This is a genomic window from Terriglobales bacterium, assembly GCA_035764005.1.
Taxonomy (GTDB): Bacteria; Acidobacteriota; Terriglobia; order Terriglobales; family Acidobacteriaceae; genus Gp1-AA112.
Genome location: DASTZZ010000110.1, coordinates 1 through 49,776 on the forward strand (window position 1 = coordinate 1; position 49,776 = coordinate 49,776).

At 57.1% G+C, this 49,776-nt stretch carries 41 protein-coding genes and 1 tRNA gene; 26 read left to right on the forward strand and 16 right to left on the reverse strand.

Features of this window, described 5'->3' with window-relative positions; all coding sequences use genetic code 11:
- The 3 genes from VFU50_17935 to VFU50_17945 form a co-directional block, all read left to right on the forward strand.
- A partial coding sequence (locus tag VFU50_17935) for a hypothetical protein (GenBank protein HEU5234744.1) occupies positions 1-244 on the forward strand: 244 nt, incomplete at its 5' end.
- Positions 241-927, forward strand: coding sequence for a hypothetical protein (locus tag VFU50_17940; protein HEU5234745.1), 687 nt, complete (start codon positions 241-243; stop codon positions 925-927). The genes VFU50_17935 and VFU50_17940, both read left to right, overlap by 4 nt.
- A 146-nt stretch (positions 928-1,073) precedes the next feature.
- Positions 1,074-1,454, forward strand: a complete 381-nt coding sequence (locus VFU50_17945; protein ID HEU5234746.1) for a response regulator — start codon at positions 1,074-1,076, stop codon at positions 1,452-1,454.
- A gap of 143 nt (positions 1,455-1,597) precedes the next feature.
- On the opposite strand, the gene VFU50_17950 is transcribed toward VFU50_17945, so the two are convergent.
- Positions 1,598-2,305, reverse strand: coding sequence for an SIMPL domain-containing protein (locus VFU50_17950; GenBank protein HEU5234747.1), 708 nt, complete (start codon positions 2,303-2,305; stop codon positions 1,598-1,600).
- A gap of 333 nt (positions 2,306-2,638) precedes the next feature.
- Here VFU50_17950 and VFU50_17955 point away from each other — a divergent pair, with 333 nt between their 5' ends.
- Positions 2,639-4,147 (forward strand): sodium:solute symporter, encoded by a 1,509-nt coding sequence (locus VFU50_17955; protein ID HEU5234748.1) that lies wholly within the window; start codon positions 2,639-2,641, stop codon positions 4,145-4,147.
- Positions 4,140-5,525, forward strand: a complete 1,386-nt coding sequence (locus VFU50_17960; GenBank protein ID HEU5234749.1) for an amino acid permease — start codon at positions 4,140-4,142, stop codon at positions 5,523-5,525. The genes VFU50_17955 and VFU50_17960 overlap by 8 nt, the downstream gene beginning before the upstream one ends.
- A 163-nt stretch (positions 5,526-5,688) precedes the next feature.
- On the opposite strand, the gene hemQ is transcribed toward VFU50_17960, so the two are convergent.
- Positions 5,689-6,549, reverse strand: a complete 861-nt coding sequence (gene hemQ, locus VFU50_17965; GenBank protein HEU5234750.1) for a hydrogen peroxide-dependent heme synthase — start codon at positions 6,547-6,549, stop codon at positions 5,689-5,691.
- A gap of 169 nt (positions 6,550-6,718) precedes the next feature.
- On the opposite strand from hemQ, the gene VFU50_17970 reads away from it, so the two are divergent.
- Complete coding sequence (locus tag VFU50_17970) at positions 6,719-6,940, forward strand: hypothetical protein (GenBank protein ID HEU5234751.1); 222 nt, start codon at positions 6,719-6,721, stop codon at positions 6,938-6,940.
- Positions 6,941-6,944: 4 nt separating this feature from the next.
- On the opposite strand, the gene VFU50_17975 is transcribed toward VFU50_17970, so the two are convergent.
- Positions 6,945-7,622 (reverse strand): Ig domain-containing protein, encoded by a 678-nt coding sequence (locus tag VFU50_17975; GenBank protein ID HEU5234752.1) that lies wholly within the window; start codon positions 7,620-7,622, stop codon positions 6,945-6,947.
- An 84-nt stretch (positions 7,623-7,706) separates the two neighbouring features.
- Entirely contained in the window at positions 7,707-10,136 is a 2,430-nt protein-coding gene (locus VFU50_17980) for an ABC transporter permease (protein HEU5234753.1), read from the reverse strand.
- A gap of 662 nt (positions 10,137-10,798) precedes the next feature.
- Here VFU50_17980 and VFU50_17985 point away from each other — a divergent pair.
- From VFU50_17985 to VFU50_18010, 6 genes are all read left to right on the forward strand, one after another.
- Positions 10,799-11,164 (forward strand): PadR family transcriptional regulator, encoded by a 366-nt coding sequence (locus VFU50_17985; GenBank protein HEU5234754.1) that lies wholly within the window; start codon positions 10,799-10,801, stop codon positions 11,162-11,164.
- A 158-nt stretch (positions 11,165-11,322) separates the two neighbouring features.
- Positions 11,323-12,252 carry a DJ-1/PfpI family protein gene (locus VFU50_17990; protein ID HEU5234755.1) on the forward strand — a complete coding sequence of 310 codons (930 nt, stop codon included), beginning with the start codon at positions 11,323-11,325 and terminating at the stop codon, positions 12,250-12,252.
- 151 nt (positions 12,253-12,403) lie between these two features.
- The gene (locus VFU50_17995; protein HEU5234756.1) at positions 12,404-15,049 is read left to right on the forward strand and encodes an ABC transporter permease; all 2,646 of its coding nucleotides are present in this window, start codon (positions 12,404-12,406) and stop codon (positions 15,047-15,049) included.
- 333 nt (positions 15,050-15,382) lie between these two features.
- Positions 15,383-18,421 carry a TonB-dependent receptor gene (locus VFU50_18000; GenBank protein HEU5234757.1) on the forward strand — a complete coding sequence of 1,013 codons (3,039 nt, stop codon included), beginning with the start codon at positions 15,383-15,385 and terminating at the stop codon, positions 18,419-18,421.
- Between the two features lie 108 nt (positions 18,422-18,529).
- On the forward strand, positions 18,530-18,952 hold the full coding sequence (locus VFU50_18005) for a helix-hairpin-helix domain-containing protein (GenBank protein HEU5234758.1): 423 nt from the start codon (positions 18,530-18,532) through the stop codon (positions 18,950-18,952).
- 267 nt (positions 18,953-19,219) lie between these two features.
- Positions 19,220-19,885 carry a DNA-3-methyladenine glycosylase gene (locus VFU50_18010; protein HEU5234759.1) on the forward strand — a complete coding sequence of 222 codons (666 nt, stop codon included), beginning with the start codon at positions 19,220-19,222 and terminating at the stop codon, positions 19,883-19,885.
- Between the two features lie 38 nt (positions 19,886-19,923).
- On the opposite strand, the gene VFU50_18015 is transcribed toward VFU50_18010, so the two are convergent.
- Entirely contained in the window at positions 19,924-21,159 is a 1,236-nt protein-coding gene (locus VFU50_18015) for a tetratricopeptide repeat protein (GenBank protein ID HEU5234760.1), read from the reverse strand.
- Between the two features lie 256 nt (positions 21,160-21,415).
- Here VFU50_18015 and VFU50_18020 point away from each other — a divergent pair.
- Both VFU50_18020 and VFU50_18025 read left to right on the forward strand, forming a co-directional pair.
- Positions 21,416-21,492, forward strand: a tRNA-Arg gene (locus VFU50_18020).
- Positions 21,492-21,731: a hypothetical protein gene (locus VFU50_18025; protein ID HEU5234761.1), complete on the forward strand. Its 240-nt coding sequence runs from the start codon at positions 21,492-21,494 to the stop codon at positions 21,729-21,731. The genes VFU50_18020 and VFU50_18025 overlap by 1 nt, the downstream gene beginning before the upstream one ends.
- Positions 21,732-21,740: 9 nt before the next feature.
- Here VFU50_18025 and VFU50_18030 read toward each other — a convergent pair whose 3' ends face one another.
- Positions 21,741-22,334: a hypothetical protein gene (locus VFU50_18030; GenBank protein HEU5234762.1), complete on the reverse strand. Its 594-nt coding sequence runs from the start codon at positions 22,332-22,334 to the stop codon at positions 21,741-21,743.
- 455 nt (positions 22,335-22,789) lie between these two features.
- On the opposite strand from VFU50_18030, the gene VFU50_18035 reads away from it, so the two are divergent.
- Positions 22,790-23,035, forward strand: coding sequence for a hypothetical protein (locus VFU50_18035; GenBank protein ID HEU5234763.1), 246 nt, complete (start codon positions 22,790-22,792; stop codon positions 23,033-23,035).
- A gap of 4 nt (positions 23,036-23,039) precedes the next feature.
- On the opposite strand, the gene VFU50_18040 is transcribed toward VFU50_18035, so the two are convergent.
- Positions 23,040-23,258, reverse strand: a complete 219-nt coding sequence (locus VFU50_18040; protein HEU5234764.1) for a type II toxin-antitoxin system VapB family antitoxin — start codon at positions 23,256-23,258, stop codon at positions 23,040-23,042.
- Positions 23,259-23,852: 594 nt separating this feature from the next.
- Positions 23,853-24,080: a hypothetical protein gene (locus VFU50_18045; GenBank protein HEU5234765.1), complete on the reverse strand. Its 228-nt coding sequence runs from the start codon at positions 24,078-24,080 to the stop codon at positions 23,853-23,855.
- Between the two features lie 118 nt (positions 24,081-24,198).
- On the opposite strand from VFU50_18045, the gene VFU50_18050 reads away from it, so the two are divergent.
- The 7 genes from VFU50_18050 to VFU50_18080 all read left to right on the forward strand — a co-directional run bounded on the left by VFU50_18050 (position 24,199) and on the right by VFU50_18080 (position 34,590).
- Positions 24,199-24,579, forward strand: a complete 381-nt coding sequence (locus tag VFU50_18050; protein HEU5234766.1) for an EVE domain-containing protein — start codon at positions 24,199-24,201, stop codon at positions 24,577-24,579.
- A gap of 5 nt (positions 24,580-24,584) precedes the next feature.
- On the forward strand, positions 24,585-24,896 hold the full coding sequence (locus VFU50_18055) for a metal-sensitive transcriptional regulator (GenBank protein HEU5234767.1): 312 nt from the start codon (positions 24,585-24,587) through the stop codon (positions 24,894-24,896).
- Between the two features lie 22 nt (positions 24,897-24,918).
- Positions 24,919-27,408 carry a heavy metal translocating P-type ATPase gene (locus VFU50_18060; protein ID HEU5234768.1) on the forward strand — a complete coding sequence of 830 codons (2,490 nt, stop codon included), beginning with the start codon at positions 24,919-24,921 and terminating at the stop codon, positions 27,406-27,408.
- A 144-nt stretch (positions 27,409-27,552) separates the two neighbouring features.
- Positions 27,553-30,138 (forward strand): ABC transporter permease, encoded by a 2,586-nt coding sequence (locus VFU50_18065; GenBank protein ID HEU5234769.1) that lies wholly within the window; start codon positions 27,553-27,555, stop codon positions 30,136-30,138.
- A 146-nt stretch (positions 30,139-30,284) separates the two neighbouring features.
- Positions 30,285-31,010 (forward strand): hypothetical protein, encoded by a 726-nt coding sequence (locus VFU50_18070; GenBank protein HEU5234770.1) that lies wholly within the window; start codon positions 30,285-30,287, stop codon positions 31,008-31,010.
- A 123-nt stretch (positions 31,011-31,133) separates the two neighbouring features.
- Complete coding sequence (locus VFU50_18075; GenBank protein HEU5234771.1) at positions 31,134-32,168, forward strand: DUF481 domain-containing protein; 1,035 nt, start codon at positions 31,134-31,136, stop codon at positions 32,166-32,168.
- Positions 32,169-32,340: 172 nt separating this feature from the next.
- Entirely contained in the window at positions 32,341-34,590 is a 2,250-nt protein-coding gene (locus VFU50_18080) for a M28 family peptidase (protein ID HEU5234772.1), read from the forward strand.
- 46 nt (positions 34,591-34,636) lie between these two features.
- Here the strand turns inward: VFU50_18080 and VFU50_18085 are convergent, their stop codons facing one another.
- From VFU50_18085 to VFU50_18105, 5 genes are all read right to left on the reverse strand, one after another.
- Positions 34,637-35,893 carry an ankyrin repeat domain-containing protein gene (locus tag VFU50_18085; GenBank protein ID HEU5234773.1) on the reverse strand — a complete coding sequence of 419 codons (1,257 nt, stop codon included), beginning with the start codon at positions 35,891-35,893 and terminating at the stop codon, positions 34,637-34,639.
- A gap of 246 nt (positions 35,894-36,139) precedes the next feature.
- The gene (locus VFU50_18090; protein HEU5234774.1) at positions 36,140-38,767 is read right to left on the reverse strand and encodes an ABC transporter permease; all 2,628 of its coding nucleotides are present in this window, start codon (positions 38,765-38,767) and stop codon (positions 36,140-36,142) included.
- A gap of 45 nt (positions 38,768-38,812) precedes the next feature.
- The gene (locus tag VFU50_18095) at positions 38,813-39,142 is read right to left on the reverse strand and encodes a PadR family transcriptional regulator (GenBank protein HEU5234775.1); all 330 of its coding nucleotides are present in this window, start codon (positions 39,140-39,142) and stop codon (positions 38,813-38,815) included.
- A gap of 371 nt (positions 39,143-39,513) precedes the next feature.
- Entirely contained in the window at positions 39,514-40,719 is a 1,206-nt protein-coding gene (locus tag VFU50_18100; protein ID HEU5234776.1) for a DUF3999 family protein, read from the reverse strand.
- A complete protein-coding gene (locus VFU50_18105; GenBank protein HEU5234777.1) occupies positions 40,716-42,563 on the reverse strand; it encodes a DUF2339 domain-containing protein in 1,848 nt (615 codons plus the stop codon). The genes VFU50_18100 and VFU50_18105 overlap by 4 nt, the downstream gene beginning before the upstream one ends.
- Before the next feature lie 282 nt (positions 42,564-42,845).
- On the opposite strand from VFU50_18105, the gene VFU50_18110 reads away from it, so the two are divergent.
- Positions 42,846-44,105 (forward strand): MFS transporter, encoded by a 1,260-nt coding sequence (locus VFU50_18110; protein ID HEU5234778.1) that lies wholly within the window; start codon positions 42,846-42,848, stop codon positions 44,103-44,105.
- A 126-nt stretch (positions 44,106-44,231) separates the two neighbouring features.
- Here the strand turns inward: VFU50_18110 and VFU50_18115 are convergent, their stop codons facing one another.
- Positions 44,232-44,606 carry a response regulator gene (locus VFU50_18115; GenBank protein ID HEU5234779.1) on the reverse strand — a complete coding sequence of 125 codons (375 nt, stop codon included), beginning with the start codon at positions 44,604-44,606 and terminating at the stop codon, positions 44,232-44,234.
- Between the two features lie 604 nt (positions 44,607-45,210).
- Between VFU50_18115 and VFU50_18120 the strand changes: the two genes are divergently transcribed.
- Together VFU50_18120 and VFU50_18125 are read left to right on the forward strand one after the other, a co-directional pair.
- A complete protein-coding gene (locus tag VFU50_18120) occupies positions 45,211-45,750 on the forward strand; it encodes an MEDS domain-containing protein (GenBank protein HEU5234780.1) in 540 nt (179 codons plus the stop codon).
- Positions 45,751-45,846: 96 nt separating this feature from the next.
- Positions 45,847-46,245 carry a hypothetical protein gene (locus VFU50_18125; protein HEU5234781.1) on the forward strand — a complete coding sequence of 133 codons (399 nt, stop codon included), beginning with the start codon at positions 45,847-45,849 and terminating at the stop codon, positions 46,243-46,245.
- A 41-nt stretch (positions 46,246-46,286) separates the two neighbouring features.
- Here VFU50_18125 and VFU50_18130 read toward each other — a convergent pair whose 3' ends face one another.
- Complete coding sequence (locus VFU50_18130) at positions 46,287-48,113, reverse strand: serine/threonine-protein kinase (protein HEU5234782.1); 1,827 nt, start codon at positions 48,111-48,113, stop codon at positions 46,287-46,289.
- A 139-nt stretch (positions 48,114-48,252) separates the two neighbouring features.
- Between VFU50_18130 and VFU50_18135 the strand changes: the two genes are divergently transcribed.
- A complete protein-coding gene (locus VFU50_18135) occupies positions 48,253-49,335 on the forward strand; it encodes a LacI family DNA-binding transcriptional regulator (GenBank protein ID HEU5234783.1) in 1,083 nt (360 codons plus the stop codon).
- Between the two features lie 180 nt (positions 49,336-49,515).
- Here the strand turns inward: VFU50_18135 and VFU50_18140 are convergent.
- A partial coding sequence (locus tag VFU50_18140) for a zinc-binding dehydrogenase (protein ID HEU5234784.1) occupies positions 49,516-49,776 on the reverse strand: 261 nt, incomplete at its 5' end.

The following is a 49,776-nucleotide window of genomic DNA, read 5'->3' on the forward strand; positions in this document are numbered from 1 at the left end:
TGCGAGCGAATTTGAAATCGTCGCCGAAGGGCTTGCTTCCGCGCCAGACTTCGCTCGGGAAGCGCATCAGCAAAACGGTCGCTGCACATTCGTCGTCGACAAGCAGCATCAGCAGCAGGCGATTGAGAAGATTTGGAATGGAGGCGGAAGGGTCGTGAGCGTTACTCCGCGAACGCGAAATTTAGAGGATCTCTTCGTGCAGCTAATGAGGCCATCTACGCCGTCCGACGGGACGCATCAATGATTCCACTCCTGCTTCTGACAAGAAGCTTCATTCGCCAGAACCGCTGGTTGCTGCTCGCGTTCGTCGTATGGCCGTTCCTGCTTGGAGCTTTCACCTGGTCTCCTGAGCATCGCGCGAACAGAGTCGAAGTCACGGAGATCGTGCAGCAGGAAGTTTTCTACGGAGTCGCAGTCGTCGCGTTTCTCGCAAGCTCTGCTGTGTACAACGAAAAACGTTCTCGGCGGATTATCGGAGTGCTCTCCAAAGGCATCAGCCGTGGCCAATATTTATGCGGACTGCTGCTGGCGTGTTCAGCATTCGCCGCAATCTACTTCGCCGCAGTTGCCGGCTCGGTGATCTGGCTGGTTGGAACTTCAGGACCGACTTTGGCAGCGTGCATCTGCCTGCTCGCACAAGGATTCACCGCAGCATTCTGGGCAGCGGCACTGTCATTGTTATTTGCGACGTTCCTTCATCCATTCCTGGCTGCAGCGGTCGCCGGAAGCGCGGCCTTCGCGCCGCTAGCTATGTCGAAACCGAATGCGGCGATCGCCTCGGCCGCCACACTCATGAGCTCCGCCGGTGGACTCGCGCCCAACATTGTTTGGCCTGCAGTCTTTGCTGCGCTACTGGAGGGACTGGCTTTTACGTTCATCGCCATCCGCATCTTCGGCACTCGCGATGTAACTGTAAGTATCGAGTGAACCGCTAACTTGCGACAGCACCTGCCGCCAGAGTCCGCCAACTTGTGCATCCGCTATAATCTCAAACAGAGAAGTTATCGCCGCTTCTGCGAATCCCCCGCTCCAGAGACTTCTTGCCTGGCCGGGAAACCAGGGAATCACCACTGATGGCAGACAACAACAGCAATAAACAAAAACCCAAAGTTCTGGTCGTAGACGACGAGCGCGTGATCGCCGACACTCTAGCGATCATCCTCAACCAGAACGGATTTGCGGCGACGGCCGTCTATAGCGGCACTGGAGCGATTGAGAAGGCGCGCAGCGAGCGCCCCGATCTGATCATCAGCGACGTGATGATGGACGACATGAACGGCATCGACGCCGCCATCAACATCCGCCAATTCCTGCCAAGCTGCAAAATTCTTCTTTTCTCAGGACAGGCAGCCACAGCGAAGTTATTAGAAAACGCCCGCGCCCGCGGACATCACTTTGACATCCTCGCCAAGCCGGTTCACCCGCAGGATTTGTTGGCTAAGTTGAGAGACTAGCTCCGACAACTATTGTTCGGTCGGTACGGTTGTCGAGTCAGTACCGTTCCCGGTAGGGAATGGGTGTGTAAGTGTCGGGAGGGTTCGCTCACCCATTCGCTACCGCGAACGGTACTGACCAAACCGACGCCACGGCGCGCGGACTACTCAACCCCAAACACCGCATTCACATGAGCCGTAACCTTCACCTTGCTGGCGGCGAAGTCCTCCGTCGGAGCTTTGGCCACTGCTCCTTCCATCGCCATGGTGCGCGCGTAAGGCATCACAGGAATCGCCTGCTGGGTGTCGACTGAAGCTGACATCAACGCGCCAAGCTGTTTGCCACTCGCTTTCGCGAGAGTGTCCGCATACATGCGCGCGCGTTCATACGCTTTATCAATTGCTTTCTGCTTAGCTGCATCGACATCTTCGAGGTCGTAACTCATGTTCTGTCCCGTGATGCCATTCAGTCCGGCGAGTGCTTCGGTGACAGGAGCGATCTTCTCGAAGTTTTTCAGCTTAATCGTCACGCTTGTGCCCACGCGATAGCCGACTACCTTCTGCTTGGGATTCTTGTAATCGATCACTGGATAGAGGCTGTAGCGCGAAAGCTCAGCCGACTTCGGATCGATGCCGGCCTTGCGCAGAGCATCGCGCAACTGCTCGGCAAGCCGACTGGCGCTCTCGAAAGCGGCCTGCGAAGTATTTTCCTGCGCGGTGATTGAGCAGGTGATAACTGCGGTATCAGGAGCCGATTCGAATTCTCCATCGGCGCCCACAGAAATGGAATTCGGCAGAAAGTTCGGGCCGCGATTCTCCTGCGCCGTCGCGACGACGCTGGCAAGCATGAGCAGAGCTATAGCGAGTTTCAAATTGCACTCCGTTCTGAAAGTAGCATTCAATTCTAGAACGCGAACACAGGCTCTTCTTGCGGAGTCAAACCGTTTCTCACCACGGAGACACGGAGAACACGGAGAAAACTTTGGAAGTGGCCGAATCGGCAAAACCTGGCAGTAAATCCTGAAACGTCGCTGCCGCAATCTGACCACCAAAAAACAGACGGAGCACCAACCCTCGGTTGATGGACTAAGCGACAAACCCCGAATGCTTTTCTCCGTGTGCTCTGTGGCTCCGTGGTGAAAAATGGGGTTAAACGAACTTTCAACCTGCGGAGAACTCCTGTATCGTCATGAAGCATCTCCGGCATGGGACTCAACGCTCTCGACCTCACACTGCTCGCGGTTTATCTGCTCGGCATCACCCTCTTTGGCATTCATTTCCGCTCCGCCGATCGCTCGCTGAAAAGTTACTTCCTCGCTGATCGCAATATCCCGTGGTGGGCAATTTCGCTCTCGATTGTCTCCGCCGAGACGAGCACGCTGACCGTGATCAGCATTCCCGGCCTCGCCTACGATCGGGATTTCGGTTTTCTGCAGCTCGTTCTTGGATATTTAGTCGCGCGCGTAGTGATCTGCATAATTTTTGTGCCGCAATATTTTCGCGGCGATTTCTTCACGGCCTACCAACTCATCGATCATCGCTTCGGACGCCGCCTTCATCGTGTCACCGCCGGGTTGTTTCTAGCGACCCGGGCAGCAGCAGAAGGCGTGCGTGTCTGGGCGATCTCGATCGTCATCGCGATTGCGCTCAGCAGCATCTTTGCCCGTTTCGGGCTTTCTGGAGACAGTCGCGACATTCTTTCGGTCGCGATCATCACGCTGCTAACGCTGATTTATACGTTCGAAGGCGGCATGTCTGCAGTCGTGTGGACCGACGTGGTACAGATGAGCATCTACGTCGCCGGAACGGTCGTTGGATTTTTCACCATCCTTCATCTCATGCCCGGCGGTTGGAATACCGTGCACCAGATCGCCGGCAGCGCGGGAAAGTTTCGCATCTTCGATTTCAGCTTCAGCCCATCGAACAGCTACAGCTTCTGGGCTGGAGTGATCGGCGGAACGTTTCTTACGACTTCGACGCACGGCACCGATCAGCTCATGGTGCAGCGTTTGCTGGCGGCCAGAAATGAACGCCAGTCGAAGATCGCGCTTCTCTCCAGCGGTGTTTTCATTTTTATTCAGTTCGGATTGTTTCTGTTGGTCGGAGCTTCGCTTTATGCGTTTTACAAGCTGTTCCCGCCAGTAACAGCGTTTGCGAGTTCCGACCGCATCTTCCCGTCATTCGTTGTCAATCGCATGCCGCACGGCATTTCAGGATTACTGATCGCCGCCATTCTCGCGGCAGCCATGTCAAACCTCAGCGCCGCGATCAACTCTCTTTCCTCAACGACAGTTGTTGATTTTTACCTGCGTCGAAATCCGCAAGCGTCGGAGAAGCGCCGCGTAGCGATCTCCCGTTTTGCAACGATCATCTGGGGCATCGTGCTCTTTGGACTGGCGCTGCTGTCGCGGCACGGCGGCCGCGTAGTCGAGATCGGACTCACGATCATCTCTGTCGCCTACGGTTCCCTGCTCGGCGTCTTCCTGCTGGGCATTCTCACCCGCCGCGCCACAGAGGGCGGCGCAATCGTCGGCATGATCTGCGGACTGGCGCTGAACCTATATTTATGGCTGGGGGCCAAGCAATTCGCGACCTGGGCGGGATTCAGCATCGCGTATACATGGCTCGTAGCCATCGGCACAGTTGTGACGTTCGTTGTCGGGTACGGCGTCAGCCTGTTCACCACTCCCGCCGCGGAGCGGCAGCATGCATGAAATGACGGCAATGGCGCGGACCGAATCGGCTCAACTGCCGCGCGCGCTAGGCCTGCGCCATGCCATTGCAATCGTTGTAGGCACGATTATCGGCAGCGGAATCTTCCTCGTTCCCAAAGAAATGATGCAGGCGGTCGGCTCCGCCAAGCTGGTTTATCTGGCATGGATTGTCGGAGGAGTTCTTTCCGTTTTCGGCGCGCTCACGTATGCCGAACTGGGAGCGCTGAAGCCGCAAGCCGGCGGCGAGTATGTCTATGTCCGCGACGGCTACGGTCCACTCGCCGGCTTCCTGTACGCGTGGACATGGTTCGTAATCGCCAAACCTGCATCGATTGCGACCATCACGATCGGAGTGATGCGCATCCTCGGCACCTTCAACACCTTCAGCTTCCTGGGTAACGTCGCGATAGCCACGCCATTTACGATCACCTGGGCTCAAGTTGGAGCCATCCTGGTCACGATTCTCATTTCGGGACTCAACTACATCGGCGTGCGCAAAGCTGGAGACTTTCAATACATCTTCACCTGGCTCAAGGTGCTGATGATCGGAGCTATCGTCGGCGTCGCATTCAGCTTTCGCGGCGGCACCTTCCACAATTTTTCGACCACTTTCGCGGGAGCCACGGGCGGCGTTAACGGTTTCATGATCGCTCTGGTTGCGGCGCTCTGGGCATATGACGGATGGAACGATCTGAATATGGTCAGCGAAGAGATCGAGCACCCCGAGCGGAATATCCCGCTGGGCCTCATCGTTGGAGTGCTCGCCGTTGCGGTGCTCTACATGGCCACGAACGCGGCCGTGCAGTACGTGCTTCCTGCTGCTCAAGTCGCGGCCTCGGATCGTCCTGCATCCGATGCCACGCTGCTCGCGATCGGAGCGGTGGGAGCCATGATCGTCTCCGCAGGCATGGCGCTCTCGATGGTCGTCGGCCTGAATGGGACGGTCATGAGTGGAGGTCGAGTGCCTTTCGCCGTCGCCCGCGACGGATACTTCTTCCGCGTCCTGGCCGAAGTTCATCCGCGCTTTCTCACGCCGGGAAATTCGCTGATCGTGCAAGCGATTTTGTCGTGCGCTCTGCTGTTGATGGTCTCGCGATTTCAGCAACTATTTTCCATCGCCATCTTCGCCGAATGGCTCTTCTACATGGTTGCTGCCAGCACAATCTTCATTTTTCGGAAGCGAATGCCGGACGCGCCGCGTCCATATCGCGCGTGGGGGTATCCGGTGGTGCCGGCGATCTTCATCGTCGCCGCGGCATTCCTGCTTTATTCAACCTTTGCGGAGAATCTCGGCCGTTCCCTAATTGGGAGCGCAGTGATTTTGGCGGGGATTCCAGTGTTTCTCTATTTCCAAACACAACAGAACCGGCGCCGGTAGGCGCTGGGGCAGCCGCGTCTTGTGCGGCTGCGTTTCTCGAAATCGGCTGCAGCATCGTTGAACCCGGAGCTGGCCATCCGGCCATCTCCGGCCCAGCGGCTACCGCCGCCGATTCTGTTCGCTCTCCCGCACCTGTGATTAATGGGAACTGGGCGAACATCGACTAGGGTCTATCTGCTTCACCTTCCAACAACTTCCTTAAGTCGTTCGCAGCATACCGAATACCCACAAAGAAAGCCCCGAACAGCGCGTACACGGCACTGACTTCGTCGAAACGCATTTCGTAAATCAATCTCTTGAACACCAGCGGATCATCGGCGAAGAGCGTGACGCCCCACTCCCAATCATCGAATCCAATCGAGCCAGTGATGATCTGTTTCACCTCGCCAGCATAGCGACGTCCGATAAGCCCGTGCTCATTCATCTGCCTCTGGCGTTCTTCAATGGAAAGCGTGTACCAGTTTTTGTCCTCGCCGCGACGACGATCCATTGGGTAGAAGCAGATATATCGATTCGGCGGCATGGCGGGATACAGTCGTGAATGCATTGCTTCGCGTTGTCGGGCCAGCGTCTCCTCGATCTCGCGTTTCCATTCAGGAGAATGCGGCTCGATCCCGCGCTCCATGAGAGCGCGATAGGCCTTCACCGTTGATTCGTAAAGTCCAAGTTCGATGACTGACAAGTAAGAAGATGCAGGCTCGAGAAAATCGTTCAATCGCGAGCGCGAGAGCTGCAATTGCGCCTGGTTCAGCGCGTCGAACGATTCCCGAAAGTGAACCAGCAGCAAATCGCCCTTATGGCCAAGCAAAGAATAAAGAGCAGACTGCCCGTTGTGATTCTGCTCCATCGCAGAAAAAATCGCGCTGGCCTCGTCCGCGATCTCGCGCTTTTCGCTCCCGTTCAGCTTGCGCCACTCGCTCCAGCGAACCTTCATCATCTGATGAAGAACGCTGTAGCCTTCGATGGTGAGTGGCACTTCCGGCATCGAGGCGACTTCAGAACGCGCAGTGCGAGCAACAGACATAAAGCAATTCTACTCACTGGCTCTTATGAGAGCTGGTTCATCAGCGATCGCCGGAGCAGCCACAGCTCTAACCCACGGCACCGCAGCGATTTGCCGAGGGCCACGCCCTCGCATCTAAATAAGCATCACCAGCTCAAGTTGAAGAACGCGCCCTTCGATTGAGAAGCCTATGAAGACTCTCTTCTGGTATGGACTTGTCTGTGTAGTACTCGGCCTGGTTTCGTTCCTGATTCTCGTGCCGCACTCCAGCCCGCAAAGATTTCAAACCGGCGGCATTGGCGTGGGTTCGTCGGAGCGGATTGAGCGACGCCCAATGCCGGGGGCAATCGGCTCCATCCTTATTGTGGGCGGCCTTTCGATGATGGTCGGCGGATGCCGTGAGCGGAAATAATGGCTTACTGCGACTGAACGACGAGTCCCTCAACTTCCCGCCGATCACGATAGATGGCCTTCTTCTCGGCGACTTCTCCGACCGCATCCACGTGTGCCACGTATTGTCCGATTGGTAAGGAGACGTCGAATGACAAATCGGGAGTTTCTTTCCCCGGCGGCAGATTCAGCCGTTCGTAGCGGAGCGCTGTTGCCCGGCCATATTCGTTCACTGCGACGACAAATACAGTCATGTCCACGGTGTCATGACTTCCATTCACTACGCGTACTGCGCCTGCAATATTGTTGGCCACGACGTGCGGACGAACGGTCCAGCGCACGGTTAACGGAGCGCCGCTTTGAGCGACGAGCAATTTGCTGTGCGTCAAAGGCGGTTCGAGCGAGTCGGCAACCTGCACGAGTACAGAAAACTCATCGCTGGATGTCGGCGTACCGGTGATCCGTCCCGAATTGGCATCGAGACTGAGGCCGGAAGGTAATGCCTTTTGCCCCTCGATAGTCCAGCGATACGGAGGATGTCCTCCGATCGCACGCAATTGGACATCGTACTTTTCACCGGCGACTGGCGCCGGCAGAGCCGGAGTGACGATCTGAAGCGGTGGCCGCCGGCGCGCCTGCGCAGATACAAATGGTGCAGCACACAGCATAGCAACGAGGCAGACAACGGCTGCGGTTCTGCGCATCGCTCCAATATACCCTCGGAACCTGAACGATGTTTCCATCTCGTCTTGCAACATTTGTGTTCCGCCAGGCCCTCGAACATGCAGCTACTCTTCTCGCAGCAAGTCGATCGGATGGATCGCGAGTGCGCGACTCGCGGGGATTGAGGCCGAAATGACTCCGACCAGCGCCATCGTGAATGCGACTCCGAGCAGCACCAGCGGATCGCTAGCCGACGCGTGATACACAATGCTCTCCAGAAGCCTGCTCGCAGCTACGCCGAGCACGAGTCCCGAAATGGAACCGACTGCCAGGAGTAGGAGGGTCCGTGAGAGGGCAGCTTTCAGGACTTGCATTTGCTGAGCGCCCAGAGCAACTCGTATGCCAAGTTCTCTCAGCCGCTTGCTCACCGTGTAAGAGGCCATCCCGAACAGTCCGGTCACCGCCAGGATGATTGCCAGCGAGCCGAAGACGCTCAAGGCTACGGTCGCTGCCATCGTGGGAAGCATCATGAAACCGAGCGAGTCCGGCCAGGCGCCAAGTTCAAATATGGGAATGTCTTGGTCCACGTGATTGATCGCCGCGTGAATCGCGGCAATCATCGCCGCAGCAGGTGCGGTTGAGCGCACTACTAACGTTGTAGAACTGTTCGGCGACTGCAGAATGGGGTAAAAGATCGCGGGGCGCGCGTCTTCGGTGAGCTGTTCATATTTTCCATCTTCGACTATGCCAACGATCTCCCACGGCTTGCTTCCGTTCGCTCGGAACTGCTTCCCGAGGGCATGCTCGCTTCCAAACAGCTTGCGGGCAAAGGAAGCGTTCACCACGGCTACCTGAGGCGAACTCATGTCGTCATGCCAGGTGAATTCGCGTCCTGCGAGCACCCGCGTGCCTGCCGCCGCGAAATATTCAGGAGAAACCTGGTAGTAGCTGGCGTTGAATCTCCTGTTCGATTCGCGAAAATCGATTTCGTCCGCTTTGAAAACGTGCGTGCTCGACTGATCGAGCGCCAGTGGCGTGGTATTGCTGTAGGCCGCAAGAGTCACTCCGGGCAGATGCGAAACCGACTCGAGGAGCTGTCGCTGGAGCGCCGGCACCTCGGCGTCGCTGTAGCCGGCGAGGTGAAGATCAAAATTCGCAAGCGTAACGCCTTGTGGCTCAAATCCGAGGGGGGTTCTCAGTGCGCCTTGCAGACCACGCAGTGCAACGAAGCAGGCCGTGACCAGCAAGCAGCAGACGGCGATCTGCACTCCAAGCAAGATGTCGCGGAATGCGAACCCTGTCGAACCGATCTGTGTTCCCCCGCTTCGCAGGACGTGATTGGGATCGGTCTTCCAGATTTGTCGAATGGGCGTACAACCAAAGAACAGGCCGGTCGCGATGGACATCAATAGCGCGAACACATACAGCCGGCTGTCAGGCCGCACAAGAAACTGGATCGGAAAATCTGCAACCGGACGCCATTGCGTAATCGCGCGCAACAAAGCTGCCGCCAACAACAGCGCCAGCGCGCCTCCGCAAACGGCGACCACCACCGACTCCGCCATAAGCTGGCGCAGAATGCGCGAGCGGCTCGATCCAATGGCAACGCGGATGGCCAACTCGCGCGATCGATCGGACGTTCGCGCCGCCAGCAGCCCTCCCAAATTGGTACACGCTGCCAGCAGCACCAGCACCGCCAGCAGCATCACGCCAAACATGAAGCCGCGCACCGGCCCGCCGAGCATGTCTCCCAGAAATCCAGGTCGATTCAGATGGAACTTCAGCCCTTCATCGGTTCGTGGATACTCCTTCGCCAGTTGCGCGCCGATGTTGTCAAGGTCCGCTTCGGCCTGCTGCGGCGAGACGCCATCATTCAGTCTCCCCACCAGCCAGGAGTTTTGATCGTTGCGCTGATTCAGGAACGCGTAACCTTCGATTGCCGCCTCGTTGAGAATCGGCACCCACACTTCCGGCCAGAACATTTTTTCCGTTCCTTGGAAGTCCGCGGGCGCGACTCCGATCACCGTGTAGGGCTGCTTGTTGATGCGAACGCTCTTGCCGACGATGTTGGGATCGGCGTCGAAGCGCGACTTCCAGCATCCATAGCTCAGCACGGCCACGTCGGCGGCGTGGTCTCCCTTTTCGTCGGAAGGATCGATGAATCTTCCCAGAATGGGACGGATGCTCATCGCTTGAAAGTAATTGCCGGTAATCTCGTAACCCCACACCGGCTGCGCTGCGCCCTGCGCCTCCAGGCCAACGCGCATCACGCGATCGGCTGCCAAATCGGAAAAGACGTGATTGCGATCGCGCAAATCACGATAGGCCGGGAAGGAACTGTTCAACGGGTTATTTCGACGAACGTGCTCGATGGTATACACGCGCTCCGGCTGCCGCACCGGCAGTGGGTTTAACAGCAGCGAGTTCAAAACGCCAAAGACGACAACGTTGGCGCCGATGCCAACGGCTAACGTCAACAAGGCTGTGACCGCAAACGAGGGTGACTTGAGCAGTTGCCGGACGGCGTAGCGTACGTCCTGGAAAACGTTAGTCATTAGGAGACCTCGAGTCTTCTTCCAGGTCGGGCACTTTCAGTGCCAACAGCTTGCCTGATATCGGCTGGGTCGCGGTCCCCAATTGTGCAGAACTCACTTCTCCACCCCCTAAAACGCTAAAAGTTGCCCGAATCTTGATTCATGCGAGCACATCCAAACCAAAGAAACTATGAAGGTTTCGGCAGATTTCTGAGGGCATTTCAGTGCAAAACTCTTCAAATTGTAGCTTGGGGTTAACGCCGAAATTTCCACGGGGTTAACCCGTCTTTTTCCACGGCGTTAACCCCGAATTTTCCACGGCGTTAACCCCAGAGCTTTCGGCGTTAACGCCGAATTTTGGAAGAGCCGTGCGCCGCGTGAAATTCGCATTCCGGAATTGGGAAACAGCCATACTTCTGTGCTATCCCGAAAGCAGGCGAAAGTCAAGCGAAATATTTTGCGTTCATGCAGACCCGGCTCTAGTGTCCGACTCTTTGACTTGATCACGAACATCCGCGCACAATATCTCCCTCTTTGAACCGCACGCTATGTTCACATTCACACGCGAGTGTCCGAAAGCGAACACGCACATTCGCATAGCGAGCCACTCCTACACGCCCTGATCGTCCCAAAGTGCCGTTCCGAAAAATTCTCCTATTGACGTTCTATACGTCTGCTAACCTATGCTCCTACAGAACGTCGATAGGAGCATGCACGTGGGACAGGAGCAAACGGCGCTGTTGCAGGGAACGCTCGATCTACTCATTTTGAAGTCGCTCGCGCTCGAGCAAATGCATGGACTGGGAATTGCAAGACGAGTAGAGCAGATCACCGGAGGAACGTTTCAAGTGAAACCGGGATCGCTCTTCCCTGCGCTGCACCGCATGGAAGAGGAAGGCTGGGTGAGTTCCGTTTGGGGAGAGTCGGAAAATAATCGTCGCGCGAAGTACTACCGACTTACCAAATCGGGAAAACGACAACTTGAGACGGAGAGCGAGCGCTGGAGCCGAATCTCACTGGCGATCTCGCAAGCATTGGCAAGTTCGTAGCACGACAGAACCGCCGCCGATAGGCCGTGGGTCGGAGATCGCCGAATGGCGAGCTCCGAGCGCGACGACACGGTGAGCAGTAGGAAAAAACGCAGCCGCAACACGCGCGGCTGCCCCACCGGCTACCGCCGGCGGTTCTGTTGGTGCAAGGAGGACACATGAAAAGACGCGATCTACTCAAAGGCGGAGCGGCACTAGGATGCATCTCCGCGTTTCCATTTGGAGCAAAGTCCTGGATGGCGATCGGACTCGATAATACAAGTTCATCGTCAGCTCCACTCAAGCCTCCTGCCGAGGGCGGTATTCCGGTAGCTTTCGTACTTTCCGACGGCGCCGTCATGATCGACTTTGCCGGACCATGGGAAGTCTTTCAGGATGCAATGAGTGGCAATGGCATGAACATGAAGATGGGCATGTTCACTCTCTTCACGGTTGCTGAAACAACCAAGCCCATTCGCGCCAGTGGCGGAATGAAGATCATTCCCGATTACAGCTTTGCCGACGCTCCTGCTCCGAAAGTGATCGTAATCCCGGCTCAATCGGCGCAGAAGCATCCGAGCGAAGCGATGCAGAACTGGATTCGCCAATCTGCAAAAACAGCCGACGTGACCATGTCGGTTTGTACCGGAGCGTTCCTGCTGGCGAATACCGGTTTGCTTTCTGGAAAAGCGGCCACCACGCATCATTCCTCTTACAAGCAGATGGCGATGGACTATCCCAACATTCAACTCAAGCGCGGAGCGCGGTTTGTCGATAACGGCAACATCGCGACAGCTGGCGGGCTCTCGTCGGGTATCGATTTGGCACTGCACGTCGTTGAGCGATATTACGGGCGTGAGACAGCCGAAGCCACCGCCTATCAAATGGAGTATCAGGGCAAAGGCTGGACCGATCCCAATTCGAATCAGGTCTATGCGGCGAAGCTGGTTTCGACCGCCGAGCACCCGTTATGCGCTGTATGCGATATGGACGTTGATCCCAAGAGCGCTCCTAAATCGGAATTCAAAGGCAAAACTTACTACTTCTGCTCAGACGACCACAAGGAAGTGTTCGATAAGTCTCCACAGAAGTGGGTCGATGCGATGTAACCGTGGCCATTCGATTTCGTGATTTCCTGATTTCGCGATTTCGTGATTTGGTCTTTCCCATCGCGAAATCACGAAATCACACAATCACGAAATTACAAGAAAGCCGGCAAGCGCAATGAAATCTAGTGAGTACTTAACCTTGAGGTAGCCGATGACGACGACCCGAGTTCGCAGCTTCTTTCGCAATCTGTTTCGCAAGCAGCAGGTGGATGCGCAGCTTGATCAGGAAGTCTCGTCCTATCTGGCCATGCTGATCGACGAGAAGATGGAGCGCGGCATGACTCGTGAGAAGGCAACGCGCGCGGCGAAGATCGAACTCGGCGGATCGGATCAGGTGAAGGAACAGGTGCGCGATGTGCGCTCGGGAGCGTGGCTGGAAACTTTGATTCAGGACTTGAGATTCGGCGTGCGCATGATCTCGCGCAATCCCGGATTTTCTGCGCTCGTAATTCTTACGCTCGCCCTGGGAATCGGCGCAAATACCGCGATCTTCAGCGTCGTCTATGGCGTGCTGTTGCGGCCCCTGCCTTATCCGCACGGAGAGGACCTCATTGTCCTCCATCAATACGCCAAGAAGATCAACATTCCCAACGTTCCCTTTTCGGTAAAGGAACTCGACGATTACCGCCAGAACCATACGCTTTCGGGAATCGTCGAGTATCACAGCATGGCGTTTCTGCTGCTGGGGAACAATTCCGCCGAGCGCGTGCAGACGGGCGTTGTCTCACACAACTTTTTCGATGTCCTCGGCGTGAAGCCTCTGCTCGGGCGCAACTTTCTCGAGAGCGACGAATCGCCGAATGCGGATGCCGTCCTGATGCTCAGCTACGACTACTGGCAGCATCATCAGGGTGGCGATCCCAATATTGTCGGCAAAGTGTTTCGCATGAACAATCGGCCGCACACGGTGATCGGCGTGCTGCCGCCGATTCCGCAATATCCGGCCGAGAACGATGTGTACATGCCGACGAGCGCCTGCCCGACCCGTTCATCCAAAGCGTTTCGCGAAAATCGAGACGCGCGCATGATGATGGCATTCGGGCGCATGAAGCCGGGCGTTCGGCTGGAGACAGCTCAGGCCGATCTTTCTACGATCGCGCATCGACTCGAAGCGACATATCCGAAGAGCTACAAACCCGAATACGGATATGGACTCACCGCCGCTCCACTTCAGTCAGAGCTCACGCGGCGAGCTCGCATGACGCTGCTCATCCTGCTCGGCGCCTCCGCATTCGTACTGCTGATCGCCTGCGCCAACGTGGCCAACCTGATGCTCGCTCGAGTCCTGAAACGGGAAAAAGAACTGGCTGTACGCAGCGCACTCGGCGCGAGCAGGTTCCGCATCGCCCGGCAACTCCTGACCGAGACCGTTCTGCTGGCTCTCGGCGGAGGAGCGCTTGGATTGGTAATCGCTCCGCCGGTGCTCCAGCTTCTGGTGAAGTTTGCCGCAAGGTTTACTACGCGAGCCGCCGAGGTGAAGCTCGATTGGCACGTGCTCCTCTTCACCTTTCTGGTTTCAGTCGGGGCCGGACTGCTCTTCGGCATGGCTCCTGCTTTCTCATCGACTGGGCACCTGAATGACGCTCTTAAGCAGGCAGGAAATCAAAGCTCCACCAATCTTGGCGGCCAGCGCCTTCGTGCCGGGTTGGTCGTTGCGCAGGTGACCGTCTCATTTGTGCTGCTGATCGGCGCAGGATTAATGATGCGCAGCATTCTTACGCTCGAACGTGTCGATCCGGGATTCCGACCGGATCGGCTGCTGACCATGCGGATAAGTCTGAATTTCACGAAATACGATACGGCAGCAAAAGCCACCGCTCTGATCAACCAGGTGCTGCTTCGCGTGAATAACACCAGCGGCGTTGAGTCCGCGGCATTGGCCAGCAATTTCCCGTTCAATCCTGGTGGGATCGTCAATGGACCAAACACAAACCTGATTCGCATCCAGGGTCGATCTGGGCGCGAGGAATCCGCGACCGTCGATACCCCAACTGTCGACAAGGATTACTTTGCAACACTGCGGCAACCGCTCATTGCAGGCAGAACTTTTACCCAGCAGGAAGATGAAGACAACACGCAACGCGTGGCTGTAATCAACGAGACTTTTGCACGCCACCGCTGGCCTAATCAAGATCCGATCGGCCAACATATCAGCCTCGACGATGGGAAAAACTGGGCGGAAATCGTAGGAATCGTTGGCGACGTACGCGAATACGGTTTGGCGAAAGCTCCGGAAGATCAGTTGTACCTTCCTGGATTGGCGAACTGGCTCATCGTCCGGACAGCCGGAGATCCCTCCAGCGTCTCGAGTCTCATCAGCTCTACCATTCACTCCATCGATCCGCAGATTGCAATTGACCGCGTGAGTTCGATCGAGCGGCTGCAGCAGGAGTCGGTGGCTTCGCCGCGAATCACAACCATCCTTCTCGGCATCTTTGCTGCATTGGCTCTAGCCATCAGTGCGACTGGCATCGCCGGTGTTATGGCTCTTTCTGTAAGCCAGCGCTCTCACGAACTTGGAATCCGTATGGCCCTCGGACAGTCCCGCAGCTCCATCGTGCAGATGCTCTTGCAGCAGGGGCTCTCGCTGGCGATCGGTGGTACTATTTTGGGAATTCTTGGAGCACTCGCGCTCGGACGCCTGCTCGCCTCGCTGCTTTACAATACCAGCACGCGCGACGTTCTCACCTTCGTCGGTGTTTCATTCGTATTTCTATTCGTCGCCAGCCTGGCATGCATGCTTCCTGCGCACCGCGTCACGTTGATCGATCCGTCAAGCGCGCTCAGACAGGAGTAAGTCAGGTACTGGCAAGTTAGTCATATCTTTAAGTCATCGGTCGTGCGATTTATGTATTTTATGGCGCTCAGGACCGCGTAAGTTTCTTGCGCAGAGCTTGCCGCCCGCCTACGAGAGGCGTTCATCACACTGTCCCCTAAATCGAGCGTCGTGTCCCATGAATCTTGCTGCGAGCGCGTATTTATTGGCTCGGAGTCTGGATTTCGCCGCTGGGACTAACAGACAATCACGCCAAATCGCGAGTAGAACGCATTGAGCCTCTGCTTCCCTGTGCGAGGCGAGTTACTTGATGAAACCTACGCTCGCGCAACTTACTAAGTAGGAGAAAGAGGCATGTGTAGAAAGATATCTCAATGGTTGCTTGGCCTGCTATTTGCGTCTACAAGTTTGGCTTTCGGTCAGGTGACTGCCAGCTCTACGTTGCAAGGCACCGTGACAGATAAGACCGGAGCCGCAGTGGTGGGAGCCGATGTGACAGTCACAAACGCCGCTACAGGCGCAAGCCGTACCGTGAAGACAGGATCCGACGGCAGCTATCGCGTCGATCCGCTGGCAGTCGGCTATTACAACGTCAGCGTCGGGATGCAGGGCTTTGATACCGCGAAAGCGCAACGCGTTGAAACGCTCGTGGGTGCCGCGACCACTCAAAACTTCACGTTGAAAATTGGATCGGCCACGGAGTCGGTCGAAGTGAGCGCGGAAGCTCCGCTGCTCGATTCCCTCAAGACTGATGTGAGTCAGAACATCACGCCGCGACAGGTGGAAGACCTGCCGATGATCGGCCGTGATGTTGCGAACCTCGCATATCTCGCGCCCGGTGTGAAAGCCGCGGACTCATATGACCCGACGAAGAATCGATACGCGATTCTGTCCGTGAACGGCAGCGGCGGGCGCAATGTGAACGTCACCGTGAACGGCGTCGACAACAAAGACAACACGGTTGGCGGTCCGGTGATGCAGCTTCCTCTCGAAGCCGTACAGGAGTTCGCGATCTCGACGCAGCGCTTCTCCGCAGCCAACGGGCGCTCCGAAGGCGCGGCCATCAACATGATTACCAAATCGGGATCGAACAACTATCACGGATCATTCTTCAGCTTCTTCCGCGACCAGACGTTCAATGCCGACCAGCATCCGCAACCGGGCGAGACCGCGAATCCGCCTTATAGCCGGCAGCAGTTCGGCGGCAGCGTCGGCGGACCGTTTGTAAAAGATAAGTTTTTCGGCTTTTTCGCCATCGAGCGCCAGCGCGAGCACACCAGTATCCAGGAGAGCCCAGACACATTTACCGAGCTGTCGCTGGCGAAGTCAGTCGGAGCGCAGCCACTGTCGGTTATCCCGACGCCGTTTTTCGAGACCCGCTATAACGGCCGAGCGGATTACATCATCAACTCGAAGAACAGCGCCTATCTCGTCTACAACTCCCAGGCGAACAACAGCCTGAATGATCAGTCCGACGGCTTCCAGGACGCGACGGCAGGAAACTTTACATTGAACCACCTGCAACTGGCGAACCTGACGCTCAACAGCACGCTCTCCAATACGACTGTGAACACCTTCACGTTCGGCTTCCAATACTGGAACAACACGATCGACAGCAAGGTTCGCGTTCCGCTGCTTACGTTTCCCAGCGGCGGCAGCGCGAATTGCGGTCCCGGCGGTTCCTGTTTTGGAACCAACACCAACGTGCCACAACAGTCGTTTCAGCGTAAGTGGCAGTTCAAAGACGATGTCTCTAAGACGTGGAACAACCACACTTTCAAAGCGGGAGTGGACTACATCTTCAATCCCACTCTAGGTGGATACTTCGAGTTTAACGACACGCTGGAAGTAGACTTCGGACTCGATCCCAGCCAGATCGTCGCGCTGCCCCAGGGATTCGCAACTCCCGGCATCGTGACCGGCATGTCGATCTCGAACGGTGATCCTACAACCACGGTTCCCGGAGGCACCAAGCAGTTCGGCACCTACTTCCAGGATGACTGGAAGGTAAACCGGCGTCTGACACTGAATCTCGGCCTGCGATGGGATCGCGACTTTAACTTCGTCGGGGGCTCAGCCATCGACAACAGCCGCACGTACCAGGAAATGGTTGCGATCTCGGCGATCAGTCCGCTCGCAAAGCAGTTCACTTTTAAGAAGCCGAGCGACGACAGCCGAAATTTCAGTCCTCGTGTTGGCTTCGCCTACGACCTCACCGGCTCTGGACGCCATCTGCTACGTGGCGGTTTCGGACTCTACTACGGCAACATCTTCCAGAACATCCCGCTGTTTATGGAGCAGATGGCTAACGCAACCATCTTCCAGACGCAGTTTTCGATCGGTGTTCCGACCGACGTGGTTCCCGGAACGGGAATTCAACTCCAGAACTATCGTTATGGAATCGATCCTCTGCCAACCGTGGGTGCGCCATCGAGTCAACTGCTCGACGGCAGCACTGGTCGGCTGATGGATCCCCTTTATCGCAATCCGCAGACCGAAGAATCGAACATTGGCTACAGTTGGCAACTGAGCAATTCTTCAGTGCTCGAGGCCGAGTACGTCCACGTTTTGGGGCTTCATCTGAACAAGACCATCAACATCAATCCTCAGCTTCCTCTAGTTGGTGATGGCACGAGCCGCGGGCTCGATGCAGCTTTTGCTGCCGCTGGAGTTCCCGTTCTAGGCAGTGTTCGCGACGAGCAGTCGATCGGACGTTCGCGCTACGACGGAATGAACATCAGCTATCGTCAGCAAATGGTTCGTCATTTCTCTCTCCAGGCGAACTACACACTGGCCCGAGCGTACTCGTATGGCGATACCGGAACATCATTCCGGAATTACCCGCGCGATCCGCACAATCCGTTCTCGCCATTCGAGTGGGGTCCGACGTTTAACGACGAACGGCATCACGTAACGATCAGCGGCGTGGCGAGTCTGCCGTGGGGGATTGCATTTGCTCCGATCCTCCAGTTCGGCTCCGCACGGCCTTACAACGCGAGTGCTCCGAGTGACACGCTTGGATTCGGCTCCGGCGATGACAATCGCGCCGTGGTCGTTCCGAACGGCAGCTCAACGACGTACATGACCGGAGCAGCAGGACAAGCCTGCTACTTCGCGGGTCAGTGCCACCTCGTTCCGTTTAACGCGCTGCGCGGCGATCCGTTCTTCCAGTTGGACACGCGCCTGAGCAAGAACTTTAAGTTCGGCGAAAAAGCCAACTTGCAGATCATGGCGCAAGCCTTCAACCTCACGAACCGGGCGAACTACGGCAACGACTTTACCGGCGTCGTCACCTCTGCTGATTTCCAGAAACCGGCTGGATTTATTAATCCAACCAGCACCAACATTCCGCGCTCGCTTACCGGTGAGTTCGGCTTCCGCTTCAGCTTCTGAGCTGAACTTCTCCTCGAGGCCGGCATGAAGATGCCGGCCTTTCTTTGTTCCATGAGCATCTTCTCTGAGCAACTGTTCCGAATGATCGTCCGTCCAATCAGAGCAGGTATGAGAACTAAGATTGGCATTACGATTCTGTCTGCGGTAGCCCTGATTTCAGTGGCTTGCTCCAATGATCCTGCAACCACCCGCAAGCAGGCAGCAAACGCAACCGAGCAACTAAAGCAGGACGCACGCGAGGCTGCTGGCAATATCAAGAAGGGCGCCAGTGTTGCCAAGACCGACCTCACGGCAGCCGCTCAAGGCGTGAAGGAAGGAATGAACGACAAGAGTTCGTCACAGGTGAACGTGAACACCGCCAGCAAAGCCGAGCTGATGGGATTGCCCGGCATCGATGAAGCACGAGCGAACGCCATCATTGCCGACCGCCCGTATCGAAGCGCGCACCAGATTGTCAGCAAGGGCGCGGTGAGCGAAGACGAGTATCAGAAGATCGCACCGCATCTCACCGCCAGCTCGGCATCACAATAACCGTCGTCCATCTCTTTGAGCCGCCATCCTTCCTAAACCACTGTCATCCCTCGCTCCGCCGCGAAACAAGCTGGTGCCACCATCGCATTGATTCTGCGGAGCGGGGGATCTGCTTTTGTTGCCCTGGGCCGGAAAACAGGTTCGCCGCGCAGCAAAACAAAGCTGTGACGGTCCTAAACGGCTCGCGGCTGCGCGAGGAATGACAGCGGCTAAAGAATACAAAGATGTGAAGAAGTACCGTTCTGGATTGGCTACAATCTAAGAACATTGAAAGCTGCAACCAAGCAAAAACTGAGCTCTACTGCGGCACTCGCAGCAACGCTGGATGGCGCGGAAGCCGCACTCGCTCACTTGCGCGCCGGCGATCCGGTGCTCGCTTCCATCATCGAGCGCGTCGGTCCCTATGCTATGCAGTACCACGAGCCCACTTTCCGCGCGTTGGTGCGCTCGATTGTCTTTCAGCAGCTGCACGGCAAAGCCGCGCGGGCGATCTTCGATCGTCTGCAGGCGAAAGCCGGCGGCGAGATTACACCCGATTCCATTCTGAAACTGCGGCCTCAGCAAATGCGCTCGCTCGGTCTCTCCAGGCAGAAGCTCACCTACATCCGCGACCTTGCGCGCAAGACGCGGGATGGACTTGTGGAGTTCGAACGTTTTCCGCAAATGGCCGATGAAGAAGTGATCGCCGAGCTTACGCAAGTAAAAGGGATCGGCGACTGGACTGCGCACATGTTCCTGATGTTCGCTCTGCGGAGGCCGAATATCCTGCCGACCGGCGATTACGGTGTGCGCAGCGCCATACGGAAGGCATATGGAATGAAGGTAATGCCTAAGCCGAGGACGATGGAGCGCATCGCCAAATCCTGGCGTCCCTACTGCTCAGTCGCAAGCTGGTATATGTGGCGCTCGCTCGACGTTCCGGTAGAGCTGTAATCCCCTTGTTACCGAACTTCACAGGTGCTGCGCTGAATTCATTGCTGCTTGGCCGGCGCGGCGCTGAGTTGTTCGAGTTGCTTCAACTTTTCTCGCACGCCTGGTGAATTCGGAGCGTTCGGAGCCAGTGCGAGATACGCCTTAGCCTGTTCGACAGCTCCGGCGTAGTCCTGCTTGCGCGCAAGAATGTCGCCCAGGTAAAGCGCTGCCACCGGACGACGGTGTTCATTGTCGAGCGAGATATATTTGCGCATGTTGCGCTCGGCGTCGTCCATGTTGCCGAGGTTGTAACTGGCGACACCGCCGAAGAAGTACGCCTCGGGATAAGCGAGTGGGGCGAGTCGATTCACCTGCTCGCTCATGCGCACCGTGTCCTTCCAATTCTGTTGCGTGGCAGCGATAACCGCCAGACCAAAATAAGGCTTCGCATATTGCGGGTCCGCATTAATGGCCTGCTGGAAGTCCTTCGACGCCTCATCGTTCTGCTTGTTTTGCTGGTGGATCATTCCCAAAAGAGCCCAGGCGGCGGCGAATCGCGGATACTGCTCTACGGCCTTCGTCAGCTCCTTCTCGGCGTCTTTGAGATTGTTTTTCGTAATATCTTTTTGCGCTTTGTCGTAGGCTTTGCGCGCGTCCTTCGGGGCCTGCATCGTGGTCAGGCTGATGGTTGTGCCCTCGCCGCCGCCCAGACGCTGCAGCGTGATGGTGTCCATGCGAATCTCGCCAAAGGCTCCTTCGACGCGGATCATCGCTGTAGTCGATTGAAAGCCCGGGAGCATGGCACGAACCTCGCAACCGATAAGGTCGCGCGGACTCACGCCGCCCATCCCCATACCCCCCGGCCCCCCAAATCCGGAACCGCCATTCATGCCGCCCAAACCGCTGCTTACATTGCTGCTTTCGGAAACATCCTGCAGCTCAAAGTTTTGCCCGAGTTGGATTTGGTAACGACCCTTCGAATCCGTATACCCCTCTTTGTGCGCCGCGCCGCCGCAGACACGCTCGATGGCCACCGGCTCCGGAGGCGGTGTGCCGTCCTGCATGACCACAGAACCGGAGATGTAGAGGATCTGGCGCTGCGTCTGCGGATTCGGGAAATTCGTGCCCGGAGACGGAATGCTGGGCTGCACGCTGGGAGTCGAAGGTCTGCTGCTGGGAGCACTTGTGCTGCCACCGCCGGTGCTGCCTCCAGAAGTGCGCTGGGCAACAGCGGGCAGGCACATCGCGAGAACCAATATGGAACCTGTCGAAACGATACGGGTGGAGCTTTTCATACGCCGTGCTCCTTACAAAGATCGGGATCAACTCCGGGCCGTGCAGGGCTTATGTTACGCCTCTCCACAGTTTTTGCCGCAATGAAACTGCGTCCACCTCGGGACACGGCGGACAAAGCGATTGAACCAGAGATGCCGGGCAGAGTGGGAATGTTTGCTTACTTACAAAGAGGTCGACCAGTGAGATTGAAGGACCGCGTTTCGCGCTCTGTTATAATTTTTTCTGTCTCCGCTGTTCTTTCCTTGCGCAATTCTCGCGCCCTTAGCTCAGTTGGATAGAGCGTCTGACTACGAATCAGAAGGTCGGGAGTTCGAATCTCTCAGGGCGCGCCATGTTTTCAACAACTTGCAATCTTCTGCTGTGCCCGAATCTGCGCATTGTGCCCGTTCGCAAGACATCATTCGATCCGCCAAAACCTGAATCCAGGCTTACGGTTCTCATCGGCGCGTTCATATCGCAGGTCGCTACGGTCTGCAATCATGCGGGCGAGATCTTCTGGATTGCCTGTGCTCGAATCCATGCGCACCAGCTTTCAGGGCACTGCAAACGACATCCTCTGGGAACACGATGAGTTCTCAGTTCACTTCGCCTGGATGCTTGCATCGCTTAATGCAGCATTAAAGGTGGCCGTGGCCTTGGAGATGTACTGCGCATAGGCAGCGTCCGACATATTTGTCGGCTTTTGCGCATGTGCTAAGACCCTCAAGCCTCGCTTCGCCAGATCAATGGCATCGGAATGTAGCTGGGCAGCTTGCTCCTCGCTTTTGGTCTCTTTCGCCACTGTCTCTTTCTCGTCGACCATAAGCACAAGCGCTCGGAGGTTGTCAGGATCCACATATAAGAGACTGTTCGCGGTAAGCATCATCTGGAATAGAACTTTCTGTGTAGCCGGGCCGCTGTGAGGTGGCTTGACTGTAGACCAGTAGGCCATAAGCAGCTCCTCGAGTGCCTGTTCCTTCACTGCTGATCTCGGATACTGCCTGAGATATTGTCTCAACCCGTCGATCTTCAAGTAGATGTCATTCTGGGCCAGCGCCTTCGTTATAGCGCTATATTCTGCCGGATCCCTCTTGAGTTGTTGCAGAGCTTGCGCCGAAGGTGGACCCGTTGGTTGCTGGGCAGTACTTGTTATGGTGAAAGCGATTGTGAGCAGGAGTATCGGCAATCGGTTCATTCGCGGGATTGTAGCTTTATTCAGGACATAGAAAAAGCCCGCCGATGATGGCGGACCTGAGTTTCGTTTCCTCCTTTAAACTGGTTGGGCGAGACATTCTGCGGTATTTCTTGATGGTGTACAACGGCATTCATTCTGACGTTCCGCCGTCGTACTAGTGTGCCTGTTCTGTGCCCGAAAGGGGTACAACTCAGGGCAAAACGGTACAACTCGACAGGACGTAAACGCCTTGATTTCTTAGCACCGCGAAACACCGCGATTGCCCGCCATACTCCGCAAGTCCCCTTACGAATCAGAAGGTCGGGAGTTCGAATCTGTCAGGGCGCGCCATACCCTTTCATCCAGAGCTTTTGAAGTCAAGGATGCGCAGCTAACCCGAGCGCTTCTGCGACTTCCGCAAGGCGCCCATCCCGCGTCAATAGTGTCGTCCGATCCATGGCAGTTGAAGCCAGCAGATGGACGTCGAGCCATCCGATTCCCCGACCAGGCAATTGGTGCGCATCGACGAAGCTCAGGACCTCGTCATGACTGGCCAAACGCACGTGTGGGAGCCGCTTCAGCAGCCGCAAGATTTCAGAGCCACGCCGCAGGCTGCCCAGCGACAACTCCCCGACGATAAAGGGGTGACACTCTACTTCTCCTTGACTCAGAAGTCGCGTCAGAATCGGATCGCTCTGTCGCAAGTGGTCGACCCATACTGAGGTGTCAATCAGCATGCAAATGGGATTTGCGCGGCTGGAGGCGCCGCCGATGCACGCGCCGAATACGCGGTTCACTGCCTCCCATGGCGGCGAGGCGCTTTGCACTCTCTCGCGCGATGAGCGCCTCCAGGCCCGCTCGAACTACGGCAGTCTTTTCTCCAATGCCGCTGAGCCGGGCCGCTTCTTCGAGTAACGCATCATCAATGTTGAGTGTTGTGCGCATATGTATTGATATGCATTATCCATGCATATCTCGACAAGCGCAAGCGCAAACACAAGGAGCACCGGGACGGCGCTTAGCAGAATTGAGAACAGCAGATGCGACCAATGAAACGGACGAAAAGGACACAGACGCGATCACCGCAATGATGCAGGTCTGTTACGTCTTTGCTGCGTAACGCATAAAGAACAAAGAACAGAGCAACGCTTCCGACAGTTTGTCTCTAACGTATTTCGTGATTTGAAAATTTAGCACTCAAGAGAATCACCGGAGAGTGCCCTATCGATGGTGCTCTCCTAACCGTGCCCACTGGGACGCCCAAGGCAACCTGCAACATACCTTGTGCAGCGTCGGGCAAAAGCTACACTACGGGACTTTGGAGTCAGAAAAGTTTACCCGCCGGGAAGGCGGGCAGAGGGGCTAAGTCCTGTGTTTTGAGTCGGCGCAAGGATGGCAAGGAGGATGCTCTATCCCATAGCAGACGAAGTGGCGCGCAACTGGGACGCTCTTGAGACTTACTCGGCCAGAGGATCTCTTGAGCGTCTCGTTGCATTTAGGCAACTTTTTGGCGCGCAACCCTGCAGCTTAGCAGCAATTTCAAACGAGTTCCACTTTTTCCTTCAAGTCCAGTCCAGCACGCCGTAATACGCCTGCCACGATGTCATCATTGAGGCGCGTGGCGTCATATTCCACTCGGACCGTCTGCTGCTCCTCATCGAACTCTATCCTGCGAATGCCATATACTTCGCGCGCATAGGTGACTGCGCGCAATTCGTTTTCTCCCGGCGGCGTGCCATAGCGAAATACCACGTCGAGCTGGGTCATGCGATCGGTCTTCCCTCCTCGGAGTTCTTTTACGAGAGTACCAGCATCGCAGCTCGGCCGGTTTGACGTATATACCCATTGGGGGTATAAGGTATATGAAAGCGAGGCGTAATTCCCGATGAACTATCTCCTGAAGACCGAACCCAGCTCTTACTCATTCGCCGATCTGCAACGTGACAAGACAACGATTTGGGACGGCGTTACCAATCCGGTTGCACTCAGGAACATGCGAGCGATGAAGCCGGGCGACCGTCTGGTGATCTATCACACTGGCGATGAGAAGACCGCGGTGGGGACAGCGTCGGTGGTATCTGTCGATCCCTCTGACGCAAAGAATCCGAAAGTACAGATCAAAGCGGGCTCAGCGATCGCCAAGCCAAGATCGCTGGCTGAAATCAAGCAGCAGAAATCATTCGCCGATTCGCCTCTCGTGAAGCAGGGGCGCCTCAGCGTTGTTCCTCTCAACGAGGCGCAATATAAGTACCTGGCAGGCGAATAGTGGTCATGAAACCCAAATCAGAGCATGCTCACGGCTCCGCCGAGGATCCGGAGATAAAGAAGAATCTGCAGGTTCGCCTACGCCGCGTCGAAGGCCAGGTGCGCGGATTGCAGAAAATGGTGGAAGACGAGCGCTATTGTCCGGAGATTCTGGAACAGATGTCGGCTGTCCACGCCTCACTCCGTTCGATCGAGCGCGTCCTCTTGCGCGGACACCTGCAGCATTGCGCGACCGAGGCCTTGCGTTCGGGCGATGAAAGGAAAGCCCAGCGCACTTACGAAGAGTTGACGGAGCTGTTTTACAAGCACTCACGGTAAGGCTGTCTCGCAGGAAGAACAGATGGATAATACCGATCAAATCACGAAGACGAGCATCGATCCCGTTTGCGGAATGACGGTCCATCTAGACAACGCAGCGGCTGTGCGCGAGTATGCAGGCAAGCAGTATTACTTTTGCTGTGCTCATTGCGCGCAGAAGTTTGAGGCGCACCCGCAGCAATATCTCGCGCCAAAACCGAAGGCGTCGGGCCTCGTTCAACTAAGACCGGCTCCGAGCAAGCACGCGCCTGTATCGCAGTCGGCTACTCCCAGTTCAACAAAATATTTCTGCCCGATGGATCCGGAAGTCAGCTCCGACAAGCCTGGCTCCTGTCCCAAATGCGGAATGGCCTTGGAACCCGAGCTTCTGCCGGCGGCGAAGACCGAGTACTTCTGCCCCATGCATCCGGAGGTCGTTTCCGACAAGCCCGGATCCTGTCCCAAATGCGGCATGGCGCTCGAGCCACGCATCACCTCGGCCTCAGCTCCGGTTGAAGACGACACCGAACTTCGCAGCATGACTTTGCGCTTCTGGATTGGCGTGGTGCTTACTGTGCCGTTGCTGATCATCAGCATGGGAGGCATGCTCAGCTCAGGATGGCTGCACCACCTTGAAATGTCGCGAGCCTCTGCCTGGCTGCAGCTTGCCCTGGCCACTCCCGTCGTTCTCTGGGGAGGCGCTCCGTTCTTCGAGCGCGGCTGGAACTCGCTGCGCACGCGCAATCTCAACATGTTCACGCTAATTGCGATGGGCACCGGCGTTGCCTTCCTCTACAGCCTCGTCGTGACCATCCTGCCGGCGGATCTGCTCCCACAAATCGCTCACGGTGCAGGCCGCGGGGACGTTTATTTCGAAGTCAGCGCCGCGATTACCGTGCTCGTCCTGCTTGGACAAGTCATGGAACTGCGAGCCCGCAAGCAGACCAGCAGCGCCATCCGCGCGCTGCTCGATCTCACTCCCAAAATGGCACGACGCGTCGCTCGCGACGGCAGCGAGACCGATATTCCTCTGGAACAAGTCGCCGTCGGCGATCGTCTACGCGTGCGACCGGGAGAAAAAGTGCCCGTTGATGGCCGGGTGGAAGATGGCAAAAGCAGCGTGGATGAATCGATGGTCACCGGCGAATCCTTTCCCGTTCTGAAGCAGTCGGGAGACAAGGTAATTGGGGGAACGCTGAATTCCAATGGATCGCTGCTCATCGGTGCCGAGCGCGTCGGCAGCGAAACACTTCTGGCCCAGATCGTCAGTATGGTTGCGAGTGCCCAGCGGAGCCGCGCTCCGATTCAGCGTCTCGCTGACCGTGTCGCTGCGATCTTTGTTCCTGCGGTGATTGCTTGCGCGGTCGCGGCGTTTTTCGGATGGCTTTTCTTTGGCCCCGAGCCGCGCTTCGCTCATGCGCTGGTGAGCGCGGTGTCGGTCCTGATCATCGCGTGCCCCTGCGCACTCGGATTGGCGACACCGATGGCAATTATGGTCGGCACCGGCCAGGGCGCAAGACACGGAGTTCTGGTGCGCGACGCGCGCGCCCTCGAATCGATGGAAAAAGTGGACACGCTCGTTGTCGACAAGACCGGCACACTCACTGAAGGCAAACCGGAAGTGACGGAAATCCACCTGACCGGAGCGAAAGAGGCGTATTCAGAAGATGACATTCTGCAGATCGCGGCAAGCGTTGAATCCCACAGTGAACATCCTCTGGCCAGTGCTATCGTTCGCGCGGCCAAGAAGAGAAACCTATCGCTGAGTCCTGTTTCCGACTTTAGTTCCGAGCCAGGAAAAGGAGTCAGGGCTAAGGTCAGATTTCGAGAGCGACTTGTAACCATTGCCATTGGTAGTCCCGGCAAAATTGCTCGGCAAGGCGAGCAAAGCAACGCGCAACAATCGAGTCCAGCCATGCCTCAGACCACTGTCCTTGTCGCGCTCGACAGAAATCCCGCAGCAATGATTTCTATTGCCGATCCTATTCGCTTATCGACAGCGGAAGTGGTGAAGAACCTGCGCAACGCTGGAATCAATCTGGTGATGGCGACCGGCGATAACCGCGCTGTGGCCGAGAGCGTCGCACGACAGGTTGGCATCGATCAGATCGAGGCAGGGGTGTTGCCGGCGCGCAAGGCGGAACTTGTGCGCGAGCTGCAGAGCCGTGGCAAGCGTGTGGCCATGGCCGGCGATGGAATTAACGACGCCCCTGCGCTCGCGCAAGCCGAGGTCGGCATCGCCATGGGCACCGGAACCGACGTTGCCCTCGAGAGTGGCGACATTGCGCTGCTGAAAGGCGACCTGCGCGGCATCATGCGGGCCCGTAAGCTTAGCGCAGCTACAATGCGCAGCATCCGCCAGAATCTGTTCTTTGCTTTTGTCTATAACACTGCCGGTATTCCACTTGCTGCGGGCGTTCTGTATCCGCTGTTCCATGCGACATTGAATCCGATCTTTGCTGCCGCAGCTATGAGCTTGAGTTCCGTATCAGTAATCGCCAACTCGCTGCGTCTGCGGAATGTCAGTCTTTGATGCCATCGACAGGCCTTCTTCCGCTGTCCCAAGTTTGGCGGAGTTCATCGCCGACGCACTCACCCTTTGGCCAGCCGCACGTCTGATTGCAGAAGCACCCTTTTGCGACCATAATGCACGCCATCACGCATTCCGGAGCAGCGCGTGACGTGGATTGGAGAACAGCTTGTTGTGAGCGTTGATCATCCCAGCACCGCCGGCAATAAAGATGATTCCCGCAAACCTGCGGCCAACACCGAGCGCGTGTGGGAAAGCCGTTCGTTTTCCTGGCTCGAAGATGCCGGACGCGATTTTCGTTTTGCGCTGCGCTCGCTTGCGAAGGTACCGAGCTTCGCCGTGATTGCGGTGCTGGTAATCGCGGTTGGTATCGGCGCGAACACCGCCGTCTTTTCGGTGATCAACACCGTGCTGCTGAAGCCCCTGAGCTATCCGGATCCGCAGTCGCTGGTAATGCTCATGAACACTGGCCCGCAGGGATCGTTTCCCGGCGCCAATGTTCCGAAATTCAACATCTGGCATCAGCAGACGGGCATTTTCGATGCTGTCGCTGCCTTCGACCAGGCCGGCGCCGGACTCAATCTGACCGGCGGCAGCGATCCTGAACAACTCGAAGCAGTACATGTAACGCAAGACTACTTTCGTCTCTTCGGCGCGCCGATTATTAATGGCCGTGTATTTACCGCAGCAGAGGATAGCCCGAACGGTGGTCGCGAAACGGTCCTTAGCTATGGACTCTGGAAGCGACGCTTCGGCGCGAATCCTGGTATCGTCGGCACTAACATTCAACTCGACGGGCAGCCATACCTCGTAGTCGGCGTTGTTGGACCAAAGTTCGAGACCGAAACTCCCACAGATCTTTGGTTGCCTTATCAATTCGACCTCAACTCGCGCGACATGGCCCATTACTTCCGCGTCGCCGCAAGATTGAAACCAGGCGTCACAGTGGAGATGGCGAACGCCGAACTGAAGCTGGCCGCAGATCAATTCCGCCGAACGTATCCCGGCGGATTAGGACCAAAGGGCGGTTTCGGTGTTGAGAAACTGCAGGATGTCATGGTCGGTGACACGCGTCTCTCGCTGCTCGTTCTGCTCGGCGCCGTCACCTTCGTACTGCTGATCGCGTGCGCAAACGTCGCTAACCTTCTTCTTATTCGGGCCTCCGCGCGTCAGCGCGAACTAGCTACGCGGGCCGCGCTGGGCGCCGGCCGCGGGCACATCATTCGGCAGTTGCTCACCGAGAGTTTGGCTATTTCGCTTTTGGGAGGATTCTTCGGACTTATCTTCGGATTCATCGGAGTGCGTCTGCTGCTGGCCGTCAGCCCCGGAGGCATTCCTCGCATCGGTCCCGACGGCTCGGCAGTGAGCCTCGATCTCAACGTTCTGCTGTTCACGTTCGGCATCTCCGTACTCACCGGCATTCTCTTCGGTCTCTTCCCCGCCATCGGCACTTCGCGTATCAACCTGGCGAGCGCGCTCAAGGAGAGCAGCAGTCAGGCAGGAGTAGGACTGCGGACCGGCAAAGTCCGTTCCATATTGGTAATCGGCGAAGTTGCGCTTGCGCTGGTGCTGGTTGTGGGCGCCGGTCTGCTGATTCGGACGTTCATGAAGCTGCAGGCAGTCGATCCTGGATTTGACACGCATAACGTGCTAACGATGGCAATGTCGCTCAGCGGCGAGCGTTTCCAGAAGACTGCCGGCGTTGCCCAGATTGTTCGCGATGGCACCGAGCGTCTGCTGAATGTTCCCGGCGTGAGCACCGCCGCTGCGGCCTGCTGCCTTCCGCTTCAAGGCGGATTCGGCTTGCCTTTCGACATCGTGGGCCGCCCAAAAGGGAAGGATCCGAACAGCGGCGGCGCTGGATACACGCCGATCTCGTGGAGCTACTTCGATGTTTTCAAAGTTCCCATTGTGCGCGGGCGCAGCTTCACCGAACACGATGACGGCTCGGCGCCGGGCGTCGTAATCATCAATGAGGCAATGGCGAAGAAGTTCTGGCCAAATAGCGATCCGCTTAGAGACCGTCTGCTCATCGGCGCCAATGTCGGACCAGTGTTCGTCGAGCCGGCGCGCCAGATCGTCGGCGTCGCAGGCGACATGCGTGGCAACGGCCTCGATCGCAATCCCGCTCCGACCATGTATATCCCCATCGCGCAGATGCCGGACAAAGTCACTGCCCTCAACTCGCGCATCACCCCGCTCTGGTGGATCGTGCGCAGCCCGCAGGAGCCGCATCCGCTGGCCAAGGCGATCGCGATCGCTCTGCGCGACGCCAGCGGCGGTCTCCCCATCGCGCACATTCGCAGCATGGACGAGATCGTCGTCACCACCACTTCTCGCCAGCGCTTCAACATGCTCCTGCTCACGATTTTCGGAGCATCGGCGCTGCTGGTAGCGGCGATCGGAATCTACGGACTCATGGCGTACTCGGTGCAGCAGCGTACGCAGGAACTGGGAATCCGCATGGCACTGGGTGCGCAAACATCGACCATCCGCAATATGGTCATCCGCCAGGGCATGCTTCTGGCCGGTATAGGAATCGTAATTGGAATTGCTGGAGCGCTGTGGCTCACGCATTTCCTCGCGACCCTGCTCTTCGGCGTCAAAGCGCTCGATCCAGCCGCGTTCGTAATCACGCTGCTGTTGTTGAGTGCAGTCGCATTCGTAGCTGTGTGGTTTCCTGCACGGCGCGCAACGAAGGTCAGCCCGATGACTGCTTTGCGCTTTGAATAATTAAGGAAGAAACAGAATCTCAAGCTTAGAGACACACCTCATAAGGCGGCTACCCAACTTCGGCCTTCGGGCTCCGTCCGCTGAAAGCGAACGAGTTGCTGGCGCGGTAAAGCCTTGCGCTATACTCAGCCCTCAGTGCTGAATACATGTTTATCGATAAAGCTGTGGTATTTCTCGCTGTTCTGCTCTTGTTCCCTTTAGGGTCGTTTAGCCAGACGAATGCAGTTGCTCGCGGACAATACTCCGCGCTTGGACAAGACGCCAGCTGGACCGATAGCTGGACACTCAGCCTGGATTCGAAGGGAAATTACGAAGTTACCACCGCGGTTGGGAAGAAACCCCAGGAAGGGTCTCTGGGGCAAACCGTCCAACAGACGTTCGGTTTCGATCGCAAATGGCAGCCTCTCGCATTTCGAGTCCGCTTAGGCAAGCAGCCTCGTCAGATCGCGTTGGATTGCACATTTTCCGACACATTGGCCGACTGTCAGTCCGATTTCAACGGGACGCAGTCGAATGCTAAGCTCTCGATCGAGCGTCCCTACTGCTTCATGCCGAATGAATTTTATGGTTTAGACTTTGCGTGGTTTTTGGCCGGCATCGGCAACCAGGTACTGAAGGCTTCCGTTTCTTCCGTCGACGTGCCGTTAGTTTGGTTGGACGAGGACGATACAGACAAAAACAAGATCAAGCTCACCATACCGGAAAAACAAACGGTACGCGTGATCGGTACAGAGAAGATCGCGATTTTAGGACACGAAGTTCAAGCCAGAAAACTGCAAACCAGCGACAACTTCAAACTCTGGATTTCTCAATCCGGACTCCTGGTCGCATTTGCAGTGAGCGAGAATGGTGAAGACGCAGATCTGCATTGACAAAATATCAGGTGCTGGACAATCGCGCTCCCGAATTGAAATAGAGACCACTACTGCGCACCGTGGCAACTCGCGAGTGCAATTCAGCAACTTAGGTGCTAAGGGTTGTGCTTGTGAGGTCCTGTGTTTACGCGCGCTTGCTTCGTCTTCGTCTGGCTTTGCTGTGTTTCTACGTTTGTCCTGGCAGGTCAAATCACGCTCAAGAATGGAGATCGGCTCACCGGCACGATCACCACTGCGGATAGCACGAGTCTGAATCTCAAGACCGATTACGCCGGCGATCTCACCATCAAGTGGGACGCCATTCAGTCCATCTCCTCCGATCAGCCGCTGTATGTCACGCCGAAGACAGGTTCGATGGTCGTGGGACCGGTCACGACTTCGGATGGCAAGCTTCAGGTTGCGACCTCGACGGGCGGTACCGTCAGCGTCGACAAAGACGCCGTGAAGACCGTGCGTTCCGAATCGGAACAGCGAGCCTACGGCGCCTGGGGAGGCTTTCTCGACTCTGGCCTGAGCCTCTCGCGCGGGAACTCCGACACTACCAACTTCACCATCGGCGCCACCGCAACGCGCATCACCGACAAGAACAAAGCCAGCGCCTTTATCAACTCTATTTATTCTTCCGGCACAACCAACGGAGTCTCGCTGACTACGGCCAGCGCCATTCACGCCGGCTTGCGCTTCGATTTCAATCTGAGCGACAGGACATTCGCCTTTGCCTTCACCGACTTCGACCATGATCGCTTCCAGCAACTCGATCTGCGCAACGTACTTGGCGGCGGCCTTGGCTACCACCTGGTCAAGACCGACATTACTAACTTCGATATCTTCGCCGGCGGATCGCTGAACCAGGAGTACTTCTCCACGCTCACGCGCCGCTCCGGCGAAGCGCTGCTCGGCGAGTCATTCGATCACAAACTCTCGAGCGCATTTTCGGTGAAGGAACGCCTCGAGTTCTATCCCGACCTGAGCAGCATGGGAGACTACCGCGTCGTCTTCGACACCGCCGCAATTACGAAGATCAGCAAATTCTTAAGCTGGCAAGTCGACGCGAGCGACCGCTACATCACTGATCCGGTAAATGGACTCAAAGGCAATGACCTGCTGTTCACCACAGGAGTCCGCGTGGCATTTGGAGCGAATAAGGGACTGTAGTCAACCTCGCATCGTAGGCGTTAATCCTGCGAGGAAAGCGGCCGACCGGCAGGTTCAGCGATACGAAGATCGGTTGCATCGTAGCGCTTGGATATGAGAAGCGAGTTCGATTCTGTACCATGTTCGGGGAACCTACTCATCGATCATGCGAAACAGAACTTGCGCTTTAACAATGCCTCGTTTGCTCGCCGGTTTGGTGTTTCTCTCCGGCGTCTTCACCGTCGCTCAAACTGCTTCGATTTCAGGAAACCTCGCGGACGACGCGCGCGCGTTCGTCGAGACCCCCGCGGTGGCCGGCTATGAGCAGCAATTAGCCACCGCAATCGCGGCCAGGCTGAAGACGTTTTCTCCGCGAGTCGATAACCAGGGCAATGTTGTTTTTACGTTGGGAACGGGCACTCCTCATCGTCTGATCGTCACCGCAATTGACGAACCCGGATTCGTGGCGAGCGGCATCACTTCCGACGGTTATGTGACCGTGCAACGATTGCCGCAGATGGGCAATCTTCCGTTGTTCAACGAGCTTTACTCCGCGCAGCCAGTGAAGATCGGCACGCGCCAACATTCGTGGATCAATGGATCGGTCGCAGGCCTCTCCATTCACCTCGAACCCCAGCGGCAGCACTCGCCATCTCCGGCCGATCTGGACAACATCTACGTCGACGTCGGCGCAAGCAGCGCGAGCGAAGCGCGCTCCGCCGGAGTCGATCTTCTGAATCCGATCGCGATCGATCGCAAGTTTTACCAGATGGGCAACGGCGGATGGACAGCTCCAGCCATTGGAGACCGCTTCGGCGCCGCTGCTCTAATCGAAGTCATTCGCAACCTGGATCCCACACGGCTCACCGGATCGGTGACCTTCGCGTTCGTCACGCAACAATGGCTGGGCGCCCGCGGACTGCAGCGCGTAATCCATGAAACCAATCCCGACGAAGTCATTTATATCGGCCGCCGCATGCGAGCGCCGGCAATTCCCGGACAGCGCGGGACGAGTCCATCATTCCAGCACCGCCCGGGCGACGGCGTGCTGCTAGCCGGCGAAAACCCCGAGAGCGATGCCACCGGCCTGGCCGCAGAACTTACAAAGCTCGCCGCCGAACATCAGATCAAAATCGCTACCGACTACTCGGCGCCGCTGCTGCCGCGAGGCGGCTACATGCTGCAGCCGAGGCTGCCGGAGCGAACTGTGCATCTTGCGGTCGCAACCGAGTGGCCATCCACGCCCGGCGAGATCCTGCAATCGGCGGACGTCGTCTCACTGGCATCCCTTATCGATTTGCATCTCGGCTCCACGCCTCAGAATCACGCGCAATCTGCGCCCACTTTGCCCGAACCGCCCGCTCCCACTGGCCCGAAGACAACTCCCGCAGTCGAGCGCGTTCTGCGTGAGCTGGTCGAGACCTACGGCCCCAGCGAGCACGAACAAAATGTGCGAGCCGCCGTGACGCAACTGCTGCCGCCATGGGCCAAGCCGGTAACGGACGATGCCGGAAACCTGGTCGTACATCTTCCGGCGGCTTCTCCCAATCCGGCACAGAGGATCGTCGTCGTCGCTCACATGGACGAGATCGGCTACGAAGTTCGTTCTGTCCTCGATGATGGCCGACTCGAACTGAAGGAAGAAGGCACGGGCGTGCTCGCATATTTTCTCGGCCACGCTGCGCTGGTGCATTCGTCGAACGGCATGCACCCCGGCGTGCTGGAACTTCCTGACGGATGGGACAAGCCCGACTTCCAGTGGCCGCGTGGCCGCAATCAGGTCTTTCACATGGACGTCGGCGCAACCAGCCCCGAGCAGGTGGCGCAGTTGGGAATCAAAGTAGGAGATTTTGTCACGATTCCCAAGACCTACCGCAAGCTGTTCGGTACGCGGGCAAGTGCGCGAGCTTTGGATGACCGCGTCGGCTGCGCGGCACTCGTCGAGGCCGCATGGGCGCTCGGCGGACAATCCTCCGCTCCGAAGTTTTCCGACCGCGACGTAACCTTGATCTGGTCCACGCGCGAGGAACTCGGTCTGTTCGGCGCCGCCGGAGCCGCCAAGGATTTTGCCGCAAGCGGAAAAACTCCAACCGTCGTCTTCGCGATCGACACGTTTGTGAGCGCAGACTCGCCACTGGAATCGAAGCGCTTCGCCGACGCCCCCATCGGCCGCGGCTTCGTGATTCGAGCAGTCGACAACTCAAACATCGTGCCGGAAAAGTCGGTCGATCGAGTGCTGAGCATAGCCCGGACCAACAACATCGCAGCTCAATACGGCGTCACCGGCGGAGGAAACGATGGCGCAACTTTCCTTTTATACGGAACAACTGACGTGGCCCTGGGCTGGCCTCTGCGTTACTCGCACTCGCCCGCCGAGGTTATCGACGTCCGCGACGTAGATGCGCTCGGCAAAATCATCGCCGCCGTCACGCGAAACTGGTGACAACCACCAACGGCAAAGTGCGACGAGCAGTGTCGGCCAACTGTTCTTAATCGAGAAGTTCCAAAGCCTCGGCATTCACCCAATTCTTCTGCGGGAATCCGCGGGCCCACTCGGCGGGAGTTACATTGCGCGCCTCGTGCCAATGTGGATTCTCGATCCAGTCGAGAAACTTCCGTAGACTCGCTCGTGTACTTCGTGCAGCGCCACGCTCAAGCAGAGAGCGTGTCATTGCCGTGTCCTGCCACGGTCCACACACCACGGCGTTGAATAATGAAGTGTGTCCGCCGAAACCATCTCGATCGACGGTCGCGCGGGCATTAATATCCGCGCCGCGGGCGAGCAACCAGTCGAAAATCTCGCGCTCACAAAAATCAATCGCCAGGTGCAGCAATGTGGTGCCGTCGATTGGCGTCCAGTGCAATCCCGATTGCCCATTTTTTGCGCAGCCACACTCTGTCGGATAAATTTCGCTCAAGCTGAACCGGCGTTCCATCAATTGCGGATCGGCACGTAGATGCTTCTCTAATTGCGAAAGATCTCCGCAATGGAACGCCATCATCGGCGCGTCCGGCAACTCGTACCCGCGATCAATGAAGAGTCGCAGAATCTCGTGCTTTCCGGCAGGATTACGCGCATAAGTTTCGAGCACCAAAGCCAATGGAGCGAGACGATCGCCATCCGCATTTGTAAAAGGTGCGTTCAATTCCACCAGCAACCGAATGCCTGCCGCGTTGAGAGTTTCACACGCTCCCATGATGATGCCCGGCATAACTTTCGCGCCGTGCTCATGCAGCCAGCGCGCGCACTCGATTTTTCCCTGAAGCACCGCACGATCGAAAGCGTGCTGATAGTCGCGCGCGCCAAGCTCGGCACACGCGCGAATAATTTCCAGCCGTCCGAGATTGGCGGCGTGGCTCATCGGAGGTCCCCAGTTGCCGCTCCACAGCGGCAGATGCAGCATCTCAGGATTTGCGCGCAGGATCGCGACTACCTTCTCGCGATCATCGTCCTGAATGGCGACGCGGAGCGCACCTGCAACACCGTGTGCTTCAATGCGCCGCTTGAGCACAGCCCAGTTTGATAAGCCATATTCGCGCGCGATAACGAGTTGCGCGTCGCTTAACTTAAGATTAGCGGCAATTGCCGAGTCGTCGGCAAGATCCTTGAATTTAGGATGGCGGCGCCGAATGCGCTCCAGCGCGTCACGATGACCTTGCCGGCATTGGTCGAGAAGCTCGCGCGCTTCCCGTTTCGGAACATCGAGATGAGGCCGCTCAGGCAGACCTCGCGAGACTGTAGCCATAACCTTTCCTCCTGGAAATGCGCCCATGGTCCGCACGCGTTGGGCAGGAAGTCAGGTTGACTCACTTGAAACGAAAGGCCGGTGGGCTAAGCCCATTTCCGCGGACAGGATGCTTCCGGTAAGCCCGGACATCATCTCCCAAATCCGACGCTCTGCGCAAGGCCGCCGGAGTGGTGAAGGAAGGCGCAGTTAACCCTGCTCGCAAACTGGGGAACTTTCATCGCCAAATCGTGCCCGTGAAGTAGGTTATTGCCTCAAAGCTCGTACCGGATCAGTGCGCGTTGCGCGCCATGCCGGCAATAGGCAAGCTGTCACGGATGCAAGCAGCATGATCGCAAAGGCCGAGATGAACGCCAGCGGATCGCGCGGGCTCACTTCATATAGCAAATACCCGAGCAGACGAGTGCCTGCACATGCGATGATGCCGCCGAGGATGACTCCTGCGCCCAGCAAGCCCAGGCCCTGAGACACAACGATGCGCAGCAGGTCGGCTGCGCGCGCGCCCAACGCCATACGCACTCCCAGCTCGCGTGCGCTTTGCGATACTGCGTATGACATCACGCCATAGAGGCCAATGGCGGCCAGCAGCACGGCGAGTCCACCGAAAACGCTGAGCAGCGTTACTGCTACGCGCTGCAATTGCGTCGCGCGCTCGACTTGCTCCCGCATGGTGATTACTTCATAGGGCGCAAGGTTAGGATCGAGCGCATGAACTTCGCGAGCCAGCGCCCGTGCGATCACGTCGGGCGGCTGCTGGGTTCGAATATTCAATCCAACGGTTGGCGCGAAATGCTGGCGCAACGGCACGTAGAAGAGCGGCTGCGGCGTCTCCACAATGCTGCGGTACTTAGAGACCTTTGCCACGCCGACTATCTCTAACCAGTGGCCATTTGCCTGAAGACGCTTGCCCATGGGGTCTTCGCCATGCCAGTACTGCGTGACCATCACGTCGTTGACAATCGCGACCGGCAGCGAGCTTTCGTTGTCAGCACGGGTAAACTCGCGGCCGGAGATCAGCGGAATCCCGACCGTCTGAAAATAATCGGGGCCAACTTCGTTGTACTCCACCGCCGGCTGCTCGTTGGGCGCAGCCTGATATCCATCGACCGCAATCGGAGCGGATGCGTAAGTGCGGTAACTGAACGGCGTCACGCGCGCATAGGCTGCCGATTCGACTCCTGGGAGCGCCCGCACGCGCTCCATAAATGCATCCTGAAAGTTCTTTGCCCGCTGCGTGTCGTATCCTGAGGCCATCAGGTTCACGGCGGTGTTCAACACGCCGTCCACGGAGAAGCCCAGGCTTCCTGTACGAATCTTATTGAGGCTCAGAAGAACGAGACCTGCTCCCACCAGAAGCACAAAGCTGAGCGATACCTGAATAATGACCAAACCGGCACGGATGCGCGCTCGTCCGCCGGCTACAGTTCCCGATTCGGATTTGAGCGCCGAAGCGATATCTACCTTGCGGCTTTCGAACGCCGGGACGAGCGCGAACAACACGGTAGTGACCAGACAAACGCCGACAGTCAGGACGAGCACTCGCCAATCCATGCGTCCAGGCATAAAAACAGGGACGCCGCGGGAAGGAATAAGGAAAGCCATCAGGTTTCGGCACCAGTAGGCCAGCACGATTCCTCCGGAAGCTCCGATGAGGGAGAGAATCAGGCCTTCGGTCAAAAGCTGCTGCAGAATGCGGCTGCGCGCAGCACCCAGCGCGAGACGGGCAGTGATCTCGTGCCGTCGCGCGATGAATTTGACCAGAAGCAGATTGCTGACATTCGCACACACGATCAGCAGCACAAACGCGCCGATGCCCAGCGCGATGCCCAAAGTGGGAAGCATAAGAGAAGAGCCGTTGAACGGCGCCTTCCACAAAGGCAACAGCTTAATGCCCTGTCCCTTGTCGGTTGTGGGATAGCTGTTCTCCAGATGCTGCGCAATCGCAGACATTTCAGCCTGAGCTTGCTCCACCGTGAAACCCGGCTTCAATCGAGCGAAGCCTTCGATCCAGCGTTCGCCGCGATTTTCCATCTTGTATCCACCGGGTTCGAAGCGCTCCTGCATGGAGATGGGAACCCAGAATTGCCAGGAATATCCCACGAACGTTCCATAAAAACCTTTCGGCGCAACACCAACGATCGTGTGCGGCAAGCCATTCAGCATCTGCGTTTTACCGATGATGTTGGGATCGCCGTGAAACCGAGTCTGCCATAGCTGATAGCTGATCACTGTTACCGGATGCGCATTGCGGCCGTAGTCTTCCTCCGGCCTGAAGCCGCGTCCCAGAATGGGAGACACGCCCATTGCATCGAAATAGTTGGAGGAGACAAGACTGCCCGTATCCCACTCCGCGCGATCGCCAATGCTAAGCGCGGCGCCCATGATCTTCTCGGCGATGAGCGATTCACAAAGTGTGCAACTTCTCCGGAAGTCAAGAAAATCGGGCCAGGAGACAGCATCAAAGCCAGGCGTGCCGCGAGCGGTTCCAGCGAGCACGAACAATCTATCCTGGTGAGCTACTGCCGGATAGGGACGCAGCAGAAGACCTTCGATCCAGCTAAACACCGCCGCATTCGCGCCAATTCCCAATACGAGACAGAGGATCGCCAGCGCCGAGAATCCCGGACTGCGCCGCAGCATGCGCAGGCCAAAACGCAGATCTTTGAGGACATTCTCAATGAAGTTCACGTTGCGCGCCTCGCGGCATTCCTCCTTCATTGGCTCAAGATGTCCCATTTCATGGCGAGCGGCGATACGAGCAGCTTCCAGCGTCATTCCCTGTGCGCGATACTGCTCGACTAAACTTTGGAGATGAAACTCGATCTCCTCGTGAAGCTCGTGCTCAGCTTGTTCTCTGCGGAAGAGCGAACGCATCCGAAGCGGGACTTGGTAATACCAGCGCATATTCCACCTGTACTGTTAAGAAGTCTCGAGGATGAGATCGATCGCCCCAGAGAGTCGTTTCCACTGTGCCTGCTGTTGGCGTAAATACTTGGCTCCATCGCGCGTGAGCGAGTAGTACTTTGCGCGACGATTGTTCTCTGATTCGCCCCACTTGGCCTGTATCCAACCATGCTGCTCAAGCCGGTGTAACGCGGGATAGAGCGCGCCTTGCCCGACTTGCAGGACTTCGTTGGAAATCTGGCGGATACGCTGCGCAATGCCCCATCCATGCATCGGCTGCAGCGCGACCGTCTTCAGAATCAGGACGTCCAACGTCCCCTGGACGAGATCTGTTGGTTTCCCCATATCACTCCTGTCAATAATCGACAGGAGGATACCTTGGACTCCTATCAACCGTCAAGGGAAGCAAAGAAGTCAGATTTTTTGCTGCTGAAGGTGGCAAATCGGGGACGGGAAACCCGGGCATAGCCTCAGGCTATCGCCGATTTTCCGGAAGAGCGTTTCGCGATAAGGAAATGACATCGATGTGAGATGTGCCTCGCGGAACAGGTGCAGGCCGAAGTCGGGCGTCGCGGAAGGTTCAGCCGCGACTGAAAGTCATCAAATGGACGGTGGTGCACGCTGATCCTGATCACAATCTGGATTTCGTGCGAGATACCTAGGTGTTGGTACTGGATGCACAAAAGAAGAGGCTACCGCAGTGACGACATTGGACTCTACGCCGTGGCGGTTCTCATTGAGCGGATCGCGACGGCTCCCAATCCGAGAACTGCGAGGACAATGGCAATCCACAATACGAACTGATGCCGTTCCGACCAGGGGCGTTCATCTGGGCGTTGCGTAAATGCAGCGTTTAACGTTTCTGCTCCGAGCTGCGCCGCTACCGCGTTCTTGCTCTGCTGAAAGAGCTTGGCGTAGTCGTACACCGGGGAATTCAGCTTCTCATCGCCGTAATAGATCAACAGTCGCGCCGGCGCTGATGCGTCGAAATAGATTCGGCGTTCCAACTGTTGCAGTCGCGCGCCGCTGATGTCGAGCGGGCGATCGTCGCCGTTGTGCACGATGACTTTGACCGTGGTATGCCCATTTGCGGAAAACGCTACACTCTGCTGCTCGGAATCGATCTTTTGTCCGGCACGGACCATGTGGACTCGTTCGATCTCGCCTGAACCAAGCCATCCGTCTTTTTCGTCGCGAATCTCGACATCGCGGCGGAAGTTCTGCGCCGACGGTGCGATCGAGAAGCTTACGCGTTCCACCGGCACCGTTTCGGGCAGTGAGAAGGTGAATACTGTATCTTTCCCGGATTGGGCTGGAGCATTCAATGACGCCACATCGCGCCAGACGGCAGGTTGCTCTTCGGCCATCTTTGAGACGGCGCCCTGTACGTCGCTCGGCTGTACCGGGCCGTCAACGGTAATCCGCAGATACTTGTATGTGGAGCGTGGAATTCGCAGCGTGGTATTAGAACCCAGATTCTCGCGCGAGAGATCGTAGATGATGGTGCTGCCCAGGCCAGCCCAGGTTTTTGCGTGGGGATCGTCCTGGCCTTCGACGCGTGCATGCGCGACGAAGTTTTTCGTCGCAAGCTTCAATTGCACGTGGTCATACTCGGCCAGTCCAGACATATCAATCAGGAACTGCGTCTTGCCCTGTACTGTGGCTTGCTGGAAGACGGTGAGATCTTTGCGGTCTTCCTCAAGGCTGCCACGTTGAACCGAGATCGCGTAGGGGATTTCGGAATCACCTGAAAGCAAACGTAGGTCGCCAAGATCCGGACGCGCGTGCTTCCAGATGACTTCATCGACTGCGATGTAGTTCTGCCCCGCAGCAGAGACCTGTATCGGACGCTGATACTTTGAATGCGATACGGACGGGCTTAACAGAAGGATGAAAGACAGCAGCACCAGGAAATTGTTCATGCGGACGCTGCCCGACTCGGTTTCGCTTCTCCCCCAGGACCGAGCTTTAGCCAATCGCGATGATAGACGTACGAGATTCCCATCAGGACCGCTCCAAGAGCGATGAAGCTGATGATGCGATATCCCTGCTGGAGTTCCGAGACGTCGTACAAGAACACTTTGGCGATCGTCAGCGCGATCAATACCAGCGCTTGCCAGCGCACGAATGACGAGCGGCGCTTGAATCCGAACAGCATTAATCCTGCGCCGTAGGCGAGCCAGATGAGCGAATAGCTGAAGCGGCGAGCCAGTTCGATCTGGTGTATCGCCGTGTATGAGTAATTGTGCGCCGCGTAGAACGGCATTATCTGTCGAGTGAAATAGTCCGAGGCTTCTAGCGTAAGTGCGATCAGCGCGAGCACGTTGAGGAGAACGCCCGCGACCCGAATGGCTGGACGCTCGCCTTCACTCGCATATCGGTCAGCGGCTGCGACGATGCTGCCTAGAATCGCGATTGCCACAAGATAAGTGGCAAAGCGAGCATTAAGAATCAACGTCTCAACGCGGAAGTTATCGAAAACGAGTAGGCGAATGATGCCGAGGCTCAGAGTTGTGGCAGCAAAGTAACGCAGAAAGTTCGTCTTCGTGCGCACCGATACATACAGAAGCACGGCCGACTCGACGAGCCATCCCAGGGTAATCCAGTGTGAGTTGAGCTTCAGTGGAATCGCGATGGTGATGAACGCGACCGCAATGGCGATGTGGAGCATGTTGATCGTCTTCACCACGTTGGCATTGCTGCCCGCGCGACGCTTGAATTGGCCGCTCAAAGCTAGGTAAACGGCTGCCAGCGCTAACGCATACCAGGTCAGCGTGTCGTTGGAGTACATCTCGTTCAGCGCGAGGAACGCGGCGGCGGCGTTGAGCAACGGCAGGAATGTCAAAGTAGCTGAGAATCCAGATCGCCATCTCGAAGGCGTAAGAGGCGTGAGCAGGGGAATCACGGCGAAGATTGCCGCAAAAAGAATCGTGAATATTGTCGTCGTAATCCGCTGTTCTTTGGTGTAGTACTCGGCGAACCATCCGATGTAGAGAATGATGGTGCCGGTAAAGGCGCCGACCAACAAGCGTCGCCATGGCTTGAGGGTTACTACGGCCAGCATCGCCAAATCCAGCAGCGCTACGTAGGAGAAGAGAACGATCTCGTGGTTCTGTCCTGTAGAGAGAAGGACAGGAGTACTGAAGCCGCCAATCATCGCGAAAGCAGCGAGAATCTCCGCGTCTTGAGTGAGTGCCAGCGTTATCGTTGAAGCACTCACGATAATCATGGAGACGAAGGCCACCGCCGAAGGCACAAGGTGGTAAACCTGGAACGCTCCCCAAAGCGACAAGTAAAGGATGCCGATGCCGACAGCCTTCATTGAATAAGAGAACGGCCCCTGACCACGAGTGCGGAAGCGCTCGCTCCAGAAAATGAGAGCGATGCCGGCGAGCAGGCCCAGTGCGACTCGTCCCGCGGGACCGATCCAACCGTTGTCAAAGGCGTATTTGATGAAATACGAGACGCCGGTGAGGATCGCGATAATCCCAATTCGGTTCAGCCACAACTTCCCAATCTTGCCCTCAAGCTCGTCCTCTTCCTTCGCTGGAGTGACTGAGAACGTTGTCGGTATCGGCGAAATTGGAGCGACATCCAATGGCCGAGGCGGTGAAGGCACCGCCGGCGCGGCAGGACGAGCGACCTCTAGCTTTCGTTCCGCAGGCGCGAGCCCAAGGCCTGTTCGCTGCTCTATGCGTTCCATGCGCGCTTTCATCGCTGCCATCTCTGCGCGGAGAGCGGCGAGTTCTCGTTGGAGATCGGCCATGCGTTAACTATCCCATTGTCGGCGTAGCGAATAACAGATAGTAGGGGTCCGCTGTACCACCGTAATAACGCACCGGATTACATGAACAAAGGTAACCTGCGTCTGTCTCCCTCCCTCGATTCCGCAGGCTCGATATCAGCCAAGAACAGCAACGTGCAACCGCAAAAAGAAGCGACTGCTCCACCGCCTATCTCGCCACCAGTGATCGCAAAATCGGCGTTTGCCAGGACCGCGGTACCGGCAGCGCTTCTGTTTGGCGATTCTGGAGTATCTTAGGTGGCCATGACTACCGCGCCGGTCGCGCAGGTTCGGGCTCCGCAGAGGCATTCGGTGCTCATCCTGATGCTGACGCTCTCGATGATCATCGCCTATGTCGATCGTGGAAACTTGTCGATTGCGGCGCCGATTATTAAGGACGAGCTTCACTTGAGCGCGTCCCAACTTGGGATTTTGCTTTCGGCGTTTTTCTGGTCGTACACCCCGTTCCAAATTTTGTCGGGATGGCTCTCGGACCGATTTCATCCGGGATGGATACTCGCCGGCGGCTTCGCGCTCTGGTCGGTGGCAACTTCGGTGACGGGTCTTGTCCATGGCTTCACCATGCTGCTGGTAATGCGCGTGCTGCTGGGCATCGGAGAATCGACGCCGTGGCCTTGCTTTGGGACGATTCTCGCGCGTGATTTGCCCAACGAACGGCGAGGCCTGGCAAACGCGGCGACTATGACCGGTACGGCTTTGGGACCAGCGATCGGCACTCTGCTGGGCGGAACGTTGATTGCGCGCTTCGGATGGCGTCCTTTCTTTATCGGACTCGGCTTTGTCACGCTGGCCTGGTTGATTCCGTGGATGATCTCGATGCCGTGTTCGGCGCCTGCAAACACGGCGCGCAGGAGCTCAGGGCCGCCGGTGTGGGCGATTCTGCGGCATCGCTCGTTTTGGGGCGGAGCAATTGGGCACTTCTGCATCAACTATCTGGCCTACTTCGTGCTGACCTGGATGCCCTTCTACCTGGTCCGCGAGAAGCAGTTCTCGCTTCCCACCATGGGAAAACTGGCGGCGCTCTTCTATTGCGTAGAGTCGGCGTTTACCGTGATCACCGGCGCGCTTACCGATCGCGCGGTGCGCGGCGGGCAGACGATTACACGCGCGCGCAAGACGGCGATGATTGTCGGCCACACACTGGCTGCAATTGGATTGCTGTGCTGGATGCTGGCCGGTTCGAACTGGTTCATGGTCTGCATCGTCTTCACCTTCGCGGCTTGGGGCATTGCGGCGACGGGAATCTTTGCCTTCCCGCAGGACCTTGGCGGACACGACGCCTCAGGAAAGTGGAGCGGACTGCAGAACTGCGTTGCCAACTTCGCCGGTATTCTTGCGCCGGCGATTACCGGCTTCCTGCTCGATCGCACCGGAAACTTTGCCGTCACTCTGGCGACGACGGCGACGGTCATGCTGGTGGGCGGATTTGCCTGGGTCTTTCTTGTGGGCGAGCTGAAGCCGGTTTCGTTTGCCAACACCTCTGGCGCGACCAGCGCGAGATAGTTCGTGCAAACGAGAGGGATTTCGCAGATCGGAGGATGGTGATCGGCAGTACACAGGAGGCGGTAGGCAATAAGAAATAGTCGAGCTTCGTCGTCCTGACTGCTGGGTAAATTTACTGTTTGGTAACTATCGTTTATTCCCGTTGGCTCTCTTCTTCAGCAACGCCTTTACTTGCGCAACCAGCTTCTCGGTCGCATCGCCTTTAACAAGGTAGGCGTCGACGTTCTTCAGTACCTCTTTGGGAAGATCGGTATAGGCGGATTCCATGAGGATCGGAATTTCGGGATGCTGGCTGCGGATGAGCGCTGCAACTTTGTCTCCAGTCATCTCCGGCATTCGGTAATCGAGAACAACCAGATCGATGTGGTCGCCTTCAAGCAGGCGCAGGCCTTCGGGACCGCTGTTGGCGACAAGCACACGATATCCGTTCACCTCAAAGAGCAGCTTGTGGAGAGCGCAGATTGAGGGCTCGTCGTCGATACAGAGCAACGTATGTTGCATGGAGGCCTGGTTGTGGGGGAATGTATCGCGACAGCATATCAGTGAATGCTCGATCTGGGTACGCCAGAGTGCGCAGGAAGCGTCGCCCCCCTGCACAGGCAAGTTCAGAGATGAGCTGCTCCCTGAGCGGGCAAGCCCCCTTCCCAGCAAGGCGTTCGAGCCGCCTCTTTCAACCGAAGCTGGACGGTCTTTCTGAGGGTCTGGTCGGCGTCGGAAGGCATTCAGGGTCACTTATGAGGTCTGCCCCTCGGCCTGGCCGGACGCACGCGGAATGCCTCTGCGACCAGCAGAGCATCGCCCGATCAGCCAGTCCAGGGGAGTTCGGCCCTAGACCTTAGCGGGACCCGGGTGTCCTTTGGGGGGAACATGTCCGCCGAGCGTCGGCCAAACTGCGGGCTTCAGGGCCCGAGCCGCCGTTGTGGGACCAACTTTGTTAAAGGAGGGAGGAGCGCGGATATAGGGGCTACGTCGAGCCGAAATGTTGCTGCTCGTACCCGGCTGGCTAGGCGCGAAGGCCTTCTACAACCAAAGTAGCAGGTTTGACATCGTATAATCTTAACCGTCAAAGGGCGAGGTGTAGTTGGTCGTTAGCGCGACATCTTCGGTGATCCACTCCGTGCACTTCTACGAGCACGACGAGGCGCTGATCCAGCGACTGCGCTCGATCATTGTGCCTGCGATTGACGTGGGGAATTCCGTTATCGTCGTAGCCACGGAACCACATCGCCAGCAGCTTAAGTCCGCGCTGGCAACGAGTGATGTGCAAACCTCGATCCTGGAACAGCAGGGACGGCTGATCCTTGCGGATGCCGACGAGATGCTGGCGACATTCATGGTCGAGGGCTTCCCCGACCGCGAACGCTTCTTTTCCGTTTTGGGGAATGTGGTCGCGCGCGCTCGACAGTCGGCCTGGAACGGTCAAAGAGGAATCACTGTTTTCGGGGAGATGGTCGCAGTCCTCTGGGAGCAGGGAAACCGTATTGCCGCCTTGCAGCTTGAGAGCCTCTGGAACGACCTGCTCTACGATCGTGAATTTCACCTGCACTGCGCCTATCCGCGAAACATGTTCCGCACCAACGCGGAAGCCGCTATGATTCGCGCTATCTGCGACGTCCATTCCCACGTGGTCGGGCGGGCGGCGTAAATCGTCTTACCTCCACTTCTGTGTGATGTTAGTGCTGCTCGTGTGCGTGTAACGTGAGGCTGAGGAACGTTGCAGCGTTCTCGCTGCAGAGTGGCCATGAGCATCAGGTACCAGATTGACGGGAAACGGCGGATCGTGTTCACCGCAATGGCCGGAACTCTCAGCTTTCGGCAACTGGTCTCTCATGCCGTAGCTCTGCAGTCTGACCCATGCTTCCATTCGTCGTTCTGCGAGCTTCTGGACGTTCGCGGTGTCACCGAATCAGATCTCAGCTTTCGCGAAATGATCGAATTGGCGCAGACAATCGATCCTTTCTCTCCTGCTGCGCGGCGAGCCATCGTGGCAGGGAGCGAGCTGATGTACGGCAGCAGCCGCATGTATCAGTCTATTCGCGCCGATGAGAGCAATATCCAGGTCTTCCGGAGCATGGAAGAAGCGCGAAAGTGGCTGGACATCACATGGGATTCGGACCTTCCGGACCGCCAAAGCGCGTAATCTTTGCCCCGCATGCACAGCGCGGGATTGGTGAGTGTTGACTACCGATCTGTTCCTGACGGTTTCAAAGTGGGATTCAAGATCGCTGCCTTATTCTGCGGCACGGTCACGTCGCTCTCCGCCGCATCGAAACCATCAAGCTCCAGTTTGACGTGATGTTTGCCAGGTTTGAGAGGAATCACCGCCGGTGAGGTTTGGCCGCTGTCTGTCCCGTCGATCACGATACTTGCGCCCGGAGGCTTACTCTCTATCACCAGCTTTGGACCTCGACCAACCTGGTGTCCTGCCCACTTCTGCCAAAACTGCTCCTGAAAAGCCTGGTCTTTCGATAATTCCTTCAGCTTCGACAAATCGGGCATGTTGATGTTTGGGACATTTGGCATCGCAACCGTCAGGTCAGGTGAGTACTCGAATTCCTCTCCACCTGCGACCTTTACTGTCACGCTCGACGTCTGGAAGCCGGGCATGCGAATACTCACGTGGTGGCGTCCGCGACCGACCTGAAGCTCGGTTGGAGTGCGCTTGCCAGTCGGCTTTCCGTCGAGGTCGACCTCGGCCTGCGGCGGATTGCTGTTGAGCCTCATCGTCGCGGTGGTTGAATTTTTGGTGGCATTCTCGCGCTTTACCAGCGCAGGAGACCCCTGTTGTAACCCCAGCTGCGCTTGCGAATTATCGGTCGGTGGAGTCGGCGGCGGTGGAGCTGCAACCGTCGATGCCGGCGTTCCGCTGTCTTTCTCATCATTGTGTGACTTCGAAGAATGTCGCTGAAGGCGCGAATAGATCAAGAACGCTGCAAGCACCAATAAGACCGCCACACGACGACGCGATTTCGACGAAAGATCCCATGGGCGGCGCCGCTCCGATATCTGGGTCGGCGGCGGAGTTGGAATACCTATCGAGTGTGATTGCTGAGCCGGTGATCCGCCGGGAACAGGTTGGGAGGGCACTGACTGCGATGGCCGCGGCCGCGCATCGTAAGTCGCGTTCGTATCGACTAGTCCGGGAAAATCTCCCGTGGGCTGCCCCAAGGTATTTACGTTTGACAGACTTGCGGTTTTGTATTCCTGAAGCGCGCGAACCAGAGTTTCCCCATTCGGGAATCGGTCGTCGGCAGATTTTGAGAGTGCCTTCTCAATTACCGCACTCAGGCCGGGGTGAATGGTGGCATCGAGCTTGCGCGGAGGGATCGGCGTTTCATGCACGATCTTGTACATGATCGTGGTGATGCTCTGGCCCTCGAACGGACGCTCTCCTGTAACCATCTCGTACAGAATCACGCCAACGCTGAATAGATCACTGCGGCCGTCGAGCTGCTTGCCCAGCACCTGCTCCGGAGACATGTAGTTGGGCGTGCCTACGACTTGTCCCGTAATGGTCATGGCTTCGCCGGCGCGAGCAATGCCGAAGTCGGTGATCTTTACCAAACCATTGCCGGCGAGCATGATGTTTCCCGGTTTGACATCGCGATGGATGATGCCCTTTGCGTGTGCGAAGTCCAAACCGGCACAGACTTGCCGGATGATGTCGATGGTCTGAGAAGTGGCAATCGTGCGCTGCTGGCGAATCAAGGCTTCCAGCGTGGAACCCTCGATGAATTCCATCGCGAGGTAAAGAATGCCATTGTCCTCGCCGGCGTCATAGACGGTGACAATGTTCGGATGATTCAGTCCGCCGGCTGCTCGCGCCTCGTTCTTGAATCGGCGGGCTGCTTCATCGGCGGTGGTGCCGATTCCATCGAAACGAATGGCTTTCAGTGCGATCCTTCTGGCAATGGTTGGATCGAGCGCTTCATAGACCACTCCCATAGCCCCGTGCCCGATTTCGCGCACGATCTCGTATCGTCCAAATCTTTGTGGAAGCGATGACATGCTCTTCTAGAGATTAAACCGCAGTGCTGAGTGGGTCGAGCCGCCCATCGTTGGCTGATCAGTCGCATCGGCCTGCATCATTACAATGCCGCGTACGTGGTAGGATTCACTGCGAATACGTTTTCTCTCCTGATTTTTCATGGATATCAGGCAAATCGCGAGCCGAGCCAAGGTCTCGACTGCCACAGTATCGCGCACGATTAACCGCGTACCGACCGTTGATCCTCAGCTTGCCAAGAGAGTCTGGAAGGTGGTCGAGGAACTCGGCTACTATCCGAACTCCGCCGCGCGTTCCCTGGTCTCCGGCCGAAGCCGCGTGTTCGGGTTGATCGTTTCGGAAATCACCAACCCATTTTTCCCCGAACTCGTCCAGACGTTCGAGAATCTGGCGGTCCAGCACAACTACGAAATTCTTCTGACTTCCACCATCTATGACGCGAAGCGGATGGAGCTGTCCGTACGCCGGATGATCGAGCGGCGTGTGGACGGTGTGGCCATCCTGACCTTCGGCATGGAAGATTCTCTGATTGAGGATCTGCGTTACCGAAAAGTTCCACTTGTGTTCGTCGACGTCGGGCCCAGACTTCCTCGCGTAAGCAACATCACCATCAACTACAGGGATGGAATTCGGCAAGCGGTGCAACATCTGGCAGCTCTCAGGCACACGCGGGTTGCATTTGTAGCCGGCCCTCCGCACTTGAAATCAGCCTGTGCACGACGCGAAGCTTTCGAGCAGTCGATGAACGAGATTGGCCTCGATGCGTCCTCGATTGTCGTCGGCGACCACACAGTCGAAGGTGGCATGAAGGCGTTTCGCGACCTGTCGCAGCGCACGCAGCCCACAGCAGTGCTCTGCTCAAACGACATGACGGCCATCGGCGTGATGCGTGAGGCGTATCAACGCGGCATCCACGTTCCGCGCAATTTGTCAGTAGTGGGCTTCGATGATATTCGGCTCGCTCAGTTCGTAATCCCGCCACTGACAACTGTACAGATGTCGCAGCAGGAACTCGCAAGGATCGCATTTGAAGCTTTGATGAAAGACGTCGAAAGGCGCGAGCCCTCCCCAAATGGGACTCAGTATGTGATGAATACGAATCTTGTAATTCGCAACTCCACCGCAATGGCGGCGAAGCATCGGCCGCCAAGACGACCTGGTAGCTCACAGACATTCATCCAGCTCTCCTCGCGCGCAGAAACATCCAGAGCAAGAAGGCCATAAAAACTAATCGCAGAGTTAGTGCCGTCCCAAGCTGCCACGGTGCAAGACCGGCAGCGTATTGACTCCAGTGCGCGAGCTTCCACGCCAGGTCTGCGCAGTAAAGGACGAATAGGATGAACGCAATCCATTTCGCCGCCCGGCGGAGGCTGGGATCGGCTGCGGGTGTTCCCTGATCCGGACTCATGGATTGAGCACGATCTTTCCGAACTGCTCGCCTTTTTCCAGACGCTCGTGCGCCGCTCGTGCCTCGCTCAGCGGGAAGACTCGGTCAACCACCGGTTTGAGTTTGCCGGTGAAAACATGTTTCAACACCTCGTGGAGATCTCCCATCGTTCCCATATAGGAACCGAGAAACGAAAGCTGCCGACTGAAGAGCACGCGAAGATCAAACTTCGCCTCAGGCCCGGTGGTCGCGCCGCAGGTGACGAGTGTTCCGCCCGG

Coding starts and splice junctions, on each gene's coding strand:
- VFU50_18070 (HEU5234770.1), top strand. CDS start 30,285: ATGTTTATCGATAAAGCTGTGGTATTTCTCGCTGTTCTGCTCTTGTTC.
- VFU50_18035 (HEU5234763.1), top strand. CDS start 22,790: ATGGACGTCGAGCCATCCGATTCCCCGACCAGGCAATTGGTGCGCATC.
- VFU50_18045 (HEU5234765.1), bottom strand. CDS start 24,080: ATGACCCAGCTCGACGTGGTATTTCGCTATGGCACGCCGCCGGGAGAA.
- VFU50_18015 (HEU5234760.1), bottom strand. CDS start 21,159: ATGAAAAGCTCCACCCGTATCGTTTCGACAGGTTCCATATTGGTTCTC.
- VFU50_17980 (HEU5234753.1), bottom strand. CDS start 10,136: ATGACTAACGTTTTCCAGGACGTACGCTACGCCGTCCGGCAACTGCTC.
- VFU50_18105 (HEU5234777.1), bottom strand. CDS start 42,563: ATGGCCGATCTCCAACGAGAACTCGCCGCTCTCCGCGCAGAGATGGCA.
- VFU50_18080 (HEU5234772.1), top strand. CDS start 32,341: ATGCCTCGTTTGCTCGCCGGTTTGGTGTTTCTCTCCGGCGTCTTCACC.
- VFU50_18130 (HEU5234782.1), bottom strand. CDS start 48,113: ATGTCATCGCTTCCACAAAGATTTGGACGATACGAGATCGTGCGCGAA.
- VFU50_17960 (HEU5234749.1), top strand. CDS start 4,140: ATGCATGAAATGACGGCAATGGCGCGGACCGAATCGGCTCAACTGCCG.
- VFU50_18055 (HEU5234767.1), top strand. CDS start 24,585: ATGAAACCCAAATCAGAGCATGCTCACGGCTCCGCCGAGGATCCGGAG.
- VFU50_17955 (HEU5234748.1), top strand. CDS start 2,639: ATGGGACTCAACGCTCTCGACCTCACACTGCTCGCGGTTTATCTGCTC.
- VFU50_17995 (HEU5234756.1), top strand. CDS start 12,404: ATGACGACGACCCGAGTTCGCAGCTTCTTTCGCAATCTGTTTCGCAAG.
- VFU50_18000 (HEU5234757.1), top strand. CDS start 15,383: ATGTGTAGAAAGATATCTCAATGGTTGCTTGGCCTGCTATTTGCGTCT.
- VFU50_17985 (HEU5234754.1), top strand. CDS start 10,799: ATGCTCCTACAGAACGTCGATAGGAGCATGCACGTGGGACAGGAGCAA.
- VFU50_18085 (HEU5234773.1), bottom strand. CDS start 35,893: ATGGCTACAGTCTCGCGAGGTCTGCCTGAGCGGCCTCATCTCGATGTT.
- VFU50_18090 (HEU5234774.1), bottom strand. CDS start 38,767: ATGCGTTCGCTCTTCCGCAGAGAACAAGCTGAGCACGAGCTTCACGAG.
- VFU50_18040 (HEU5234764.1), bottom strand. CDS start 23,258: ATGCGCACAACACTCAACATTGATGATGCGTTACTCGAAGAAGCGGCC.
- VFU50_18095 (HEU5234775.1), bottom strand. CDS start 39,142: ATGGGGAAACCAACAGATCTCGTCCAGGGGACGTTGGACGTCCTGATT.
- hemQ (HEU5234750.1), bottom strand. CDS start 6,549: ATGTCTGTTGCTCGCACTGCGCGTTCTGAAGTCGCCTCGATGCCGGAA.
- VFU50_17975 (HEU5234752.1), bottom strand. CDS start 7,622: ATGCGCAGAACCGCAGCCGTTGTCTGCCTCGTTGCTATGCTGTGTGCT.
- VFU50_17940 (HEU5234745.1), top strand. CDS start 241: ATGATTCCACTCCTGCTTCTGACAAGAAGCTTCATTCGCCAGAACCGC.
- VFU50_18135 (HEU5234783.1), top strand. CDS start 48,253: ATGGATATCAGGCAAATCGCGAGCCGAGCCAAGGTCTCGACTGCCACA.
- VFU50_18005 (HEU5234758.1), top strand. CDS start 18,530: ATGAGAACTAAGATTGGCATTACGATTCTGTCTGCGGTAGCCCTGATT.
- VFU50_17970 (HEU5234751.1), top strand. CDS start 6,719: ATGAAGACTCTCTTCTGGTATGGACTTGTCTGTGTAGTACTCGGCCTG.
- VFU50_18115 (HEU5234779.1), bottom strand. CDS start 44,606: ATGCAACATACGTTGCTCTGTATCGACGACGAGCCCTCAATCTGCGCT.
- VFU50_18125 (HEU5234781.1), top strand. CDS start 45,847: ATGAGCATCAGGTACCAGATTGACGGGAAACGGCGGATCGTGTTCACC.
- VFU50_18025 (HEU5234761.1), top strand. CDS start 21,492: ATGTTTTCAACAACTTGCAATCTTCTGCTGTGCCCGAATCTGCGCATT.
- VFU50_18060 (HEU5234768.1), top strand. CDS start 24,919: ATGGATAATACCGATCAAATCACGAAGACGAGCATCGATCCCGTTTGC.
- VFU50_18100 (HEU5234776.1), bottom strand. CDS start 40,719: ATGAACAATTTCCTGGTGCTGCTGTCTTTCATCCTTCTGTTAAGCCCG.
- VFU50_18110 (HEU5234778.1), top strand. CDS start 42,846: ATGACTACCGCGCCGGTCGCGCAGGTTCGGGCTCCGCAGAGGCATTCG.
- VFU50_17990 (HEU5234755.1), top strand. CDS start 11,323: ATGAAAAGACGCGATCTACTCAAAGGCGGAGCGGCACTAGGATGCATC.
- VFU50_18050 (HEU5234766.1), top strand. CDS start 24,199: ATGAACTATCTCCTGAAGACCGAACCCAGCTCTTACTCATTCGCCGAT.
- VFU50_17945 (HEU5234746.1), top strand. CDS start 1,074: ATGGCAGACAACAACAGCAATAAACAAAAACCCAAAGTTCTGGTCGTA.
- VFU50_18030 (HEU5234762.1), bottom strand. CDS start 22,334: ATGAACCGATTGCCGATACTCCTGCTCACAATCGCTTTCACCATAACA.